This is a genomic window from Serratia sp. Ag1, from assembly GCF_000743355.1.
Taxonomy (GTDB): Bacteria; Pseudomonadota; Gammaproteobacteria; order Enterobacterales; family Enterobacteriaceae; genus Chania.
In genome coordinates, this window is sequence record NZ_JQEI01000035.1 from 112,502 (window position 1) to 167,731 (window position 55,230).

Genomic DNA, 55,230 nt, shown 5'->3' on the forward strand with positions numbered 1-55,230 from the left:
CCGCGTATGGTACGGATTACGCCGCCGAATACCAGCGAGTTTTGCAGGTGATGAGGAATGTTTAATGAGACATAGCCACGCTGTGCTGCGTGCTGTTCATCAACGTGATTTGTCTCAGCGACTGCCACAAACGTTCTTTATCGCCGTCCTTTAAGTTAACCTGCTCAACTGCCTTCATAAAGGCGGTGCGATCGGTGAATTGCTTATTATGAGATAAGGTTTGGCTGATTCCGGCCAGAATTGCGGTGCTTAAAGCGCTAATTTTTGCTCTGACCTGATCCAGTGGCGCGGGTTGCCAGCCTGTTTCCTGTGCGGCCAGCCAGTCAGCTCGGTAGCGATACTGAATGGCTTTGGCGGCATCCATTTGCGCCTGAATGAAAGGTTTTACTGACTCGCCGTCCAGCCCGAGTTTTTCAGCCTCGGTCACTGAGCTTGCCAGCACTTTCGCTTCCTGTTGCAAGTCCTCAATGGCAAGATGGTTTTTCGCCTTGTAGCCTGCGACGTCTTTCATATGGGACAAACGCTGGTTAATCAATGAGGCCACATCGGTGTGTGGTGTTGGTGCAGCCAGAGTGGTTGCAGAAAAAAGCAATCCTGCCCAAAGCAGTCGTTTCAGTGAGACTTTTCTATCCATTTAATTTCACCTGTCAATCAGTCGGCAACTTGCCCAGAATTTCAAACCTATTCATTCCCCGACAGAATGATGCACAACGGGTTGAATTGTCCAATAAAATGCTGACGCTGCGCGTGGGTGGGCGCTTGCAGGTCTGTCATCTGGTACAGCCTCAAAAATTACAGGTATAATCCCACACATTATTCAACTGGTTTAGAAACGAAAATGACAAAACTCACCTTACAAGAGCAGATGCTGAAAGCTGGATTAGTGACCAGCAAAAAAATAGCCAAAGTGCAAAAAACGGCTAAAAAATCACGAGTTCAGGCCCGTGAGGCCAGAGAGGCGGTGGAAGAAAATAAAAAAGCACAGCTTGAGCGTGATAAACAGCTAAGTGAACAGCAGAAGCAGGCTGCTTTATCTAAAGAATACAAAGCGCAGGTGAAGCAACTGATTGAAATGAACAGAATCGACCTTTCAAAAGGTGACATTGGTTTTAACTTTACAGACAATAATTTAATTAAAAAAATCATGGTGGATAAGCTTACTCAAGCTCATCTGATCAGTGGCCGTCTTGCCATTGCCCGTTTGGTTGTTGATAACAGCGGTGCGAGTGAATACGTGATTATCCCCGCGAGCGTAGCCGATAAAATCACGCAGCGCGATGCGAACAGCATTGTATTAAACAGTGCGCTCAGTCAGGAAGAGCAGGATGAAGATGATCCGTATGCCGATTTCAAAGTACCTGACGATTTGATGTGGTAATAAAGCGTTAAAAAACAAAAAAAGGGCGCGAACCTGCCGCGCCCGAAGAGGTTACTCTGAGAGTGACTTCTCTGCTTTACCCGCCAGCAGGCTGAGGAAATCGTATTTCTGTTTCAGCTCTTTTTCTGCTGCCTGATAAAGCGCTGCGGCTACGTCCGGCTGCTGCGTATTAAGGCGACGGAAGCGTTGCTCTTTATTCAAGGTTGCGGCCAGATCGCTATTGGGCGGGCGAGAGTCCAACACCAACGGCAATTTTCCTTCATCCGCCCGGCGCGGATCAAAGCGATAGAGCGGCCAGAATCCTGTCGCAGTTAATTGCTTCATCTGATCGTGGCTGAGCGCCAGATCGTAACCATGCTCTTCACACGGGCTGTAGGCGATGATCAACGATGGGCCGGGGTAGGCTTCGGCTTCCTGAATCGCTTTCACCGTCTGGTTAAGCTGCGCCCCCAGTGAGATCTGTGCGACATACACGTGACCATACATCATCATGCTGACGCCGAGATCTTTGCGCGCCTTGCGCTTACCGTGCTCACCAAACTTGGTGACTGCACCCAAAGGTGTCGCTTTGGATTGCTGCCCGCCGGTATTGGAATAGCATTGCGTATCCAACACCAACACATTGACGTTTTCCGTCAGGCTCAGCACATGATCCAGGCCGCCAAAGCCGATATCGTAAGCCCAACCATCACCGCCAATCAGCCAGATGGATTTATCCACCAGATAGTCGGCGTCGGTGGCCAACTGTTTGGCATCGTTGCCGGTCATAGTGACCAACAGGCTGCGTAATTCAGCAATTTGCTGGCGGCGTGTTTCTGGTACGATCTCGTCGGCCTGCAGCGCGCTGACCAGGGGCGCTGGCAGTTGGGGAGCCAAGGTTGCCAGCAGGCGCAGCACGCGGCGGCGGTGTTGATCGACCGTTAAACGGAAACCTAAACCAAATTCGGCGTTGTCCTCAAACAGCGAGTTGGCCCATGCCGGGCCACGGCCAGCGGCGTTGGTGGTGTAAGGCGTGGTCGGCAGGTTACCGCCGTAGATAGAGGAACAGCCGGTGGCATTGGCGATCAGCAGGCGATCGCCATACAGCTGCGTCAGCAGTTTGATGTACGGCGTTTCACCGCAGCCGGAACAGGCACCGGAGTATTCGAACAGCGGCGAGATCAATTGTGAAGTGCGGATGTCGATGCGCTCTATCTGAGCCGGATCGATTTCCGGTAGTTGCAGGAAGAAGTCGTAATGGGCTTTTTCTTCCGTGAGATGTTCCAGGCGCGAAGCCATATTGATCGCTTTGATTTCCGGGTTCTGGCGGTCTTTCGCTGGGCACACTTCTACACACAGGTTGCAACCGGTGCAATCCTCAGGGGCGACCTGCAGCACATACTTCTGGCCGCGCATATCACGCGCTTTTACATCTAAAGATTGCAGGGTGATGGGGGCGTGCTCCATCGCCTGCGGCTGAACCACTTTGGCGCGGATCGCCGAATGTGGGCAAGCGGCGACGCAATGGTTGCACTGAGTACATAAATCCGGCTGCCAGATGGGGATCTCTTCGGCAATGTTACGTTTTTCCCACTGGGTGGTGCCCACCGGCCAAGTACCGTCCGGCGGGAAAGCCGACACCGGCAAGGCATCGCCAAGCCCGGCCAGCATCGCGGCGGTGACGGTTTTGACAAAGTCTGGCGCGGTATCGGCAACCACTGGCGGGCGCAGCGGGCTGTGGTGGTCAATCGGCTGCAGTGGGATCGCCGTGAGCGCATTCAGCGTTGCTCCCAGCGCCTGCCAGTTACGTTCGACAATCTCCTGGCCTTTATTGCTGTAGCTGCGGGCAATGGCATCCTGCAACTGTTGCAACGCCACGTTGCCGGGCAAGACCTGCGTCAGGTGGAAAAACGCCATCTGCATGACGGTGTTGATCCGCGCACCTAGCTGGCATTCTCGCGCCAGTTTAGCGGCGTTGATAATGTAGAATTTTGCCTGGCGCTGATTAAGTAGCGCCTGAACCTCTTGCGGCAGGCGTGTCCAAACCTCTTCCGCGCTATACGGTGTATTCAGCAGGAACGTACCGCCAGGTTTCAGGCGTTCCACCATTTGGTATTTGTCGATGAATTGCCATTGGTGGCAACCAACGAAATCGGCCTGGGTGACCAGATAGGCTGAATTGATCGGCTTTTCGCTGGCCCGCAGATGTGACACGGTCAAACCGCCAGCCTTTTTTGAGTCGTAAACAAAATAGCCTTGTGCATACAGCGGGGTGCTGTTGCCGATGATTTTGATGTTGTTCTTGGTGGCTGACACCGAACCGTCGCTACCCAGGCCGTAGAACAGGGCTTCCAACGTGGCACGTTGTGGCAGAGCTTCGGTGCTCAATGGCAGAGAGAGGCCGGTCACATCGTCGAAAATCCCCACGGTAAAACGTGGACGAGGCTGATCGAGATTCAATTCATTGAATACCGCCAATGCGCAGTCTGGGCCGAACTCTTTTGAAGACAACCCATAACGCCCACCAATCACTCGTGGCAGAGTGGTGCGCTCCCCACGGCTGTAGGCTTCTGCCAGCGCGGTCATGACGTCCAGATACAGCGGTTCAGCCAGTGCGCCGGGTTCTTTGGTGCGATCGAGCACGGCGATTTTCTGCACGCTTTCCGGCAGCGCGGCGAGCAGGTGTTGGGCAGAGAATGGGCGGAACAGGCGCACTTTCAGCAGGCCGACCTTTTCGCCACGGGCCAGCAAGGTGTCGATCACTTCTTCGCAGGTGCCGATGGCTGAGCCCATCAGGATCGCCACGCGCTCGGCCTGCGGATGGCCGTAATACTCAAATGGCTGATAGCGACGGCCAGTCAGTTGGGCAAACTTGTCCATCGCTGCGCTGACGTGGCGATAGGTGCTGTCGTACCACGGATTAGTAGCTTCACGCGATTGGAAATAGGTATCCGGATTGGCGGAGGTGCCGCGTACCACCGGGCGTTCTGGCGAAAGGGCGCGGCTACGGTGTGCATCAATCGCCTCTTGCGGCAGCATTTGCAGCAATGTTTCATCGCTCAAAGGAGCGATCTTGTTGATTTCGTGGGAAGTGCGGAAACCATCAAAAAAATGGATGAACGGAATACGGCTGTTCAAGGTGGCGGTTTGAGATATCAGCGCAAAATCCTGCGCTTCCTGCACGTTGCTGGCACACAACATGGCGCAGCCAGTTTGGCGCACGGCCATCACGTCGGAGTGATCGCCGAAGATCGAGAGCGCGTGGGTGGCAACGGTGCGTGCCGCGACATGCAGGACGAAAGGTGTCAGTTCCCCGGCCAGTTTGTACAAAGACGGGATCATCAGTAACAATCCCTGGGACGAGGTGAACGAGGTCGATAAAGCTCCGGTTTGCAAGGCACCGTGCACGGTGCCTATGGCACCACCTTCAGACTGCATTTCCACGACGTGTGGAATATCTCCCCAGATATTTTTCTTGCCATCGCCAGCCCAGGAATCAGCCTGTTCTGCCATCGTTGAACTTGGGGTAATGGGATAAATAGCAATCACTTCATTGGTGCGGTAGGCCACGGAGGCGACAGCGTTATTACCATCGGTAGTTATCATTTCTGGTACCTTTCTGTGCTCACAACGCTGCAAAAGCGATCTTTTGCAGTAATGTTGAAAGTCTAACAGAGGGGGATATTCACGCTTTATCGCATTTGTGTGGCCCTCTGTTTAGGTTCAGGTTCAGCTACGATATAGTTACTGAGGTTTAAGACCAATTTAATCTCTGTGATTCATACTAATACAACGCGATTCAAACAGAAGATAATGTTATGACCGGATTGATGTATTTGACCATGGCGATCATCGCCGAAGTGATTGCCACAACCATGCTGAAAGCCTCTGAGGGATTTACCCGTCTGTGGCCTTCGGTGGTGGTGGTCGTAGGCTATGCTATTGCATTTTGGGGGTTATCGATGGTGGTAAAAACCATGCCGCTTGGGATTGTTTATGCCATCTGGTCAGGTATGGGCATTGTGCTGGTTTCGGTAGCTGCGGTGTTTATTTATCAGCAGAAATTGGATCTGCCTGCCGTTTTAGGGATGGGGTTAATTATTGCCGGGGTGCTGGTGATTAATTTATTTTCAAAATCGTCGGTGCACTGATTATTCGTTACAGCGTTTCTTACCGGTCAAAAAAAAGACAAGTAAACGCACTGCAATATTTCCATTATTTAATTATCAGGCTAAATTAAATAGGTTTGCATCAAATCTGCCCTTGGGCGGGTTTTGAGTAGACAAATTAGAGTCATGGCGATTTTACACAGCGAAGTCGTAACGGGTTCAGGGGTAAAATAATGATTACAGCAAAATGGCTGCTTGCCAGCGTCGTACTGGTTTTGGCTGCTTGCAGCAGCAATAACAACGAAGAACCACCGCAGATCGGCACCAGTGCCAATATTGGCACCATTCCTACCAGCGCACATTGTGCCAGCGTGGGGGGCGTCACCACTATTGCGCATAACCTGAACGGTGATACGTTAAGGATGTGCCAAATGCCAAACGGCAAACAGTGTGAAGAAACGGCATTAGGGCAGGGAGCTTGTGCTAATGCCGGGTGACTCGGTGACCGGGCCATGTATTGGCCCGGCTTGCTGGGGGCAATTAGAGTTGATTCGGGCAGGTTTCGCCGTTTGAAAGTTGCTCGATATTTCTCAGCGTAGTTTCCGAGATGCTGGTGAGCGCCTCTTCGGTCAGGAAAGCCTGGTGGCCGGTGAACAGCACGTTATGGCAGGCTGACAGGCGGCGGAAAACGTCATCCTGAATCACGTCGTTAGATTTATCTTCAAAGAACAAATCGCGTTCGTTTTCGTAAACGTCCATCCCCAGTGCCCCGATTTTCTGTTGTTTCAGTGCGTCAATCGCCGCTGATGAATCAATCAACCCGCCACGGCTGGTGTTAATCACCATAACGCCGTCGCTCATTAACGCAAACGCATCGGCATTCAGCAGGTGGTGATTTTCTGGTGTTAGCGGGCAGTGCAAGGTGATCACGTCAGATTTGCCATACAGCGTTTTCAGATCGACATATTCCGCGCCCAATTCAAGCGCCTGTTCGCTGGGGTAGGGATCGTAGGCCAACAGCTTCATGCCGAACCCTTTCAGAATACGCATGGTAGCGACGCCGATCTTGCCGGTGCCGATCACCCCTGCCGTGCGGTTGTGCATATTGAAACCGATCAATCCTTCCAGCGAGAAGTTGGCGTCGCGGGTGCGTTGGTAGGCGCGATGAATGCGGCGGTTCAGGCACATCATCATACCTACGGCATGTTCCGCGACCGCTTCCGGTGAATAGGCAGGAACGCGCACCACTTTGATCCCTAACTCTTTAGCGGCATCCAAATCAACGTTATTAAAGCCAGCACAGCGCAGGGCAAGGATCTCAACGCCCATCGCAGCCAACTCTTGCAACACTGCGCGGCAGCCATCGTCATTCACAAAAATACACACGGCTTTGCAGCCGTGGGCGGTTTTGGCGGTTTTCTGGCTGAGAAGAAAGTCAAAAAACTCCAGCTCATAACCAAACTGCTGATTTACCAGCTCTAGGTACTTGCGGTCATACTGTTTGGTACTGTAAATCGCCATTTTCATCGTGGTTTCTCCCGCGTAACAATAGATCTAATTTAGACTGTTTTGCTAAATTCGACAATGAGTTAGCTTGCCAGTACGCTCAGGGTAAACTAGGGTTTAGTGCTGGGAATCAGTACGTTATAGCCAAAATAATGATGGCGAAACCAAGCAGCAGCGATGTTCGGTAAGGGAAATGGATCATCTTCACCTGATAGGGGATTCATGCCATTATTAGCCGCGATTTAACGGCAAGAACGCTGTTTCAACCGTGTTTATCAGGAATAAAATCAGCGCGTAATGACAAAAAGATTAAGCATATCCATTGGGATAATCGCGGGGATGATCCTGCTGTTAATCACGCTGTGGCAGACGCTGCCACGCTGGTTACCACGCGCACTGACACCTTGGCTGCCACAGGGGAGCCAGTTGGTGTTGCAGGGGCCGCTGCGTTGGCAGCAAGGGGCTTTGCGTATTAGCACTGTGCGCTTCCAGGCACAAGGCTGTGTGCTCGCTGATGCCAGTGCTTTGAGCCTGACTTATCAAGCTGGTCACTGGCAGTTGAATAGCGATCGTCTAGCGGTAGATACGGCCTGCCTGCCTAAATTACCGGCTGGGGATACCAGCAAAACACCACTGACGCTGGATCGGTTACAACGCCAGCTACCGCCGTTTGACCTGAACATCAACCGGTTTACTCTCACTCCGTGGCAGTTTTATGCCGGGAAGTTACAGTTGCTGTCTTCGGCTGATGGCCAGCACCTGCATTACCAAGGTGAGAATCTGAGTGCGGAAGCCGTGCTGGATAATCGCCAGCAACTGGCGATCAATCGCTTGAGTGTGATGCCGCCTAACGGTGTTACACCGGTGCAACTCAACGGTAAAATGATCGTGCCGTTGGATCTGAGCAGTTTGCCTGCGCAAGGGGCGCTGCAAGGAGAAGTGCAAACCGCCTATCTGAAAAACCCTTTGTTGCTGGATTTGCGCTGGCAACAGCAACAAGGTGTGTTGACGTTAACGGAAAAAGGCAGCGAACAGCCTTTGGCGACGTTACCATGGGAAGTCACACCCCAGCAGATCCGTATTAACCAGGGAGAATGGCGCTGGCCTTATATTGAGCAACCGCTGAGCGGCGGATTGAGCATGGCGTTACATGACTGGAGCCAAGGGCTGGATGAAGCTCAAATCAGTGCTCGCCTGAATGTGATCACCGCCGGGCACAACGGCAAAGGTAACGCCGTGTTGACGCTGGGGCCAGGCACCGTTGGGCTGACCCATAGCGATCTTGGCTTCCAACTGACGGGTCAGGCCAATCTGGCCAATTTTTCGGTCACTGCCACCATTCCTGGCGTACTCAGCGGCACCATTCTCAACCCCACTCTGGTGTTACAGTCCGGCTCGTTGCTGCGCGCCTGGGGACAGGTAACTCCTGACATGAAGCTGGAAGAGGCCCGTTTGCCACTGGCAGGCGTCAACGTGAGCGCTACAGGCATCACCGGGCGATTGCAGGCGATTATCAGCGCCAGCGATCGTTATTGGGGGCGCTTCCGGTTGCATATGGATGGGCAGGCGCAGACATTCTGGCCAGACAACGGTCATTGGCAATGGCAGTATTGGGGGAGTGGTCGGTTGCCCCCGTTACAAGCCAGTTGGGATGTGGCTGGGCGCGGTGATTGGCAGGACTCCACCATTACGCTCAAGCAACTGTCCACCGGATTCCAACAGCTTAAATATGGTATGGCGACCGTAGTGGCACCCCGGCTGACACTCAGCCAACCGCTGGTGTGGCAGCGTGATGCCACCACGCCGCGCTTTGATGGCCGTGTGCAACTGGTCGCAGAACGGGTTAATTTCAACAATGGTGCGCATCTGCCGTCTTCGGTGCTGGATTTACAACTCAGCGGTAAGGAACCTGACAATTTCCAATGGCAGGGCACACTGCAAGCCAGGCAGATCGGGCCGATCACGCTACGGGGGCGTTGGGACGGTGAACGCTTGCGCGGTGAAGGCTGGTGGCCAAAACAGTCGCTGACGGTATTCCAACCGCTGATTTCACCGGAGCTGAACTTTAAACTGCGTGATGGCCAATTTTATGCGCAGTCGGCGTTTTCAGCCGCACGTGAACAGGGTTTTGAAGCCGGTGGCCATTGGGTAGTGAGAAACGGTGGCATGTGGTTGAGCGACGGTGAAGTGAGTGGGGTGGATTTTGTGCTGCCTTACCGGCTAAAAAATCATCATTGGCAGTTTGGTGCCAGGCGGCCAGTGATGTTGCGTATCAAGTTGCTCAATAATTTGTTTGCCATTCAGAATATTAGCGCCGATTTACAGGGAACTTACCCTTACAGTGAGGCACAACCGCTGACGTTGAGCAACGTTGGCTTTGATATTTTGGATGGGCATATCAGCCTGTCTGCTTTACGGTTGCCGCAGCATGTTGCAGCGGTTTTGAAACTGGATAAAGTCGACCTCAGCGCCTTGTTTACCGCTCTGAATCCGAAGCAGTTTGCGATGTCGGGCCGGGTGAATGGTGAATTGCCGTTGTTTCTTAATCATCCCAAGTGGTTGGTGCGTGATGGCTGGCTCGCCAATGCTGATCCGCTGACGCTGCGGCTCGATAAAGACATGGCCGATGCGCTCGCCAGCAATAACTTTGCAACCGGCATTGCCATCGATTGGCTGCGTTATATTGAAATCAGCCGCTTGAAGGCGCGGGTTGATCTCGACAACTTGGGTGAACTGGTGCTGCAGGCGCAAATAAATGGCACTAACCCGCAGAAAAACGCGGAACGTGGCATTATTCTTAATTACAACCATCAGGAAAACGTGTTTCATCTGTGGCGCAGCTTGCGTTTTGGCGACAATTTACAGGAGTGGCTCGAGCAGGCCCTCTCAAAACCTGGGGAACAACCATGAATATCACAACCGGGCCGTTGTTGGCAGTCGTGCTGAGCGCTTGCTTATTGAGCGGTTGTATACCGCGTATTGAACTGGCGACGCCGAAAGATCCGATCACCATCAACATGAACGTAAAAATTGAACATGAGATTCGTATCAAGGTGGATAAAGACGTTGAGAATCTGCTGAAAAACCAAAGCGGTTTATTCTAGGAGCCGAGATGAAAAAGCGTTATCTATGGTTGATATGTGCCGGATGGCTGTTCAGCGGGATGGCTCAGGCGTTGACGCTGGATGAAGCCAAACAGCAGGGGCGAGTGGGGGAAACCTTGAGTGGATATATTGCACCGATTAAAAAGGACGCAGAGACTCAGGCTTTGGTGCAGCGCATTAATACCGGGCGGGCCGAAAAATACCAGGAAGTGGCTGACAGCAATCATATCGCGATCGACGAAGTTGCACGTTTGGCGGGGCAAAAGTTGGTGACACGCGCCCCTGCGGGCGAATATGTGCGCGGTATCAATGGTCAGTGGCTGAAGAAATAAAAAAGCGCGCCCTTGGGCGCGCAACAAAATGCAGTAGGTTTATTATTGTAAGGGTAATACGAGTTTTGCAGGGCTTGTCTTACTTGATTTGCTTAGGCTGCGATCACTTCAGTTAGCGCTGCTTTGGCATCTGCCTGGGCTTTGGTCGCCACATCTGGGCCATAAGCGATACCTTCTGCAAACACGAACTCCACCTCGGTGATGCCGATAAAGCCCAGGAACAGACGCAGGTAAGGTTCAATCAGATCGGTTGCGGTGCCTTTATGGATGCCACCACGGCTGGTCAGAATAATGGCACGCTTGCCCTTCACCAGGCCTTCTGGGCCACTCTCGGTATAGCGGAACGTCACACCGGCACGGGCGATCAGGTCAAAATAGTTCTTCAACTGGGTTGGGATGTTGAAGTTATACATTGGCGCAGCGATCACGATGGTGTCGTTGGCCTGCAGTTCGGCAATCAGCTCATCAGACAGCGCCAGCGCTTCTTTTTGGCGTGGTGTCAGAGGGGTATCAGAAGGACGCAGCGCGCCTACCAGCTCACCGTCCAGCACCGGGATTGGCTGGGCAGCCAGATCGCGCACGGTGATGGTATCGTTGCTGTGAGCGCTGGCCCATTGTTCAACAAAGAAATCGGCCAATTGGTTGGACTGGGAGTAATTTGCCAGAATGCTTGATTTAAGAACCAATACTTTGCTCATCGGTAGTTCCTTGGTTATGACAGTGACATCAGGACGTAGCGTCCCTTGCATGGAACACACTCTATTCATCTTTATCCGACAGGGATAGTGGAATATTTCGAGTCCCTTGTTCGATTTTATTGAATAAAGCAATAATGACTAAGCGGATGGATTATGGAGAGAAACTCGCGTGTGCTATTCTGTCCGCCAAAAGCCAGGCGATGGCTACCCCATTAAAAATCGTTGCTATGTCGTGATAACGCAGCGAAGAAACAAGGAATACCGAACGTGAAATCTCCGCTCGCGGCACTGTCAGCCCAATTGACTGACTTGATGCTCCGTGATCAGCAGCGCCTGCAACGCCGGTTGCAAGGAGCTCGAAAAGTCAAAAATCCCGACGCGCAACAGGCAGTGGCTAATGAGATAGCCAGTGATATCGCTCAGGCGTTACAGAAAGCGCAGGCGCGGGCGGCGTCATGCCCGAAAATCACCTACCCCGAAAGCCTGCCGGTTAGCCAGAAGAAACAGGACATTCTCGACGCTATTCGCGATCATCAGGTGGTGATCGTGGCTGGTGAAACCGGTTCGGGTAAAACCACGCAGTTGCCGAAAATCTGCCTGGAGCTTGGGCGTGGGGTCAAAGGGCTGATTGGCCACACCCAGCCGCGTCGTTTGGCCGCACGTACCGTTGCCAACCGCATTGCCGATGAGCTGGAAACCCCACTGGGTGGCAGCGTCGGTTACAAAGTGCGTTTTAACGATCAGGTTGGCGACAACACGCTGGTGAAACTGATGACCGACGGTATTCTGTTGGCTGAGATCCAGCAGGATCGGCTGTTGATGCAGTACGACACCTTGATCATCGATGAAGCGCACGAACGCAGCCTGAATATTGACTTCATTCTGGGGTATTTGCGCGAGTTGCTGCCCAAACGCCCCGATCTGAAAGTGATCATTACCTCGGCCACCATTGATCCTCAGCGCTTTTCGCGCCATTTTAATCATGCGCCGATTATCGAAGTTTCAGGCCGTACCTACCCGGTAGAAGTGCGTTACCGGCCAGTCGTGGATGACGCCGATGATACGGAACGCGATCAACTGCAGGCGATTTTTGATGCAGTTGATGAGCTGGGGCGTGAAGGGCCGGGCGATATTCTGATCTTTATGAGTGGCGAACGCGAAATTCGCGACACCGCTGACGCCTTGAACAAGCTGAATCTGCCACATACTGAAGTACTGCCACTGTATGCACGGCTGTCGAACAGTGAACAGAACCGGGTATTTCAGTCTCACCACGGTCGGCGCATTGTACTGGCAACTAATGTGGCAGAAACCTCGCTCACTGTGCCAGGGATTAAATATGTCATCGACCCCGGAACGGCGCGTATCAGCCGCTACAGTTTCCGTACTAAAGTGCAGCGCTTGCCGATAGAACCGATCTCGCAGGCTTCGGCCAACCAGCGTAAAGGCCGCTGCGGGCGCGTTTCTGATGGTATCTGTATCCGTCTGTATTCGGAACAGGATTTCCTGTCGCGCCCGGAGTTTACCGATCCGGAAATTCTGCGTACCAACCTGGCTTCGGTCATTCTGCAGATGACCTCGTTAGGGTTAGGGGATATTGCTGCCTTCCCGTTTGTTGAAGCACCGGATAAACGTAATATTCAGGATGGTGTACGCCTGTTGGAAGAGCTGGGGGCGATTAAAACCGCCAGCAACGGCCATTATCAGCTCACGCCGCAGGGCCGCCAACTGGCTCAGTTGCCTATCGATCCGCGTTTGGCACGCATGGTGCTGGAGGCTCAGAAGAGCGGCAGCGTGCGTGAAGTGATGATCATTACTTCTGCTCTGTCGATCCAGGATCCGCGCGAGCGGCCAATGGATAAACAACAGGCTTCTGACGAAAAACACCGTCGTTTCGCAGATAAAGACTCCGACTTTATGGCGTTCGTTAATCTGTGGGATTATCTGAAAGAACAGCAGCAGGAGCATTCATCCAGCCAGTTCCGCCGTCTGTGCCGTAACGATTTCCTTAACTACCTGCGCGTGCGTGAGTGGCAGGATATCTACACTCAACTGCGTCAGGTGGTTAAAGAACTGGGCCTGCCGGTGAACAGCGTGCCGTCGGATTATCGCAGCATACACACGGCGTTGCTGACCGGTTTGCTGTCGCACGTCGGGCAGAAAGACGCCGACAAGCAAGAGTATACCGGTGCGCGCAACGCGCGTTTTTCCATTTTCCCTGGTTCCGGTTTATTCAAGAAACCGCCCAAGTGGGCGATGGTGGCCGAGCTGGTGGAAACCAGCCGCCTGTGGGGGCGCATTGCCGCGCGCATTGAGCCGGAATGGATCGAGCCGCTGGCACAACATTTGGTAAAACACCATTACAGCGAACCGCATTGGTCAAAATCCCAAGGGGCGGTGATGGCCAGCGAGAAAGTGACACTGTTCGGTTTGCCGATCGTGGCGGCGCGGGCAGTGAATTACAGCACTATCGATCCGTTGCTGTGTCGTGAACTGTTTATCCGCCATGCGTTGGTGGAAGGGGACTGGCAGACGCGTCACGCCTTCTTTGCCGCCAACCTCAAGCTACGCGCTGAAGTGGAAGAGCTAGAACATAAATCACGCCGCCGTGACATTCTGGTGGATGATGAAACGCTGTTCAGCTTCTATGACCAGCGTATACCTAGCGACGTGGTATCTGGGCGACATTTTGATCATTGGTGGAAAGCGACAGCCAAGCAGAAACCTGATTTGCTCAACTTTGAAAAAAACATGTTGATCAAAGATGGGGCCAATAAAGTCAGCGCGCTGGATTACCCAAACACTTGGTATCAGGGCAACCTCAAGTTGCGCCTCACCTATCAGTTTGAGCCCGGTACCGATGCTGATGGGGTCACGGTGCATATCCCATTACCGATCCTCAATCAGGTGGAAGAGGTGGGTTTTGAGTGGCAGATTCCCGGTATTCGCCGTGAATTGATTATTGCCTTAATCAAATCGTTACCAAAGCCCGTGCGGCGCAATTTTGTGCCCGCCCCTAACTATGCAGAAGCTTTTTTGGCCCGTGCCACACCGTTGGAAATGCCATTGCTGGATTCACTGGAGCGTGAATTGCGCCGTATGACGGGTGTGACGGTGTCACGTGAAGACTGGCAATGGGATCAGGTGCCCGATCATCTTAAAATGACTTTCCGCGTCGTGGGTGAAAAACACAAAACGCTGCGTGAAGGTAAAGATCTGATGGCGTTGAAACTGCAACTGAAAGAGCAGGTGCAGGAAACGCTGTCGGCGGTGGCGGACGATGGCATTGAGCAGAGCGGCCTGCATATCTGGAGCTTTGGCAAACTGCCGGAGTTTTACGAACAGAAGCGCGGTGGTTACTCGGTTAAAGCTTATCCCGCCTTGGTGGATGAAAAAGACAGCGTAGCGATCCGCCTGTTCGACAGCGAACAGGAACAGCAGCAGGCGATGTGGCAGGGTACCCGCCGTTTACTGCTGCTAAACATCCCTTCGCCAATCAAATATCTGCATGAAAAGCTGCCGAACAAAGCCAAGTTGGGGCTGTATTTTAACCCTTATGGCAAAGTCCTGGATCTGATTGACGACTGTATTTCATGCGGTATCGATAAACTGATTGCTGAACACGGCGGGCCGGTGTGGCAGGAAGAGAGTTTTGCCCGGTTGCAGGATCTGGTGCGTGCTGAGTTGAACGAGACGGTGGTAGAGGTGGCCAAACAGGTTGAGCAGATCCTGACTACGGTGTTCAACATCAATAAACGCCTGAAAGGCCGGGTGGATATCTCGTTGGCATTGGCGCTTTCAGACATCAAAACCCAGATTGCTGGCCTGATCTACCGTGGCTTTGTCACTAATAACGGCTTTGAGCGCTTGCCGGATACCCTGCGCTATTTGCAGGCCATCGAACGTCGGTTGGAGAAACTGGCCGTTGACCCGCAGCGCGATCGCGCGCAGATGTGGCGTGTGGAGCAGGTACAGCAGGCGTGGCAGCATTGGTTGAGTAAGCTACCGCCGAAGCGCCAGCAAGATAGCGAAGTCAAAGCCGTGCGTTGGATGATTGAAGAGTTGCGCGTTAGCCTGTTTGCCCAACAGTTGGGCACACCTTACCCCATCTCGGATAAGCGTATTCTGCAAACTATCGATCAGCTTTCGGCGTAAAGCTGGTTTCGCCAATAGGCCGTAACGGTTCGGTTACGGCCTATTCAATGTGAGCAGAATAACTATTTACCCGCAGCCAAACTATTCAAAGCCTCACGAATAGCGGTAACGGCAAGCGCTCGGTTGTCCGCCCGGTAGCGGTCTTCTGCTGCGGGTGCGGAACTTTGGATAGCGATCAACCGCCAGCCATCGTTGGTTTTCAGCAGTAATGGTGAACCGCTGTCACCTGGCAAAGTATCACAGCGATGCGACAGCACGCCTTTTTGCGCCCAACCGGTGATTTTGCAGCCTTGATGGCCGTAAAGGCTGTTCAGATGATCTTCCGGGTAACCCGCCTGCGTAATCAGGTTCTTCGTTTTCTTCAAAGCTTGCGTTAATGCTTTGCTGTCACCCAGCCACAGAGGCAGCGGTTTAATCGGTAATGCTTCCTGGTCTTTCAACCTAATCAGCGCAAAATCATAAGCGGCGGCGGCAGGTGGCACAATCCAACCATCTCCATCGGGCTTAAGTTTTTTGGCTAATTTGGGGTCAACTAAGGTTTCGATATTCTCTGTCTGGTATTGCCAACCTTTAGCATCGCTAATAAATCGCAGGGACACCGCTTTATCAAGATGGTTTGGTGGGGCTAATACGCAATGGCCAGCAGTGAGCGCCAAATGCGGTGAAATCAGCGTAGCAGTACACAAATTGCCGCTAGCGGTTTCAACCTGACCAATCGCCTGCCAAGGCCATTCGCTGGTTTCTGCTACCTTGATACGTTGATCTTTACCAAAGAACAGAGCGTTCTGTTCTTCGGCAGAAGCATCAGAAGGGCTATCCGCGCGAGTTGAGAAGGATAGGGCCAAAAATGAACACAGAAACAGTAAAACGGCTATGCGCATAGGTTTATTTTCTGACAAGTACGAATTTCCCATAAATACGATGATGCTAACTATAGACGGATTTAATTATCTCGTCGGTGCTCATTCATTGATTTCCTGACAAAAACTAACGGGAAATTAAAGATAAAAGAACGCGGCGATCAACCCGCAAACGATTAATGCACAAAGGATAACCTCAAATAAATAGCGACGCAGCATAGTGCCCCCGATGGAAAACATTCAGCGAACCACTTTTTTCATCGCAAGTTCCTAAAATTACTGTTTATACCCCCCATTTGGGGGCCGTTGAAAGAAGCTTATGCAAAATCTGAAGTACTTTCCGTGAGTGATTGGTTTCGACTTGTAACTCAATGTACAGGGGATTATCCATCATTTTAGTTACAACATACATTTGCTGTTATAAATACCATGACATTCTGCAACTATCGTGATTCGGGTAACTCCGTGCTTTATGGCTTAGCAGAAAAGTTCAGGCACGGTACGCCCGTGCCTGAAAGGGGACTACAGATAGCGGTTTTTCAAATGCTGACGGAAGTAACGTGGATTCAGTGCTTCGCCAGTAGCGCAGGTAATCAACGTCTCGGTTGGATAACGGCTGCCGTGTTGCCAGATGTTGTGTTGCAACCAGTGGAACAAGGCGCTCAAGTCACCCTTGGCAATATCTGCGCTCAAATTCGGCAAAGCGTTACGTACGTGCTGGAATAGCTGAGCAGCATACATCGCCCCGAGAGTGTAGGTAGGGAAGTAGCCAAAGGCCCCATCTGTCCAATGGATGTCCTGCATACAGCCATTGCGGTAATTGCCTACGGTATCCAAGCCCAGATAGCGGTGCATTTTTTCGTTCCACAAGACGGGAATATCATCGACTTCAATCTCGCCTTCAACCAACGCCTGCTCAATCTCATAACGCAGCATCACATGGGCAGGGTAACTGACTTCATCAGCGTCAACGCGGATAAAGCCGGGTTTTACACGCTGATTCAAACGGATAAAGTTGCTTTCTTCCAGGGCGGCTTGCTCACCAAACTGAGCGGTCACTAATGGACGCAAGATCTTCAGAAAATCACTGCCCCGCGCCAGTTGCATTTCAAACAGCAAGCTTTGTGATTCATGAATCGCAGTAGAACGCGCCAAAGCAACAGGTTGGCCAAGCCATTCACGCGGCAGGTTTTGTTCGTAACGGGCATGACCGGTTTCGTGCACGATGCCGAGTAAGGCCGTGAGGAACTCATTCTCGTTATAACGAGTGGTGATACGCACATCTTCCGGAACGCCACCGCAGAAAGGATGCACGCTTACGTCAACGCGGCCAGCCTCAAAGTTGAAGCCCAGCAATTTCATCACGCTCAGGCCTAGTTGACGTTGCTTCTCGAGATCAAATGGGCCATGTGGCAATTGGCAAGGCTCTTTTGCCTGTTTGCTAACCACTTTTTGCAGCAAATCCGGCAACCATGTTTTCAGATCGCCGAAAATCCGATCCAGCTCGCGGCTACACATACCGGGTTCATACAGGTTCAGCAGCGCATCGTAACGGCTGACACCGGCTGCCTGCGCGCGAATCTGCGCTTCTTCTCGCGTCAGCTTAACCACTTCCCGCAAATTTTTACTAAATCCGTCCCAATCGTTAGCCGGGCGCTGGGTGCGCCAAGCGTGTTCACAACGGGCTCCTGCCAATGATTTGGCTTCAACCAGAGAGGTAGGTACCAACACGGCATTATCATACTGGCGGCGCATTTCGAGCAGGTTAGCGCGATCAATATCGCCCAGAGACTCTTGCTGTGCGCGGTCGAGCAGGGTGGCGGTTTGCGGTGCCGTCAGGATTTGGTGCTTCAGCACGCTCAATTCTGCCAGTGCTGCGGAGCGCGCCTGGCTACCGCCGGGTGGCATCATGGTTTGCATATCCCAACCTGCGATGGCAGAAAGGTGATCAAAACGTGCAAGGCGAGTGAATAATGCACGCAGCTCTTCGTAAGCCGATGCAGAATGTGCAGATGTCATGAATTAGCTCCCGTGGAAGTGAATGCCTGCAATGTACTACAGGTTGCCGCGCCCGAGAAAAAAATTGAGCCTTGCTCGCCAATAACGCCCTAACTTTCCAGAATATCTGATTAGCCTTTTCGCATTATGGAAAGTCCGAACTTAGCACGGGCACCAAAGCAATACCGCCTTCTATGAAGGCGGATTTTTACTTTATGCAATTGCGGGCAATTTTTACTGGAATCAGTAAGTCAAACCGTGCCCAAAGGGGTAGATGATTTCGCCTTCAGGAGATTTGATATCAACAGGCAATTTACCGCTAGGAACATTAAAGAGGAGGATGTCAGCATCATTTTTAAACAATGTTCTGATGCCTGCCCGAATATTGGCCTCAAGAGAGTTACGATTGTTATTGGTGACATCAAACCCGGTGATACCATAAATAGCCAGGTTGGCTGTCACGTTATCCAGGTAAGCAATATCATAGGGGTTGCGTGAGGAGATAACCACCAGGGGTATCCCGAGTTCTCTCGCTTTATCAATTGTCTGTTGTGCAGCATGCCCCTGGGTCTTTAGATTGTATGTGACCAGAATAACCAGATCGTTGGCTTTAATACTCTCTTCCAGATTGGCTGGCACGGTTTCCTGATCCAGCTTATATGCTAGGCTGGAAACTGTGATTTCCTGATTTTCAAGCTGACTGGCAATATTTTGCAATTCACTCCGGATAATGTCATTGCGCGTATTTTCGTCAGAGATGACCAACAGGTTATTCTGTGCGCTCAGGGAATAGGGCAACAGATTATCATTTTTGATCAGCGTAATGGCATGTTCAGCCACTTTCTGTTCATAACTTTTATGTGCGGGTGAAGCAACGACAGATTGAGCGAACTCCAAAGTATGTGGATTATGTGCAACGATCTTTTTTGCCAATTTAGTTTGGACAACTTGGGCCGCTGCTTCTTGCAGGCGTGACGCGAACGCGGGATCTTTATAGAATTGAGTTTCCAGATAGTGATAAAGATCTTCCAGTTGTTCGATCCCTTGCTGATCCCAGACGTGGACTGGCATCACGATGACATCACTGCCCGCCATCAGCGCCATTTCCACGGCTTCGTTAGCGCCAAAATTCTCAGTAATAGCCCCCATATCCATTGCATCGGTAAATATCAGACCGTTGAATTTGAGCTCATCACGCAGAATACCGGTGATAATTTTTTTGGATAATGTGGCTGGCAAGCCGATTTCAGTGCCATCTTTTTTAGAAACGACTTTGGTATCGTCAAGGGCAGGAACGATGATATGTGCCGTAATAACGGCATCAATACCCTGTTCGATAACATATTTGAATGGCAACAGATCACTTTGCCGCCATTCGCTTTCAGTATAAGGAACCAGCGGTAACCCAAAGTGTGAGTCGGTTTCCACGTTACCGTGGCCAGGGAAGTGCTTGGCGGTGGCCAGAACAGAATTCTGTTGCAATCCCTTGATATAGGCACCGGACATCTCATTAACCAGCGCAATATTGCTGCTGAACGAGCGCACGCCGATAACCGGGTTATTCTGGTTGGTATTGATATCCACAACCGGAGCAAAATTAATATTCACTCCCAGTGCATTGAGCTCTGAGCCGTGAACTTCACCCACCTGTTGTGCCATATTGGCATCGCGCGTTGCGGCCAGTGCCATATTACCCGGCATTTCGGTGCCTTCACGCAGACGCGTGACGTATCCACCTTCCTGATCGGTACTGATCAGTAAAGGCAATTGATAACTGGCCTGCTGTAAATCCTGAATCAGCTGATAGCTCTGTGGCGTATTAATAAAGTTTTCACGGAACAGGATCACCGAACCCAGCCGGTAGTCATTGATGACTTTAGCCAGCTCGGTAGGGAGTACGGTAACGCCCTGCGGTTCCCCGGCTGCGTTTTTGCCCCAGTTACGCACATCCAGCATGAGCACCTGGCCTATCTTTTCTCGTGGGCTCATCTTAGCCACTATCTGTTGGGCACTGGTTTGCGGTTCTTGCTGGCTGGAGGAGGCGACTTTAGCGTTATCGCATCCCATCATTGTCAGACTGGAAAAAAATACAGCAACAGCTGTTACTCCTGGTATTTTCATTGCCTTCCCTCATGATAAATAGAAAATCCACACCGAGAATAATAAATTCTTACAGTAATAGCAGGGTGGAATTTAATATTCATGGGTTGTATCACACTTATCACCGGGAAAAATGAGAATGTCGCCCCTAAATAATTCGCGTTGTTTGAAGGATGGCAGGTATACCTGTATAAAAATCGATTAAGGTTAAAAAGTTTGTTTGATTGGCCAGCAGAAACGGAAACTGGCACCGCCCAGTGAGCTCGCTTCAACATAAACCTGGCCTTGATAGGCCACTGCAATAGAATGGACGATCGCCAGCCCCAGCCCGCATCCCCCGGTTGCCCGATCACGGCTCGGATCAAGGCGCACAAAAGGTTCAAAGACCCGCTCACGTTCGTCCGGCGGAATGCCCGGGCCATCATCTTCCACTTGCAGGCAGGCTCGATCACCGTCAAACCACAAACCGACGCGCAACCTTTGTTCCGAGTAACGCAACGCATTGTTGACCAGGTTATCTAATACCCGCTCCATCAGCCGTAAATCGACACCGCCAAAGTCACCGACGTGGGGAATACTCAATTCGATATCTCGCTCCGAATGGATCAGTTGCATATCTGCCACTTTATCTTTCAGCCAGTTCGGTAAATCGATTGGTTCGATATTCAATGCCAACTGCGGGCGATCCAGGCGAGCATAGGTCAGTAGCTCGTCAATCAGTGATTCCAATTGACCGATATCACGATGCAGCGCCTGTTGCTCGCTTTCGGAAAGATTTTCGCTCATTGCCAACCGATAGCGCAGGCGAACCAGTGGGGTGCGCAGTTCATGGGCGATACCATCAATCAGCTGTTTCTTGCTGGCAATCAGGGTGCTGATGTTATCCGCCATCTGATTGAATGCCACGCCAAGCCGGTTAAGGCTGGAGGTGGGTTCAAAATAGGTTCGTTCGTCAAGATGACCCGCCCCCAAGCGTTGGGCGGCGTTTTCCAGTTTCAGCAAATCCTGCCAGTGCGGGCGCATCCACAGGAACACCGGCAGGGCTAGCGACATCCCGATAAAGATCAGCAAAACCAAATCCAGTATCCGCATCTGATGCAGATAGAACAGATAAGGGATTGGCCCAACGACCAACACATAGTGGCTGCGCGGAATGCGCTGCATGAAGGTATAGCGATCGTCTAGGGCGATGATCTCCCCCAGGCGCAGCCGTTTGGTCAGCTCTTCACTTAGATTCTGCTTGCCCAGCGGTTCAATATGCAGTTGGAAAGACAGATTTAAATCCAGCGTAGCGATGGTTTTGTTCCAGTCTTTGAGCGGGGTATCGCGGAGTTCACTGCGCATCAGGTACAGCGAACTTTTCATCAGATCGTCCATCGACTGGCGGCCAGCACGTTCAGCGGTGAATTTGTATACCAGCCCAACCAGCATGGCCATCACCAGAAAACAGACAAACAGCAGCAAAAAGAACTGAACAAAAAGTTTTCTCATTGTTGCACCGTTGCCCAAGCGTTGGGGGCGAACAGGTAGCCTTTGTTACGCACGGTTTTAATCCGGAACGGCTCCAGTGCATTGTCATACAACTTACGGCGCAAACGGGAGATCGCCACGTCGATGCTGCGATCCATGCCGTCATAGCTGACACCGCGCAGGTTTTTCAGCAAAGCTTCGCGATCCATGATTTGCCCTGCGTGAGTTGCCAACTCCCACAGCAGATCGAAATCCGAAGTGGATACGGTGACAATCTCTTCACCCAAGGTGACCTGGCGGTTGACCGGGTCAATACACAGCAAACCGAAATGCAACGCATTGTGTTGTGTGATCGCCAGAGTCGGCTCTTCTTTCGGCTGGTTACCGTGCTGGCGCAGGTGCAAACGCAAGCGAGCCAGCAGCACCGCCGGGGGGGTAGTCTTCAGGATGTAGTCCTGAGCGCCCATTTCCAACGACAGAATGTGGTTCATATCGCTGTCGAGCGAGGTAAGCAAGACAATCGGGCCAGGATAAACCGGGCGCAAATCGCGGCACAGCGTCATGCCATCCTTGCCGGGCAGCATGATGTCCAACAGCACCAGATCCGGTTGTTCCCGCTCAATGCAGGCCTGGGCCGTATCACCACGTGGCTCAATGATAACGTCTATATCGTGTTTGCCCAGATAGGCGGCTATCAGTTTGCCCACTTCCGGGTCGTCTTCTACAAAAACAATTTTAGTCATTTTGTGTGCTTTTATAAGAAAAACGGCGTCCAGCATAGCGCGCCATACGGCGTTGCGCCATGCACATCATTCAGCGCAGCGGCCTGCCACCATCAACACCATGAGTGCGCCCAGTCACGTAGCGGCTATTCATCAGATAGTCCACCAGATTGACCATTTCCTCTTCGCCGGGGGCAATTTTCATCAGTGACTTTTCCAGTGCTTGGCGGCGATATTCTTCATCATCGCCAGGATTAAACATAATCAGCGCAGGGGCGATGGCATTTACTTTCACTTCAGGTGCCAGCTTGCGCGCAAAAGAACGTGTCATATTATCCAGCGCGGCTTTACTGGCGGCATAAGCAATATGTTTATCACTGCCTTTTTCTACTACATAATCAGTGAGATGAATAATATCAGCCCCGGCTTGCCCTTGGCCACGCAAGCAAGGCTCCAACAGCTGATTTAACAGGTACGGTGTATAAACGTGGATTTGCAGCATCGAAGCCATGACCTGCTCTGGCGGCATCGCGGCTGACTCCGCCAGCCAGGCACTGGCGTTGTGGATCAGCGCACGCAGTTTTGGTGCGATCTCAATCACCTGTTCAGCAAAACGATAGATTCCCGCATGCGTTGAAAAATCACTCTGCAAGCATATGGCACCCAGATCTTTCAGCTCCGCCAAAGCCGGATAATCACTGCGATAAGCAATAATCACGGGAACATTACGTTGCAAAAATGACTTGGCGAGGGCCAGTCCAATCCGGCGCGCGCCGCCGGTAATCAGCACCGGGGCTGAGGTGTGGGCTACCATCAAGTAAAGCTCCTGAGCAAACTGGCAAACAATGAAGGAATCATGTCATTATACGGAAGAAAGCGGCTAAAGCCTCCCTTCGATCATCCATTCAGTGGCATTACCCACCGGCAAAGAGGAATAGGGGGATGAAGAATCACCAGGCGCACTATGAGAGAGTGTGTTTTGACTACATCGATTTTCTGTCCGCATCCTGCAAGAAACAGTGGTGTTTCATTGATGCTATTTATGGCGTGATGCCCATTTTTGGCATGGTTTTGAAGTCAGCGGCATCCAGTTCGCAAACGCGCAGCGAACAATTAAAAGCGCTGGCATTACAGGTGGTTTCTACCCAACTGAGCGACGAAGTTAACATCATCCGCCTGATCGACTTGGCCCAGCAGCAGCAACTGTCGGTGTTTGATATTCAACTGCCTTATGCGCTAAAGGCGGAGCAATTGGCCGCGATTGAAAAAAGTTCGCTAATCGCGTGAAGGTTACCCAGATTGATGAACGTATTACCGTTACTGCACAGCGTTGTACCGGGTAAAGTTACCTGGTTCGCTCTTGCGGGTTTACTGCAACATAAACCAACCCGCTGGCACCGTCGCCGCCAGCAGCAGAAAAATACTGCCTTTCTCCAGGCTGTTCAGTAACTTCACATCCTGATGCCCATGGCGCGCATAGATAAAAACCAGTAAACCTGGGGCATACAGCAGCACGGACATCAGCAAATGCATCAGCCCCGAGGCATACAACAACCAGATCCCGTATAAGCAGGCTCCGGTAGCGGCAATCATCAACCGCTTGTCTTGGCGCTTAAGCGCGACTTTAAACAGGAAAGCGCCCACCAGGAAATACGGCACCAGAATCATTTCTGAGGCGATGGTCAGCAGTGAATCATAGTTACTGCCCGTCAGCCAGATGAGCACCAAAGCAACCTGCACTGCACCGTTGGTCAGCCATAACGACGCAGAAGGGGCATGATTCTGGTTCTGCTTGCGGAACAGTTTGGGGAAAGCACCATGCTGTGCCGCTAGCAGAGGGACTTCTGCCGCCATGATGGTCCAACTCAGATAAGCGCCACAGACTGAAACAATCAGACCAGTAGCAATAATCACATTACCCCATGGGCCGATGAGATCGACCATCAATACTGCCATGGAAGGGTTACGCATTTCGGCCAGTTCACTGCGTGGCACCACGCCCAGTGAAAGCAGGGTGACCAGCAGATACACCGCCAATGCTGAAAGCACCGCCAGCATCGTCGCACGGCCAACGTCCTTCTTATTACGTGCCCGGGCAGACACCACAACCGCGCCTTCAACACCGATAAACACCCACAGCGTAACCAGCATTGTGTCTTTAACTTGTTGCCAAACCGGCGTACCAAGAGCAATACCGTGGAAATCCAGAGTGAAAACATCCAGGCGGAATGCGATGGCAGCGAACACGGCAAATAAACCGAGAGGGATCAGTTTAGCCAGCGTGGCGACCAGATTGATGCTCGCTGCGGTCTGTACGCCCCGCAACACCAACGCATGCACAATCCACAACAGCAGGGATTCGGCAATCAATGCCTGCCAGGTATTGCCATCCCCCAGAATCACCGGCCCGTTCCGATCGGTAAAAATACTCAGTGCTGCAAACACGATCACCAAATAAGAAACATTGGCGATCACCGCGCAGAGCCAATACCCCCAAGCGGAACAAAAACCGACCAGTTCGCCAAAACCTTCTTTGGCATAGGTGAAAATTCCGCCGTCAAGATCGGGGCGCAAACGGGTTAGCAACAACATGGCAAAGGCCAGGAACAGGATGCCAACACCGGTGATAGCCCAGCCAAGCAGTAAAGCCGCTGGGCTGGCGACTGCCGCCATATTCTGTGGCAGGCTGAATACCCCGGCTCCAAGCATAGAGCTGAGTACCAAAGCGGTTAACGCGGTAAGACCAAGTTTCTTTTCCAATGAAGCGTCCTGAGACAGTATAAACGGCTGGGTAGGTGCCGATGGGCTGCAATAACGTAATGATAATTAATGCACCGACAGGTAATAGACCTGAAATTGGCGCAGATTCTACGGAGGGATACTGGTCGATGCAATGATTGGATATGCGAATTGGGCAAAAATTTATTCACGAAAGTGGCGTTGGGTTCAGCATAAAAAAGGGCAGCTTGATCGCTGCCCGATGGTAAACCAGAGTTGGATGATTACTTGAACAAGTCAGCGCTAACGGTCAGGTTACCGCCGCTATTGTTCTGCCATTGACGCGTAACGTGATAGTACTTAGCGCCTTTATTGGCAGCACGCTTTGCCACTTCGGAGGAAACTTCGGTCATGCTGCCAAAATGGCCCGTGAAGGTGACAGAGTCAAAGGGCACCATCTGTGCAGCCGCAGCATTATTCAGTTCCTGAATTTTAGTGCCGTCCGGTAACGTGACGGTGTAACGCTGGCCAGTAGAAGATTGAGTTTCGAAGAAACGGCCAATCTCACGGCTTGGTGAAGCGGAAGAGGCTACGCCAGGAATTTCCACTTTAGCCGCTTCTGCGCCACCGGCAGCCAGTGCTGCGCGGCCAGCATCAGAATCTGCCGGGATGACATCCGGGCTTTGCACCACGCGTTTAGGGGCGTCGGCTTTATAAACAAACGCAGTAATAAACTGGTTGCCGCCCTGGTTGGCATCAAACTGGCGCACGATGAAGAATGAGCTTGCGCCTTTTTTCTTGGCTTCTTTAGCGATGGCGTCGTTGATTTCTGGCTGGTTGCGGAAGAAACCGCTGATGGTAACGGTGTCGTAAGGTTCAAGCAGGTAAGCTTCGTCTTTCGGCAGTTCATTCACCCCGTGGAAAACACGGTAGTTTTTCTCTTTGCTCACTTCTGGCGCATCTTTATGGTAAAGATCTGCAGTGACTCGCCAGTTGCCGCCATTACTGCCGCTGTTCAGGTCTTGAATGTAGAAAGCATCAGCACCCAGTTTATCTGCACGGCGTGATACGGCATCAGCGGCTTCAAAGATGGCATTAAAACGGTCGGTAATCGTGATGCGATCAAACGGCTTAAGCGCCGCTGCTTTTTCAGGTGTTAGCTCTTGCGCGGCATGCACAGATAGCGCGGTGAGTGATAACAAGGCTGATGCGATGATCGTGGTCTTCAGCTTCATAAAAAAATCCTTTCGCCTAGCGCAGTAACGTTTATACCCGTCATACTTCAAGTTGTTGGGTGTTGGCTACCTTCACTCACCCCAGTCACTTACTTGAGTAAGCTCCTGGGGATTCATTCAGTTGCCGCCTACAAGCAACTCGAATTATTTTGGGTATAGAAGTGTCATTAAGCCGCAGATTATGACATGCCATCTCGGCAAATGTCTCAGCATTTTCACTGAGGGCATGAGACAAATCCCGGTCAGTGCGCTTTCCTGCCGCCATCGCTAATTCGATATCAGTTTCAATAATAAAGCGCTCCATCTCATTAATGTTAATTATTCACAATTTCATAACTTTTATGCTCTTTACTCCTTCTCCACGTGGAACTGGCAGCGGACAACCTTTGCGCAACGCTGCGCATGAAAGAGCTATTGCCGCATCTTTTTCACGCAAAATTGCGATTCGTCATATCCTTAAGTGAATTTTTATGTAAAAACTGGCAGGTAAACGTAAGCAATTATGGATCATCGACCCTATTTTCAGTAGGTTATAGGTGGCATGCCAGACAAGGGCGGTAAAACCTCGTCTGGCAGGTGCTATTGCTATGGGTAGAAAGATAATGAACATCATCAAAGACAGGTGAGAAGGGAACATTATGCGTATTGGTGTACCAAGAGAACGGTTGGCCAATGAAGCCCGTGTTGCAGCAACGCCGAAAACGGTAGAACAATTGCTGAAACTGGGCTTTACCGTCGCGATCGAAAGCGGGGCGGGTAAATTGGCAAGCTTTGAGGATGTCGCTTATGAAGCTGCTGGAGCGACAATTACCGATACCACGGATGTGTGGCAATCGGATCTGATTCTGAAAGTTAACGCGCCACAAGAGGACGAAATCGCGTTAATGCGTGAAGGGAGCACATTGGTCAGCTTTATCTGGCCAGCGCAAAACCCGGAATTGATGGCAAAACTGGCGGCTCGCAAGGTTACCGCCATGGCGATGGATTCTGTGCCGCGCATTTCCCGTGCACAGTCTCTGGATGCATTGAGTTCGATGGCCAACATCGCGGGTTATCGCGCTATCGTTGAAGCTGCACATGAGTTCGGGCGTTTCTTCACCGGCCAAATCACCGCTGCGGGTAAGGTTCCACCGGCAAAAGTGATGATTATCGGTGCAGGCGTAGCTGGCTTGGCCGCCATTGGTGCCGCTGGCAGCATGGGGGCCATCGTGCGTGCCTTCGATACTCGCCCGGAAGTAAAAGAGCAAGTGCAGAGTATGGGTGCGGAATTCCTCGAGTTAGACTTTGAGGAAGAGGCGGGCAGCGGTGACGGCTATGCCAAAGTGATGTCGGAAGCCTTTATCAAGGCCGAGATGGCGCTGTTTGCTGCTCAGGCGGAAGAAGTGGACATTATTGTCACCACCGCGCTGATCCCAGGCAAACCGGCACCGAAGCTGATCACCAAAGAGATGGTGGCTTCGATGAAACCGGGCAGCGTGATTGTCGATCTGGCAGCGCAAACCGGCGGTAACTGCGAACTGACCGTAGCCGATCAGGTGACCATGACCGAGAACGGCGTGAAAATCATCGGTTACACCGACCTGCCAAGCCGTCTGCCGACACAATCCTCACAGCTCTACGGTACCAACCTGGTTAACTTGTTGAAGCTGTTGGCGAAAGAGAAGAATGGCGAGATCGATATCGATTTCGAAGACACTGTCATCCGTGGCGTGACCGTGGTACGTGACGGTGAAGTCACCTGGCCAGCACCGCCAATTCAGGTTTCCGCTCAGCCGAAACAGGCTCAGGCGGCAGCTCCGTTGGAAAAAATAGAGAAGAAGCCGACTTCACCTTGGGTGAAATACGGTCTGATCACACTGGCGATCGTGCTGTTTGGCTGGTTCGCCAACTCGGCACCGAAGGAGTTCCTGTCGCACTTCACCGTGTTTGCGCTGGCCTGCGTGGTGGGTTACTACGTGGTCTGGAACGTCAGCCATGCGTTGCATACCCCGTTGATGTCGGTGACTAATGCGATCTCAGGGATCATTGTGGTCGGTGCGTTATTACAGATTGGCCACGGCGGCTGGGTGAGTTTCCTCTCCTTTATTGCCGTGCTGATTGCCAGCATCAACATTTTCGGTGGTTTCACCGTGACTCAGCGCATGCTGAAAATGTTCCGCAAAAACTAAGGGGTAGCAAATGTCTGGTGGATTAGTTACAGCTGCATACATTGTTGCCGCTATCTTGTTTATTTTCAGCCTGGCGGGCCTGTCGCGCCATGAAACGTCGAAGCAGGGTAACCTGTTTGGCGTCGCCGGGATGGCGATTGCGTTGATCGCCACCATCCTCGGGCCGCATTCCGGCAACGTAGGTTGGATCATTATCGCGATGATCGTGGGTGGTTCTATCGGTATCTATCTGGCGAAGAAGGTCGAAATGACCGAAATGCCAGAACTGGTGGCCGTGCTGCACAGTTTCGTGGGCCTGGCGGCGGTTCTGGTGGGCTTCAATAGCTATCTGGATCACGGCGCACCGATGGATCCGGTGATGGTCAATATCCATCTTACCGAAGTGTTCCTCGGCATCTTCATCGGTGCGGTAACCTTTACCGGTTCGATCGTGGCATTCGGTAAGCTGCGCGGTATTATTTCCTCCAAACCGTTGATGCTGCCTCATCGTCACAAGCTGAATCTGGCGGCAATCGTGGTTTCTTTCCTGCTCATGGTGCTGTTCGTGCGTACCAACAGTGTGGGTTGGGAAGTGTTTGCGCTGCTGATCATGACGATTATCGCGCTCGGCTTCGGTTGGCATCTGGTGGCCTCGATCGGCGGTGCCGATATGCCAGTGGTGGTGTCAATGCTCAACTCGTATTCCGGTTGGGCAGCGGCAGCGGCAGGTTTCATGCTGAGCAACGATCTGTTGATCGTGACTGGCGCACTGGTTGGTTCTTCCGGTGCGATCCTGTCTTACATCATGTGTAAAGCGATGAACCGTTCGTTTATCAGCGTGATTGCCGGTGGTTTCGGTACCGATGGTTCCTCAACCGGTGACGCAGAAGAAATGGGCGAATACCGTGAAACCACGGCGGAAGAAGTGGCTGAACAGTTGAAGAACTCAACCTCAGTGATCATCACCCCAGGTTACGGCATGGCGGTAGCGCAAGCGCAGTATCCAGTGGCGGAAATCACCGAGAAGCTGCGTGCTCGCGGCATCAAAGTGCGTTTCGGTATTCACCCGGTTGCGGGCCGTTTACCAGGCCATATGAACGTGCTGTTAGCGGAAGCTAAAGTACCGTACGACGTGGTGCTGGAGATGGACGAAATCAACGAAGACTTCCCTGATACCGACACCGTGCTGGTGATCGGTGCTAACGACACGGTGAACCCGGCGGCGTTGGAAGACCCACGCAGCCCAATTGCGGGGATGCCGGTGCTGGAAGTGTGGAAAGCGCAAAACGTTATTGCGTTTAAACGTTCGATGAATACCGGTTACGCCGGTGTGCAGAACCCGCTGTTCTTTAAAGAGAACACCCAGATGCTGTTTGGCGATGCCAAAGCTAGCGTGGAAGCGATCCTGCGCGCACTGTAATCAGCCGCCACAAGATAAAACACGGGTTTAGGCTCGTGTTTTTTTTCGCCATAATAATGTTAAATTTTCACCATTGATCGTGATGTTTGTGCTTAATTTAATAAAATCAGTTCAAGGTTTGTACAATTCAACACATCAGATCACCACGAAGGGGCACAATGAGGTATCTTATGTCCCGATTTCATCCATTTAACGGATCCTAGACTCACTATGATTATCAAACCTAAGGTTCGCGGCTTTATCTGCACCACCACTCATCCAGTGGGTTGCGAAGCCAATGTTCGTCGTCAGATTGCTTACACTAAAGCACAAGGCACCATTGCTAATGGCCCTAAACGTGTGTTGGTGATCGGTGCTTCTACCGGTTATGGTCTGGCTTCACGTATTGCTACTGCGTTTGGTAGCGGTGCTGCCACCATTGGCGTGTTCTTTGAAAAGGCCGGTACAGAAAGCAAGCCTGCCACCGCTGGCTGGTACAACTCGGCGGCGTTTGACAAAGCGGCCAAAGAAGAAGGGCTGTATGCCAAGAGCATCAACGGTGATGCCTTCTCCAATGAATGCCGTGACAAGGTGATTGAACTGATCAAGGCCGATTTGGGCCAGATCGACTTGGTGGTTTATTCACTGGCTTCGCCAGTGCGCAAAATGCCAGAAACCGGCGAAATCGTCCGCTCTGCGCTGAAGCCGATCGGCGAGGTGTATACCACGACGGCCATCGATACCAATAAAGATCAAATCATCACCGCGACCATTGAACCGGCAACCGAAGAAGAAATTCAGAACACGATTACCGTAATGGGCGGGCAGGATTGGGAACTGTGGATGTCGGCACTGGAAAACGCCGGGGTGCTGGCTGAAGGGGCTAAATCTGTCGCTTACTCTTATATTGGTACCGATCTGACCTGGCCAATTTACTGGCATGGTACGCTGGGCCGTGCCAAAGAAGACTTGGATCGCGCAGCAACGGCCATTCGTGGCAAGCTGGCCGCCAAAGGCGGCACTGCTCATGTTGCCGTGCTGAAGTCGGTAGTGACTCAGGCTTCTTCCGCTATCCCGGTGATGCCGCTGTACATCTCTATGGCCTTCAAAATCATGAAAGAAAAAGGGATTCATGAAGGTTGTATGGAACAGGTAGCCCGCCTGATGCATACCCGCCTGTACGGCGATGAGCTGCCGCTGGACGATCATGCCCGCATTCGTATGGATGATTGGGAACTGCGTGACGATGTCCAGCAGGCGTGCCGCGATTTGTGGCCATCAATCACTTCTGAAAATCTGAGCGAGCTGACCGACTACACCGGTTACAAGCAGGAATTCCTGCGCCTGTTCGGTTTTGGCCTGGAAGAAGTGGATTACGACGCCGAAGTCAATCCAGACGTGCGCTTCGACGTGATCGAACTGTAAGTTTTCTCTCAATAGCAAACAGGGCCTTTCGGCCCTGTTTTTGTCTCAAAACCCTACGGCTTTAATCTTCATCGTCATGTTCATCGTCTTCATCTACCTCGATCGGGCAGTTGAAGTCATCGGGTTTCAGCACTAACAGATCGCACTTCAACTGGTCGATCACATGTTCTGCGGTATTGCCGATAAATGCGGCAGAAATCCCAGTGCGCCCGAGCGTGCCTAGCACGACCACCCCCGCTTGCAGATGCTCGGCCAAGTCTGGAATGACTTCTTCCGGCAAACCTTTCTCAACGTGGGTGAACTCTTCTTTGATATGGAATTTCTGTCTTAGCGCCTTCATGGCGATCAGATGTTGCCCGCGAATGGCGTCGTTATAAACGCTGGGGTCAAAATCTGGCAGTTCGATAGCGATATTAATCGGGGTAACCGGATAGGCACCGACCAAATGCACCTCGGTTTGATCGACATTCTGTGCCAGTTCAAGAGTCTCGTGCACCAGGCGTATGTTGAGTGGATCATGATACGCCTCTTCACTGGAGAGATTGACAGCAACCAACGCTTTACCGCCCTCGGGCCAAGGCTGATCTTTCACCATCCAGACTGGGCAAGGGCATTTTCGCAGCAGGTGCCAATCAGTTGGGGTAAAAATCAGTGATTCCAGCCGATCATGCTGGTGCGCCATCTTCAGCAACAAATCATGATTGCTACTCAAGACTTCCTGAATAATGGCTTCGTAGGGGCGATTGTGCCATACCACTTTGATTTCAATGGGAACGCCGTCTTCAAGATAAAAACGGCACTGCTCTTTAATCCACGCTGCGCGTTGGTTGATCACCCCTTGCCGCATGGCAGTACGTTCATCCGGTGAAAGCAGGGTGGTCATTTCGTAAGAGAAGTCATAGATAGGAAGGAAGGCCTTGATACGCCCACCATTCCGTTTTACCAGGTAAACTGCCCGGCGGAGTGCCGGTTGATCGTCCTGGTTGGGGTCAATAGCCACCAGAATATTCTGATACTTCGCCATAGGGCCTCCTTACAGCTGTAGATCAACAGCTTGTTCAATTACAGAGTAACTCAACATTGGGAAACTGGACAGTGGCAGAGAAGTACCAGGCCAATAATTTCAGCGAATTATTGGCCTGGGGAGCATCAAACGCTGACGGACACGTTAATCTGTGATGTACCAGCCAGTTGTGATAACGCATCGACATTTTCGATGGTGATATATTTGCCTTTCACGCTGAGGATTTCACTTTTCTGGAAGCGCCCCAGCAAACGGCTGATGGTTTCAACGGTCAGGCCAAGATAGTTACCGATGTCGCCACGTGTCATGGTCAGGCGGAATTCACGCGGTGAGAAACCGCGCTCAGCAAAGCGCCGTGATAGGTTATAGACAAAAGCGGCTAAACGTTCTTCCGCATTTTTCTTCGACAGCAGCAGGATCATATCCTGATCGCCTTTGATTTCACCGCTCATCAGCCGCATGATTTGCTGACGCAGGTTAGGCATTTTGCCGGAAAGATCGTCTAACGTTTCGAAAGGGATTTCACATACCATCGAGGTTTCTAGCGCCTGGGCAAAACTTGGGTGCTTCATGCCGCCAATAGCATCAAACCCCACCAGATCGCCTGCTAAATGGAAACCGGTAATCTGCTCATCACCTTGCTCGGTGATCGTGTAACTTTTGATGGTGCCGGAACGGATCGCGTACAGGGACTTTAACTCGTCGCCCGCTTTGAACAACGTTTGGCCTTTCTGGATCGGCTTTTTCCTTTCAATGATATTGTCGAGTTGGTCTAACTCGTGAGTATTTAGGGTAAAAGGGATGCACAGTTGGCTGATGCTGCAGTCTTGGCAATGGATCGCACAACCACCTGACTGAATACGTCGAATCACGCGCTTTTCCGGGATCATAGATTACGCTCATGCAATAATTGATATGAGTCAATTTTAACATCTTTTGAGGCAGGTGATAAGAGCAGCAATAACAAGATCAGGGTTATTATGCGCGAATCTTAAACGGTGAAGGGCCACCGCGCTGCGCAATAATCCTATGCGCAGGCGGCAGCAAATAAGGTTCCGGCTGGTTTTTCAGTTATTGGGCGGTATTTTTGGCCAATACCTCGTTACCTAATCGATAGTGTGGCACCGAGTTATGACCCGGTTGTTCAACTTTAACCACCAGCGTCAAGGCTGCGGCCACCAGATAAAGCCCGGTATACACCCACACCACGCCAACAATATCGAAGAAGGGCAAAATAACGGAAGCAATGGCCGGTGCGGCAAAATTGCTCAGGCCTGCGGACAGGTTATAGATCGAAATAGCTGCCCCTTTATGTTCTGGTTCCAGCACCGGGAAGACTGCCGTCATTGGCACAAAGGCCGCCACGGTGATCCCCAACATGATCGCCGGGATCAGTGCTGCCCAGAAGTTGTGGCCGAAATACACCGGCAGATAATAGAAGGCCAAGCTGGAAATGGCGCAACCAATGCAGCCAAACCAGCGCACCTGCCGCATCCAGCCGATTTTTTCGCCTAGAATACCCCACATAATGTTGGTAAAAATGGTGACGAAGAAGAATACGGCCCAGATTTGCAGCCATTCAGACATACTGAACCCCAAACGGCCAACAAACAGCATCGGCATGATCACCGCAAAACCAAACAGCGACAGCGTATTGATGATACGGATCAGGCTGGCGAGGAAGATATTGCGGTTGGTGAACAAAATAGTCACCGCCCGCGAAAGTTCTTTCAGTTTCTCTTTCGGCGTCAAATCTGCTTTGCTGCTGGCTTGCCCCACATTGCGCAGCAGTATCAAGGCCATAAGGCCCCCGGCAGCTACCCAGACAATGGCAAACCACAGCGTGCCGGTTTCACCGATCAACGGAATAGTGAAGCTGGGCAGATAGCTGCCTACACAACCGATGCCGATGGAATACATCGCCCAGAACCAACCCATCGCCGAGGAGAGTTGCTGCTTTGGCACGTTCTGGACAACCAGCATCACAAAGGAATAGATGAACAACGGATAAGCCAGCCCGCGAATGCCGTAGAACAACAGCATCAGCGGGTAGTTCCTCATTCCCAAACCGAACAGCATAAACAGCGCGTGCATCACCACCCACAGGATAAAGCCGATGCGCATCGCTTTCTGCGGGGTAATAATTTCTGCCACGACCCCAGAACTCCAGGCGGCTAGCGCAGCGGCCAAGCCATACACGGTAAACACCAGCGCCGATTGCGCGGGTGAGAACCCCATATCGGTAATGTGTTTTGACAGAAAGGCCATTTCGAAGCCATCGCCACTCATAAATACCGCAATCGCGATATAACCCCAGAGCAGGTTCATCGGCAACCCAAACCAGTGCTTGTGCGTTTCTTGCATAGCAAACTCCAACGTAAGTGTAAGGGAACAGGTTTTTATTATTTATTGCACCGGGTTATGCCCGGCGCAGTGCCAACTGTTGTTGATATAACTGGCGGTAAACGGCCAGCCGTTCAATCAGCATCGGCTGGCGCTCACCGTCAGGCAGGAAACTGCGTTCGATGGCGGGTTTACGGCAAACTTGTGCCACGCAACCGCCGTCGGCCAGCCAACCCAAGCGGGCGGCACCCAATGCACCACCGGCTTCGCCCCCTTGATGGGTAACCACTGGCAGATTCAGCACATCGGCCATCAACTGTGCCCAATGCTCGCTGCGCGCACCTCCGCCGATCAGTGAACATTGCTCCAGCCGCGTTCCTGCCTGCAGCAGAACCCCCAGCCCATCGGCCATGCCGAATGCCACACCCTCAAGCACGGCATATCCCAGCGCTGCACGTTGGTGTGCATGGGTTAAGCCATGGAAAGCCCCTTGAGCTAAAGGATCGTTATGCGGGGTACGCTCACCAGAAAGATAGGGCAGGAATACAGGTGCCAAGCGCTGTTCAGCCTGATTCATTTGGGCAATCTCGGCCAGCAGTGTGGTTTCATTACTGCCTACCAGTTGGCAGAACCAGCGTAAGGCACTGGCAGCGGTGAGCATCACACTCATCTGATGCCAACGTTCGGGCAAGGCATGGCAGAAAGCATGCACAGCAGATTGTGGGTTCGGGCGGAAACGATCGTTAACCGCAAACAGCACGCCAGATGTGCCTAAAGAGATAAAAGCATCGCCAGGATTGACTGCACCAATACCTACCGCGCTGGCGGCGTTATCACCACCGCCCCCGGCAATGGTGACATTGTCACGCAAACCCCAGGCACGGGCGATATCGCCTTTCAAATAGCCAGAAGCCTCACTGCCTTCGACCAAACGTGGCATATGATCGCGCGTCAGACCACAGGCAGCGAGCAGGCTATCCGACCAGTCGCGTTTTGCCACATCGAGCCACAAAGTCCCGGCAGCGTCCGACATCTCAGAGACTTTGTCACCGCTCATCATCCAACGCAGAAAATCTTTCGGCAGTAACACCGTGGTGGTCTGCGCGAAAATCTCTGGTTCATACCGTGCTACCCACAGCAGCTTTGGCGCAGTGAAACCGGGCATAGCGAGATTGCCAGCAATATGGCGCAACTCCGGCGCGCTTTGCGTCAATTGTTGACACTGTTCGGCGCTGCGGGTGTCGTTCCACAAAATAGCCGGACGCAATACCTGATTATCGCGGTTGAGCAATACCGCGCCGTGCATTTGACCGGACAAACCCAGTGAGCGAATCAGCGGCCATTGCTGCGGTATTTTACTGCGCAGGCGGGCAATTACCGCCTGCGTAGCGCGCCACCATTCGGCGGGATCCTGTTCAGCCCAGTATGGATGTGGCCGCTGCACCGTCAGGGGCTCTCCTGCGCTGGCGAGAACGTTGCCGCTGTCATCGATCACTACGGCTTTGATTTCTGAGGTGCCTAAATCGAGTCCTAAATACATGAGCTGCTCCCGTTATTGCGCCAACCACTGGTTGACCTTGTCGATCGACTGGCGCAGCAACTTGGCAAATGGCGCACTGTGAGCCAAGGTGCTGAACAGCTTTTCATCGGCGGCAAAAACGGCCACCGGATCGGCACTGTTGAACATCTGATGCACGGCGGCGGCATCCAGAATGCCATCCTGATAGTCATAGGGCAGATTTTGCTGGTGCCAGCGCTGCATAAACACAAAGAACAGCGCAGGCAGCATGGCGGTGGCAGCGGGTTCCTGGCCGCGCTGATAGCATTCCTGCAAGGTTGGGGTGATAAAACCGGGGATTTTAGAGAAGCCATCGGCTGCCACGCGCTGGTTGGTGTCACGGATGTAAGGGTTACTAAAACGTTCCAGAACCACGTCACGGTAAGCAGTCAAGTCGAGCGGGCTCGGGGTTAACGAGGGGATCACATCCTGCGTCACATAGTCATAGGCTAACTGGTAGATCGCAGGCGTTCCGGTGCTTTCGTGGATAAAACGTTGACCGAGCAGCGTGCCTGCCCAGGCAATACAACTGTGGCTGGCATTGAGAATGCGGATTTTAGCTTCTTCGTACGGCAATACCGATGCAACCAGCTCAACGCCCACGTTTTCCAGCGCCGGGCGCCCAGCGATAAAATCATCTTCGATCACCCACTGAATAAAGGCTTCCCCCATGACTGGCGCACGATCTTGCCAGCCGGTAGCCTGCGCGACGCGTTGCGCCACATCAGGAGAAGGGCGCGGCGTAATGCGGTCAACCATGGTATTCGGGCAACGGGTGTGGTTTTCAATCCAATCGAGCAGAGCCGTTTCCTGGCGTAGTTGCAGAAACTGCATCAAACCATGGCGGAAGCGCTCACCGTTATGCCGTAGGTTATCGCAGTTCAATAACGTGACAGCGTCACCATTAAGCTGTTTTCTGTGTGCTAAGAGTTGAGCGATGGTGCCATAAATAGTACGGCAACTCCCCAGCAGATCCGCCTGAATATCGGCATTGCTTTGATCCAGATTGAACTGGTTATCCAGATAGTAACCCCCTTCGGTTACGGTGAAAGAGATGATACGGGTTTCTGGCTTAGCACCTTCAGCAATCAAGCCCGCGAGTTCGTTATCCCAAGCGATCACTTTACGAATGGAAGTGATGGTTTCGTACTCACGTTCTCCCTGGGGCGTTACGGTTTCCAGCACGTATTCACCGTTTTGTTCTGCCAGTGCATTAAGCAATGGTGTTGCATCATCACGAATGTTGGCTAATGTAATCGACCAGCGTGTATCTCCACTGGCCATCAAACGGTGCAAATACCAGGCCTGATGAGCACGATGAAAAGAACCTGCACCAATATGTAGCCAAACGGCAGGGGAAGCGTTGAAGGTTTTGCTCATAATGTTCTCCGTTAAAGGTATTTTTGAGCATCAGCCCTATTATTGGGCATTTGCTCTTTTCTGTTGCTAGACTAATTAAACTTTTGCCCTTTAAATGGGCTTTAGCTCACAAAAGTGCAAATCGATAGCTCCAGGCAACAGAAATACCAGTAAAATGAGGCATTCGCGTTAAAAGGCAGAGTGACTACATGAGTCGACACGATAAAAAACTGGATCAGGCCGCACGCGCGGCTTGGATGTATTACGTGGCAGGGCAAACCCAGCATGAGATTGCCGATGCGCTCGGTGTATCGCGCCAGGTGGCGCAACGTTTGGTGGCGTTGGCGATCGACAGCGGCCTGATCAGCGTTAATATTTCGCACCCGGTGGGGCATTGCATGGAACTGTCTGCCCGCTTGAGTGAACGCTACGGGTTGAGTTTGTGCCAAGTGGTACCCAGCCAGGGCATGGACAGTGCAGGGTTAAATCGAGCGGTGGCGGTAGCCGGTGCAGAAGTGATGGCGCAGTTTATCCGCGCTGAACAGCCACTGATCATTGGCGTCGGTTCTGGCCGCAGCCTGAAAGCGGCGATTGATGAGTTGCCCGATTTTGAACGGCCACAGCACAGTTGCGTGTCCTTGATCGGGGCGATTGCCGCCGATGGTTCCTGTACGCGCTACGATGTCCCATTATGGATGGCAGAGAAAACCCAGGGGCGCTACTTTATTCTGCCTGCACCATTATTTGCCGATAGCGAGCAAGATCGCGCCCTCTGGTGCAATCACCGCATCTATCGCACGGTAAACGAGAAGGCCAGCCAGGCCGATGTCACTTTTATCGGCATTGGCACCATAGAATATCAATGCCCATTGCATAAAGACGGGTTTATTTCGGCAGAGGAGGTTGAGCGGTTGTCCGCCGCTAATGCGGTCGCCGAAATGCTGGGGCATTTCATTGACAGCGCAGGGCAACGGATAACCAGCGAGTTCGATCAGCGTTTGACCAGCGTTAACTTGCAGCAACAGCCAGCAAAACCGGTGATCGCTTTTGCCGGTGGTGTGGAAAAGCATCGTGCCATTCGCGCCGCCTTGTTGGGCCGCTGGATCAACGGCCTGGTGACCGACGAAGAGAGTGCGCAGGTTTTGTTGAACGGCTAAATCAGATCTTTTTGCAGATAGCCTTCATGCTTGAGCAACCACTGTTTGCGTTGCACGCCACCGGCATACCCCGTGAGTGCGCCTTGCGCACCAATGACTCGGTGGCAGGGTACGACAATGCTGATCGGGTTAGAGCCATTGGCCATACCCACCGCACGTGAAGCCGTCGGGCGGCCAATGCGTTTTGCCAATTCGCCGTAGGTAATAATTTCGCCGCAGGGGATCTGGCGTAATTGTTGCCACACGCTGCGCTGGAACTCGGTCCCGGCGGTCATCACCGGCACACGGTCGATCACCGCCAAATCACCCGCAAAATAGCGTTGCATCAGCTCGGTCAGGCCGCCAGGATTCGCTTGCGTTTGCAACGTAAAGCGATCGGCACGGTAGTGGGTGTTCAACAGTTTCATCAGACGAGCTTCGTGATCGGTCCAATCCAGAGCGCGCATGCGGCCTTGCTCGTCACCGATCAACACCAGTTCACCGACTGGCGTCGGCATACGGTCAATAAAAAAAGTCTGCATGTGATTCACTCCTCAGGTTTGAGGTGCAGATTATTACATGAAATAACCAGAAACGATGGCGACTTTCGGACATCAAGTAAATCATCGAAAGAGGAGAAGCACATGCATCATCATGCATGTGCTGACAGCGTTAGCTTATGGCTTTTTACTGGCTACCGGGGCGTATTCAATCGGTACCCATGCGTAGCCTGATTTCTCAGCACGGACATGGCCCAATCCTGGGAATGGCAGGTGTGCGCCCCCCACCCAAAGCTGTTTTTTAGCCGCATCAGCAAAAACTTTCAGCCGCGTGGCGATGGCTTGTTTGCTGTCGGTATCAAACTCCAGCGAGACTTCCGGTTTGGTAAACTGCAATGAATGGCTATGAACAATATCGCCCCACAGCAACAATTGCTGCCCTTCAGAGCTGAACAGGTAAGCGCTGTGGCCCGGTGTGTGACCCGGTGTAGAAACCACTTCTACGCCGGGGAACAAAGTCTCACCGGGGGCATAGCGCTTAAGGCGACTTTGAGCTTCATAAGGTGCCACTGACTCTTGCGCCAGCTTGAACATCGGTTGGGCCCCTTGCGGTGCTTTCTGTGCGACCTCCTTGCTCAACCAGTAGTCCGCTTCCGCTTTGGCAACATACAGGGTAGCGTTAGGGAAGGCCGCTTTACCCTGATCGTTGATGCCGCAGGCGTGATCCGGGTGCAGGTGGGTCAGCAATAGGGTATCGACCTGCTCAGGTTGGTAACCGGCAGCGCGCAAATTGCTCTGAATCGCCCCCAGCGTTGGGCCAAAACACTGCGCTGTACCGGCATCCACCAGGATCAGATGCGTCCCGGTATTCACCAGGAATGCGTTAACCGCCGTTTGCATACCCGAAGTACTGTCAACAAACATGCGTGCCAACAGCTTTTGCATGTCAGGTTCACTGATATTGTGGAACAAGTTGGTTTGCAGACGGGTGTATCCATCATACAGCGCGGTAACCTCCATGTTACCCAGCATCATGCGATAGTAACCGGGAACCTGGGTCTGCTGCTGAGCGGGAACACTGGCAGCATTGACGTGTGGCACCACGCTGGCACAGGCCAGCGCGATGGCTAATAACGTGCGACGAAATGATTGAGTCATAAAGATCCCTTTTAGATGAACGAAGAAAGGCAATTACATTGAGTGATAATACATTGCGGCAAGAATAAATTTTATACCAACAAGTGCGCTCACCCACCAGAAATATCAATGGGAAAGAATGGCTGATGGCTTTCGGTGCACGCGCTCTGCTGGCCGCGAGAATACATTAGACAACCTGACATCATCACAAGCATCATGCGGGTAAACAACATACACAGGATGGAACACCTTATGACGATCTCTAACGCCACCCACACGGAAGTGAGCGCACCACCGGACAACACCCAACTGTTTCTCGGCTTTTTGCTGCTCGGCCTGACCGGCTTTGGCGGGGTACTGCCATTGGCGCGCAGCATGCTGGTTGAGAAAAAACGCTGGCTGACTGGTGCACAATTCACCGAGTTATTGGGTTTGTGCCAATTCCTGCCAGGGGGAAATGTAATCAATCTTTCCGTGGCGGTTGGCATGGAGTTTCGCGGTTTGCGTGGGGCACTTTGTGCCTTGCTCGGTTTGATTTGCGCTCCCACCGTGATCGTCATCGGTTTAGGCGCAGTTTATGCGCGTTTTCAGAATGATCCCCATGTGCAGCATATTTTCGCCGGGTTGGCTGCGGCAGCGGCTGGGTTGCTGCTTTCTACCGGTATAAAAATGCTGTTGCCACTGTGGGGGAAATGGCTGGCATTAGTGATCGTAGCCCTTTGTCTGGGAGCGATCGCCTGGTTACATTTACCGCTTTTGCCCACCATGCTGGTACTGGCTGCTCTGAGTATGCTGCTGGCGTGGAGGAAACCGCGATGATTACGCTACTGGTCGCGTTGGCGATCATTTTTGGCCAGCTCTCGCTGATGGCTTTGGGTGGTGGTTTAACCATCTTGCCGGAAATGCAGCGGCAGGTGGTGGATGTGCATCAATGGATGAGCGCACAGGAATTCAGCGCTCTGTTTGCCATGGCGCAGGCCGCTCCTGGGCCGAATATGATGATCGTGCCGCTGATTGGTTGGCACGTTGCGGGCTGGAGTGGGTTACTGGTAGCTGCAGCCGCAAATTTTGTTCCCTCTTCCATTTTAACCATACTGGTCATGAAAGCCTGGACACGGTTTAAGGATCAACCGTGGCGGCGTATTGTGCAGGCCGGGCTGGTGCCGATAACGGTCGGGTTGGTGGTCGCCAGCGGCATCTTGATCACTGAAGCCTCTGCCACTAACTGGCGACTGGCGCTGCTGACTCTGCTGGCTACCGTATTTGGGATGAAAAAGCGTCTGCACCCGCTGTGGATCCTGGCTGGCGGGGCACTGTTGGGGTTCCTGATTGCCTGATTATAACAGGGGAGTTCATGGCACGGAGTGGAGGACTCCACTATCATTTCTTTGATGCCATGACAGTTAAATCAGATACCAACGCAATCACAAGGCAATTTATGAAAAAGCTACCCAAGTTACAGCAAATGTTGGTTTTCCAGTCTGTTACTGATATGGGAAGTATACGTGCCGCTGCTGCGATATTACATGTATCACAACCCGCCTTGACCCGGAGCCTGAAAGAGTTAGAGGAATATGTCGGCGTTGAACTGGTTATAAGAGGAACAAACGGAATTACGTTGACTGATATAGGGAAAGTTTTCAAAACCCGGGTACAGCAAATTATTAAAGATGTTGAAAACAGCATCAAAGAGATTGAGCATATTACTAAATTCAACGACAGCACCATTTCCTTCGGTTTCTCATCCTCATTGATTTACACGGTGTTGCCTGAAGCGGTTAGGCGTTTCCAAGAGTACTTCCCGAAAACCAACATTAAATTAACGGAAGGGCAACTGACCGAGTTATTGCCTGCTTTACGGACTGGGCAACTGGATTTTGCTATCAGTATTATTGTAAACGATATCTCAATGAGTGAGTTTGCCCTAGATTCACTGTTTACTATCCCATTCTGCATTGTTGCACGCAAAGGACATCCGTTAGAGCACAGCACCTCAATTGCAGAACTGAAAGATGCTCATTGGTGCTTACCATCTGATCAGTTTGGCTATCAAAAACAGGTTGAAACCGTCCTGTTTTCCCAAGGCTGTAACAACCCTATTTTAAGGGGCGATTCAGGTCAAATCAGAACACACATGACCCTAAATGCGGATTATCTGATGCTGGCACCAGTGGCTATATTGAATGACCCCTGCATGAAGAATTTATTAACAGTAATCAAGGTGAAAGAGAAAATACCAGATGCTCTGTATTGTGTTATTTACCAAGCCAAATTCCCATTATCCCCAGTATCAAGGTGGTTAATAGATGAATTTAAAAGAGATATAGAAATGTATTGCAGAACCTAAAATTTTTATTTCAACATATTGATCTTTATTTGTTTTATTTTTTAACATCAGCTTTTGTTATCGCCGATTGATAAATGTTGTCTTCACGAGAGCTGAGAAAGCTCTTATAGTCCACCCCGTCAGAGAAAATACTGACCAATATGGGGTGTCGGTAGTTTTCAATTACACACATCTGAGAACAGTAAATGCAGGTAAATTTTCATTTACTCACCGAGTTACAGATAACTAGCGGTATTTCTGTATAAAACACCTACTGAGGACGTTTCTTAATGATAAGGACGCCATAGTAATTTAAAAAAGGAAACTAGCAGTGAAAAAAATCATACTCTCCGTTATCACCATGGCTATTCTATCTACTGGTATGGTACACGCTGCCGATGGTGTAAAAAAAGAAATTACCATTGTTGCAACCATTAATGACGCGATCTTTGTTTCCAAACCAGACGGCAACACCTGGTATGACAAAGAGGAATTGTTCGCCAAAGACTACACCCAGACTGAGTTTGCATCCAATGATCTGCCGGTCCGTATTTATACTACGGATACTGAGGTTAACGTTTCACTGGTTCAACCATTGATCATCACTCGGGCTGATGGCGCACAATTGTCTGCCGTGACGGTCAACTTTGCCGGTAAACCTGTGGTTCAGGGGACCCCGGTTAAGCTCACTCAGACAACCACTGCACCAGGTGGTTACAACAATACTTATACTCTAAAGGTGAATGCCAAGGCACCCACTAATGCTACAGGCAGCACCAATGGTCAGTATCAAGGCGATCTGGTCATGATGTTTGAACCTAAAGCTTAAATAGGCCTGATGGCGAAAGTCTGAACAATTGCTTTTGTATTATTACGAGCTGCATTGATGTTGGTTGCACTTCATTGCTCAAACACGCAGTTATTTTTCGCCTGGAAAAAGCCGAAATAGGGTTATCCGCCAATAACCCTATTAACTCAATGATGTCTTACATATACCCTTCGTTATATTAACAGGCATTTATGCGTAAGAATTTTAGGGCTCACCTTTACCTGATGCGATTAAAAATAAACATGGTTTAACCGCAGACTGGCTAATAAATCATTGGCAATACTATTTATCTTACTTACGGAACGAACTCTCATGTTTAACGTTACTTCAAGATGGTCAACAGGTTTATTATTACTGACTCCATCGGTTGTCACCTATGCTGAAGGAGCTCGGATCGAATATCAGGTGCCTACGGGCTTTTCTGAGGTTGAGCAGGATAAATCCATGCAGTTTCTAGCCACTTTGGACGGTAGGCCTTTGCCTGGCACCGTAAATTGGTCCGCACAAAATAATCGCCTCACCTTTGATGAAACGCTGTATCGCCAGAACGGCGTGTCTGCAGAACAGATAGTGCTGCTTAACAAAGTGCTGGGGCAAATACCTTATGCGGTCTGCCCGAACGGCTGCGACTACACCGTTAGTGGCCAGACGGTGTCGTTGGACAAGGTAAAACAGTCGTTGACCATTACCGATGGCAATCAGCGTTATGTGCAGCCCCAGACCATGATGGGCTTCATCCACAACCAGTCGTTGGATGTGCGCACTGCCTCCAATGAATACCGGGCGGTTTCCACCTACGGCCAAGGCTACCTCGGCTTACCTGCACAGAGCTATGCCTATCTGAACTGGTACTACAACGACAGCAAAAATTTCGATACTCAAACCATAGATCGAGGTGTCAGCACCTGGTACTTGCAGAAAAACTTCGCCACTACCTATCTGCGCAGTGGGCGGCAGGACAGCCGCGATAATGCCGCCGGTAGCATCGGAACCTCACTCAACCCAAGCTTTGACCAATTTGTCACCTTGGGTAGCCAGGACAACCTCAAGCGGGATAACCAGTCCACCGGCAAAATGGTGCTATTCGCTATTGCCGACGGCGATTATGAATTCTATCGTGAAGGGCGGCTTATCCGTCGCCTGCCTGCGGTGATTGGTCGCAACGAGATCGATTACAACCAGTTACCTGGTGGCTTCTACAGTGTCGAAGTCCGGCTGGTTAACCACAGCGGCCAGGTGGTCAGTACCGAAAACCAGCAAATTGCCAACCTCAACTACGGCGACGGCTCAGGCTGGTACCTGACGTTAGGTAACGAGTTGGACACACAGAAAAGTATCCTTAACGCCGGTGCCAATTTCCAGACCAACTGGTTTGCGGCCAGCAGTACCCTGCTCAAAAGTGCTGGTACCGCTTGGGCAATGGAGCACAACCTCACCCGGCCAATGCAGAGCGCTGATGTGGAAATCACGCCAACGGTGGGTGTGATGGCTGGAGAAAAACGTGTAGGCGGTTACGCCAACCTGAGCGCGGGTAACCAGCAACTGGGGCGTTTGACAGCGTCGCAGTACCAGAATACCTCGGTGTCCGAGTTCTACCGGAGCAGTAACAGCACCTCACTGGGCTACAGTCGCCAGTTTGGCCCAACCCGCCAGGGTTACAACTACAGCCGCTATGCCAACAGCGAACGCCATCAGTGGCAAAGCAACTGGAACTGGCGCGGAAACGGCGTCTGGGCGGTCATCTCTACCGGGGTACAAAAAGGTGGGTATAACAACAGCAGCAACAACTACGGGCTGTATCTGAATACCACCATCATGCTGGACCGTAGCACCGGCACGCTGAACGCTGCCTACAGCAAAGGAAAATTGCACGTTGGTGGCAGCTATAGCCGTGAGTTTGAAGACAGCACCGGTACTAGCTATGCGGGCGTGGACTTCAGTGAAATTGGCCGCAGCAATGCGGTGGGGCTGAATGCCCGTCGCAGCGGTACCCGAGGGGATGCCTCTTTGCGCCTTGGCGTAGACGACCAGATCACCAGCAGCAGTTTCAACTATAACGGCATGCTGGCGGCAAGCAAAGACGGCGTCACGCTGGGGCGCACCAGCCCGAACGGCACGGCGATGTTGGTCACCACACCTAAACTCGGTGACACCCAATACGGCTTCAAGGTGGAAGGCAATCCTGTGGGCGGTAACGGCACCTATGCGGTACCCATGGACAGCTATCAGGATGTGACCTTCGCACGGGCACAGGCGGTGGATGCAGGCATCGACATGAATATCCGCCTGCTGGCCAACGTGGCGCGCGCCCATCCAGGGCAGTTGTACCCGGTGAAAGCCGAAGTGGAATTGAACCTGCTGTATAACGGCTTCCTGGTGGACAGCCGTGGGAGGCCGGTGAGCGGCACCGTGAACGAAACGGGGGATACCGTTTATCCGAACGGTCTGTTCTCGGTCGCCTCTACGACACTGATTAAAGAAATCACCGTCACCGGTAAACAAGGGCGCTACCGCTGTGATCTGAAACAGCCAAAAGATAGACGGTATCTGTGCGTTGCTGGCTGAGACAAACAGCAGCAAGTGACACTTCGCCGATTTGAAACAGCGAATACAAACGAGAACACGATGAAATTGATGATAAAGCCACTAGGCATGACGCTGGCTCTGGGCCTCCTTATTCTCGGCGGAAAGGCGCAGGCTGACGGCCAACTGATGGTGATGCCTGCCCGTAGCACTATTGAGGGACAACAGACCCGCACCGTACAGGTCAGTAACCTGGGCGACACGCCACTGTATTTGAAAATTGACTTGGCACGCATTGAAAACCCCGGTGAAACCCCGGAGCGTAAAACCAACCTCGGTGATATTACTGCACCTGAAATGATGGCCAATCCAGCCAAATTGACGTTGGGGCCAGGGCAAAAACGAGATATCAACCTGGTAGCGCTAAAAGCCCCCGCCAAAGAAACGCTGTATCGGTTGTATATCGTACCGATCTCCAGCATCAAGATCGTTGGCGAGGAACGTCATGACAAAATCAGCGCTCCGCTTACTTTTGGGGTGGCCTATGGGGTACTGGTCCACCATTTACCGGTTTCTGGAACGCAATTCCATAGCTGGACCCACCAATGTACGGCGGACGGGTTGCAACTGACGGCTACCGGAACCGTGCACTCGCGGTTCAGTCAATTGCAGGCAACCCCAGCGGGCAGTATGTCCGCAGAACAGAAAGTGTTCCCAGGTGTGCCGTTGATCTTCCAGGCAAAAACACTCAAAGGAAATGCAGATGGTCAGCCATTTGACGTGCGTTGCCCGTAAGGCGGCAAAGGTGCTGTTATGTGCATTTCCCTGGGGAGCGGCGCAGGCACTGATCGATGTTAGCCCGAAAGTTGTGGAGATGAAGGACAAACAGACGGTGGTGCGGATTATTAATAACGGCGCGACACCCGAGTTTGTCAACATCACGTTGTATCAGGTCACTAACCCCGGTGTCCCACCGAAAGAGGAACAAATGATACCGGTAGGGTTGATTACAGAGCCTTACCTGTACGCGACTCCGTTCAAACTCTCTCTGGGGCCACGCCAAGAAAAACAGGTGCAATTAACCGCCATGAAAATACCTGAAAAAGAAAAAGTATACCGCCTGGCGGTGATACCACAGCACCAGACCGGCATCAGTGATACTCATGACAATGTGATGTTAGTCAGCCTAGGGTTCAAGGGCCTGATCCGTCAGTTACCCAGCAAGATAATCGCCACCTGGCAACATCGCTGTGAGGCAACGAGGATCCAACTGGAAGCCACCGGTACGGTGCGAGTGGAGTTTAGCGAGCTGAAAGTAAATGGCAGCACCGTGGATGACGTTAATGTTTACCCGGGGACACCCTATTGGATCGAGGCTCTGAGCCTGAGCGGCAAGGTGGAAGGCAAACCATTCCAGCTGTTATGCCACTCATGAAGGATAACGACAAAGGATTAACAGCATGAAGTTATGGCAACAAGGAGCAGGCATGGTGTTGCTATTCTGGAACGGCGTGATCGGAGCGGCAACCATTCCTCTTGGGGGGATACCGCTCAATATTACCCTAACCAATCTGCCGCAAATCACGGTAGAAAAACCGGGGGGCGGTTGGTACAACCAATTGACGCTGAGTAACAGCGCAGGGAGTGATATCACTCGCTATCAGGCGCAGGCACCGATCCAGGTGAAGATCCGCAATGAGCGTCACTTTATGGTCTCGCTGGTCAATCCGTTGGTGTTGAGCCATGCAACCAATACCTCACTGACCTTCAGCACCGAACAGGTGGGTTTTGGCAGCAGTACGACGACATTGCAGGCACTGAGTGCCACACCGATGAACTTCAGTAACTCAGCATTGGTCGGTGATACCTCAATAGGCAATTACCTGTTATCAGTTTCAGCACGGCAACCTACCGGGGAGTGGGGGAATATTTCCGGCAACTACCAAGGGCAACTGGTGTTACTGTTTGAAGTTAAAGTCTGAAATTAAGAGCCCATCCCAATAGGCTATAAATCACCGGCGAATATTATTGAATTTGGCATAGGTGCCAAAGAGTTAATTCATTTTTTACGAATAATACCGAGAGAAATATATGCGAATAATATCCAATCTATCTAGGCTACTGACAAGTATTCTATTAGTGATGACCTCTCCTGTATTAGCAGCGCAGTTCTCACCAACGTTTAAAAATTGTGATGTCATCAATATCGGGCCAGACTTATGGCAGGCAAAATTCGATTTAGTCATTAATGTATGTAGTGGCTGTTCAGATTCGACCAACAATACTTTTACCGCCTATGTGCCAAAACTAAGTGCACAGGGTAAACCACTGGCAGATACTAATACTGTGGCCAATTTTAGTCATTTAACAACAACTGGGACTTCAATACTAGGTGTTATCGGCGGACTGTATCTGAAATTTAATAGTACCTCACCAGTGAACAGCAATGTCATTAGAAGCGGTTCATCCATTTCCGTCAACTTTAGCACTAAAGGGAACAATGCCTATCCGGCATTATTTATCCGCTATGCAGATCTGACGATAGTTGGTGGGACTACATCATCTCCGTTATGGGTGTTCCCTGGCTCCTGTTACGAAAGCACTTTTGTTCCACCGACTATTCCGCCCATTGAAGAAATTAATCCACCCGACCCTGAGTTTAATATTAGCTCTACAGTCTGGGAGTTGAATGGGGTAGACGTTAGTGACTTACCTGATGTGTTGGTGAGTAGCATGGGCTATGCCGCCTCAATTAAAAATATCAGCAACAGCAATCTCTGTATTAACTACGTTACTGCTGGAATTAAAAATAAAAGTTATGCCCTGGAGGTAACCAATAACGCCAGTCTGTATGGAGGACGAAATCTTTTCATGATGCAGGGAGGTACCAGCCAATTACTTTACAATCTGCAACTGAGCAGTAATGATGGTGTGTTGGGAAACAATTTTGAATTTCCGACAGGAACAACCAAATACATCACTCTATCACAAACAGCCAGTAGCGTAGATAAACGCAGTGAGATGTGCTGGACGCCTAAGATCAATCTATTCAAAAATGCATCTACTAATGCTGGCATGCATACGGATATATTGAACTTTGTTATTATCCCCAAAGCATAATGGCGTGCGCCTTTGCTACTTCATTAATAAAAAGTCACTAAGGAATGCACAATGAGTAAGAAAAGGGTTGTATTGCAATGTGATTGCCACTTTATCCGAGCCGGAGTTGAGGGGGTAATAAAAAAATCAACGTTGTCTAAACACATTGAAATAATTGCCAATACTGATGAGATTACCCGATGTGCAGAACTTATGTTCATTATGCATAATATAGATATCGTTATTTTAACACTGAGCCACCGGAATTATGAGCCTTGGTTCCTGTTAAAATTCATCAGCAATCTACTGCCAAGAGTTCAACCTGGTAGCCAGGTATTAATATTAAACAACCGATTAAACATCGAATCGTTGAAGAATTACCTGAGAAAGTTAAAAAACGTTCATGAGATCATGGATATTTCATTATCACTGGATGAACTGCATAAGCAACTACTGAGCCTATCTCAGAATATGAGTAACTCGGATTTGCAAACCTCTCAAAGCAGTTCGCCGCTGTCTTTACGTGAGTTAGAGGTATTAAATCGATTACTCAAAGGGGATGCTACGATCCAGATCGCCGAGGATTTACGCATAAATTACAAAACCGTCAGTTGTCATAAGCGCTCTGCGTTAAAAAAAATCGGCATTCGCTCGTTAAACCCACTACTATCACGTCACTAGGCAGATTATGAACAATACTATCGTTATTCACTCTTTCACTATTTACTCATATTTTGAGTTTACTAATGCCATAACTTTCAACGAGAAAAAGAAAACGGGTTGGGTATTGAAATAAAATGGATGCGTCATACATGAAATACTTACCTAAACCCAATCAGTTACAAATATTCCTTGCAATTATAAAGCATGGTAGTTTTCGTGCTGCGGCCAAAGCCCTTAATCAGAGTCAACCGGCATTGACTCGATCGATAAATGAACTTGAAAAAATGCTAGGTACCACATTAATTGTGCGTGGCGCTCGTGGTGCACTACTGACTGAGTCAGGCAAGCTTTTTGAACCTCGAGTTCAACTGGTGCTTAAAGAACTTGAACGGGCCGTTAATGAGGTAGAACAAACTGGTGATATGTCCAAGGGCAGGGTGGCTCTTGGCAGCTCCTCTCTGCCATCATTTACCATGATACCTGGTGCAATACAGCAATTTCAAAAACGATTTCCGCAGGTAAATATTAATCTCATTGAAGGGCAACTTTCTGAGCTGTTGCCAGCGTTACGCATGGGGAAATTGGACTTCGCCATCGGGGAAAGCTCTGCAGACATTGCACTTAATGAGTTTATTGAGGAGCCTTTTTTTTCCGCCCCCTTTAGCATCCTGGCACATAGGGAACATCCCTTAGCTCAGTGTACTTCATTAAGTAGGTTAAATAACGCCAAATGGTATTTCCCTGCCTCGAAATTTGGCTACTACAATCAACTAAGTAAAGTGCTTTTTCCTGGGGAAAAAGCGAATGGTGATAATATAATCTGGGGAAATACGCTATTTATGGCGCTGCAAATGGTCCTGAATGCGGACTTTTTGACTGCAGCACCTCATGAAATTCTGAATGCGCCTTATCTAAATGATAATCTTTGCAAAATACCCATTAAAGAGCCATTACCAGATATCTCTTATAGCTTCATTTATCCTCAACGTTTACCGCTGACATTCTTAGCGAAAACACTGATGGATGAACTACGTTGGGAGCGTAAAAGATATCCAATGGGCCGCTGAAAAGATAAGGTCAGTTACGCCGTGTGCCGCCAGCGCAGGGTAAACATGCCTGGCTTAGAAAACATCACCAGATTCCCCAACAGAATCAGGCACAAACCGATTACCGCATTCAGATGCCATTGGTAACCTTCGTAGATCGTCGAAATCGTTAGCGCAACCAAAGGGAACAATAGGGTACTGTAGGCCGCCGCACCGGCACCGATGCGCCCAAGTAGGCTGAAATAGGCCGCGAAGGCAATCACCGAGCCAAAAATGGCCAAATAAAACAGCGATCCTAAGTAACGGGCAGTGAACTCAATCTGGAACGAGGCTCCTTGTAGCCATGCGATACCCAACATTAATAGCGCACCGTAACTCATGGCATAAGTGTTGGTTGAAAGAATATCCAACCCACGGCGCTGATGCCGCGTACTGAGCATATTGCCTAACGAAAAACCGTAGGTGCCCAATGCACTCAAACCGATGCCTTTAAGCAATTCGGGGGCCATTTGCGTGGCCGCCAGATCCTGCCAGAACAACGCCACAATACCGCTCAACCCTAGCAAGGCTGCCGGCAGCAGATTCGGGCTAGGGCGCTGGCGAAAGAATATCAGGCTGTTGACCGCGTTAAACAGCACCGCCATAGAAAAAATCACCGACTCCAAACCACTACTGATATAAGCCGCTGCATGGTAAAAACAGTAGAAGTTAAAGCCAAACACGCAACAGCCTTGCAGCAGGCAAAACAGATGATCTTGTAGGCTAATGCCGCGTAAGCGGCGCAACGCCAGCAAGACCAGAAACATGACAGCAGCGGAAAGCAGGAAGCGGTAGGCTATCGAGACCGCAATGGCTACCGAACCTTCCTGTTGTAAGGTAATCGCAATCCAAGTGGTGCCCCAAATCAGTACCACAGCAAGATACAACAGCGTATTCATGATTAATCCCGGTTAATTATCCTGAGCCGAAGTATTCCTCTTTAGGGTTGTTAGCGCTTTCAGCACATTGCGCTCTCTTGCATATTCTTGCGGTTTTTTTCGCAAAAGCATCAGACGGTGGTTGGCATGAAGGGAGACGAATCTTTACACTGAAACCGTTTTCTGACCAAGGTGAAACGGCTATGGCTTATCAGGCATTTGAAACTCTGCGACAGCACAAAGCGCAATTGCACAATAGCGTGCAGTTGGGTTCTGGTGTGCAGTTGGCCATCTGGTCCAATCGCCATGACCGTGTCACACAGGAAAGCGCCGATCACCATACTCTGAGCCTGTACGTGGCAGACGGTTACGAATGCTATCAGAAAGTGCCGGGCGGTTGGCAAAATGGTGGCGGTCCAGACCGTTTCTGTATTATGCCGCGTCAGTACGAATCCACCTGGGATATCCGCAGCGATCTGTCCTTCGTTCACCTGTACTGTACCGACCAACATCTGCGCCATCTGCTTGAGCAGACTTGGGATCGCAGCCCTGCATCCCTCAATGTAGAACAGCGAACCTTTGGGGAAGATGCACAAATCACGCTGCTGTATCGCCAGTTCATACTTAACTGTGACTGGCAAGATAGCGCCAATCAATTGGCACTGAGCAGCGCTTCCACTTTACTGATGTCGCATCTGTTGCAACGTTACACCCAACTGCAATGGCGTTTGCCTGCAGTGCGTGGCGGTTTGGCTCCGATGGTGCTGAAACGTGTGCGTGAATATGTCGACAGCCATCTTGAACAGCCATTGTTGCTGGCAGATCTGGCCGAGCAGGCCGGTTTGAGCGAATTCCACTTTGCCCGCATGTTTAAACACAGCACCGGATTGGCACCACATCAGTATGTGATGCAACGGCGTTTGCAGCAGGCGGAAACACTGCTGCGGCACACATTGCTGCCATTGACACAAATCGCGCTGGAATGCGGCTTCAGCTCGTCCAGCCATTTCAGCAATCGGTTTAAAACAGCCTATGGCTATGCCCCGATACAGCTGCGGCAGCAAGCGCGCTGAATGACTCAAACCGAGGGCTAGCGCGGCAATCAAAAACTGAAACGCACGATTTAGTCTGGACAGTAACAATGAGATCGTGACAATAGTCACGAAATCTCATTATTAGCAAAGGATAGTCATGCATACCCTTGATGCCATTCAACAGCGCCGTGCTACCAAACTGTTCGATCCCCAGCACGTGATGACGCTGGAAGAGAAAAAAGCGCTGCTCAATATTGCCCTGCAAAATGCTCCCAGCGCGTTTAACCTGCAACACTGGCGACCTCTGTTGATTGAAGATCGTGCTCAGCGTGAAACAATCCGTGAATTTGCCTGGGGTCAGGCTCAAGTAACCGACGCTTCAATGCTGGTCGTGCTCTGTGGCGATCTGCTGAGCTGGGAATCACAGGTAAAAAATATCTGGGGAGAGGCCGCAGAACCTGTTCAGCAGTTCATGTTCCCAGCCATCGACCAATATTACCGTGGCAAAGAACAGGTACAGCGCGACGAACTCATGCGCAGCAGCGGGATCTTTGCCCAAACGCTGATGCTGGCCGCTCAAGCTCAAGGCTATGATTCTTGCCCGATGAGCGGTTTTGATTATGATGCCGTTGGCAAAATCATCAACAAACCGGAACATTATCAAATCGCTCTGATGGTGGCGATTGGTAAAGGCATCGGCCAATCCTATCCGCGCATCGGCAAATTACCGTTGGACGAAATTGTGACGATCGATCGTTTTTAATCCTACAAGACTCTCTCCCTGTTGGGAGAGAGTGCATCTGCCCACCTAGCCATTCTCAACCTCCGACAAACACGCGCAATCTGGATAATCAGGGCAGGGTAATTGCCTGATTAAAAGCCGAAATACCGCCCCCATTTCCCGGCGACTGTTGGAATAGCGTCTATACTAAAAGCACACACTGCCTGTGTGGCGGGGTTCTAATCGATAAGATTGTAACCGTTCCAGTAAGTACGAACTGCATAAAATCACACAGTCCAAACTATAAGTTCGCGAGGTGGTCCATGCTATACGTTGACATTCCAAGCCGTGAAGAATTCTCCCGTTTGTCCGATATCCGTTCCGATGCCTGTATTTCCATCTACCTTGAAACCTCTCCTTTGCACCAAAGATTGGAGGCCAGCAAAATTCAACTGGGTAACTTTATTAAACAGGCATTGCAGCAGGTCGCGGAAAAGGGTTTGGATAAGCGTCGCTTAGCCCTGTTGGAAGAAGAACTTTATTCGGTGCTGGAGGATGAGGATTTTTGGGATCTGCATGCACGCAGTCTGGCCATTCTTGCTACACCGGACAGTATTACAACCTACCGTTTGGCTAACGAACTGCCTAACCAGCTTGAAGTGAGTGAGCGTTTTTACCTTAAGCCGTTACTACGCGCGCTGACCTTCCCGCATTCAGCGTATGTTCTGGCGTTGTCAGAGAATCAGGCCCGCTTGATCGAATTCTTTGCCGATGTGCCCCCTGTGGAAGTGGCGGTGCCAAATCTGCCATCACATAAGCGCCAAGCCTTGGGAGATGCCGCATTAAACGATCACCACCATGGGGCGGTTCATCACAAAGTACGGTTGGCGCAATATACCCGTAAAATAGACCAGGCTTTACGCCCAATATTTGCCAGCCATGACTATCCGCTGATTTTGGTCAGTACCGAGCCTTTGGCTTCGATTTATCGTTCAACCAACTCGCTACCGAATCTTACCGATGAAACAATGTTCAGTAATGCCGAGCATCTGGGTGCTTCTGAACTGGTGACTCAGGTTCGCCCACTGCTGGAGAACTATTATCAGGCACAGTTGAAGGCTCTCAAATCACGCTTTGAAGCACGCTCCGGTGAACGGCGAGTCACGCAGGATCTGTCTGATGCCGCCCGTGCGGCAACCTTTGGGGCTATCGATCTGTTGCTGATTAACCTCGACAGCAGCGTAAACGGCACCATTGATGACAACGGTGTGATCTCCTTTAGCGGCAGCGACGATGAATCCTGCTACGGAATTATCGACGAAATCGCTAAGCGGGCGATTGCTACCGGTGCAAGAGTATTGGCAGTGCGTAGCGAAGATCTGCCATCAGGTGCCGATCTCCATGCAATCTTGCGGTATCCGCTGTAACCCCTGAAACTCAATCTGAGCCCCGAAAGGGGCTCAGACTACTGACAAAGTCCGTTATTAGGGGGAGCGTGCCGAAGGGGTCGTAGCGGCGTAAGCCGCCGGAGCGCCCCTCGGTGCGCTAGACCCGGGTATCTTGGGCTAAAAGACCACTTTGTCATCAAGCTCAGGGGCAAACCACGGTTTGCCCCTGGTTGTTTCAACGGCCCCGAGGGCTAAAATCAATAACGGATACAGACCGACTTCGATTCGGTAT

At 51.2% G+C, this 55,230-nt stretch carries 45 protein-coding genes and 1 pseudogene; 26 read left to right on the plus strand and 20 right to left on the minus strand.

Annotation, left to right across the window (positions count from 1 at the left end; all coding sequences use genetic code 11):
• Positions 1-61: 61 nt before the first annotated feature.
• The gene (locus IV04_RS20115; protein WP_037399369.1) at positions 62-634 is read right to left on the minus strand and encodes a chorismate mutase; all 573 of its coding nucleotides are present in this window, start codon (positions 632-634) and stop codon (positions 62-64) included.
• Between the two features lie 204 nt (positions 635-838).
• On the opposite strand from IV04_RS20115, the gene IV04_RS20120 reads away from it, so the two are divergent.
• Positions 839-1,378, plus strand: a complete 540-nt coding sequence (locus tag IV04_RS20120; protein WP_037399371.1) for a DUF2058 domain-containing protein — start codon at positions 839-841, stop codon at positions 1,376-1,378.
• 51 nt (positions 1,379-1,429) lie between these two features.
• Here the strand turns inward: IV04_RS20120 and nifJ are convergent, their stop codons facing one another.
• The gene (nifJ, locus tag IV04_RS20125; RefSeq protein WP_037399375.1) at positions 1,430-4,963 is read right to left on the minus strand and encodes a pyruvate:ferredoxin (flavodoxin) oxidoreductase; all 3,534 of its coding nucleotides are present in this window, start codon (positions 4,961-4,963) and stop codon (positions 1,430-1,432) included.
• A gap of 212 nt (positions 4,964-5,175) precedes the next feature.
• On the opposite strand from nifJ, the gene IV04_RS20130 reads away from it, so the two are divergent.
• Positions 5,176-5,508: an SMR family transporter gene (locus tag IV04_RS20130; protein ID WP_037399377.1), complete on the plus strand. Its 333-nt coding sequence runs from the start codon at positions 5,176-5,178 to the stop codon at positions 5,506-5,508.
• Positions 5,509-5,699: 191 nt separating this feature from the next.
• Positions 5,700-5,963, plus strand: coding sequence for a DUF333 domain-containing protein (locus IV04_RS20135; protein ID WP_037399379.1), 264 nt, complete (start codon positions 5,700-5,702; stop codon positions 5,961-5,963).
• 43 nt (positions 5,964-6,006) lie between these two features.
• Here IV04_RS20135 and IV04_RS20140 read toward each other — a convergent pair whose 3' ends face one another.
• On the minus strand, positions 6,007-6,993 hold the full coding sequence (locus IV04_RS20140) for a 2-hydroxyacid dehydrogenase (protein WP_037399382.1): 987 nt from the start codon (positions 6,991-6,993) through the stop codon (positions 6,007-6,009).
• 276 nt (positions 6,994-7,269) lie between these two features.
• On the opposite strand from IV04_RS20140, the gene IV04_RS20145 reads away from it, so the two are divergent.
• The 3 genes from IV04_RS20145 to IV04_RS20155 are packed head-to-tail and all read left to right on the plus strand — an operon-like array spanning position 7,270 to position 10,408.
• Positions 7,270-9,882, plus strand: a complete 2,613-nt coding sequence (locus IV04_RS20145; protein WP_037399385.1) for a YdbH family protein — start codon at positions 7,270-7,272, stop codon at positions 9,880-9,882.
• Complete coding sequence (locus tag IV04_RS20150) at positions 9,879-10,076, plus strand: YnbE family lipoprotein (protein WP_037399387.1); 198 nt, start codon at positions 9,879-9,881, stop codon at positions 10,074-10,076. The genes IV04_RS20145 and IV04_RS20150 overlap by 4 nt, the downstream gene beginning before the upstream one ends.
• 8 nt (positions 10,077-10,084) lie before the next feature.
• Positions 10,085-10,408 (plus strand): YdbL family protein, encoded by a 324-nt coding sequence (locus IV04_RS20155; protein WP_037399390.1) that lies wholly within the window; start codon positions 10,085-10,087, stop codon positions 10,406-10,408.
• A gap of 92 nt (positions 10,409-10,500) precedes the next feature.
• Here IV04_RS20155 and azoR read toward each other — a convergent pair whose 3' ends face one another.
• Entirely contained in the window at positions 10,501-11,106 is a 606-nt protein-coding gene (gene azoR, locus IV04_RS20160) for an FMN-dependent NADH-azoreductase (RefSeq protein WP_037399392.1), read from the minus strand.
• A 267-nt stretch (positions 11,107-11,373) separates the two neighbouring features.
• On the opposite strand from azoR, the gene hrpA reads away from it, so the two are divergent.
• Positions 11,374-15,261, plus strand: coding sequence for an ATP-dependent RNA helicase HrpA (gene hrpA / locus IV04_RS20165; protein WP_072010931.1), 3,888 nt, complete (start codon positions 11,374-11,376; stop codon positions 15,259-15,261).
• A gap of 62 nt (positions 15,262-15,323) precedes the next feature.
• On the opposite strand, the gene IV04_RS20170 is transcribed toward hrpA, so the two are convergent.
• The 6 genes from IV04_RS20170 to folM form a co-directional block, all read right to left on the minus strand.
• Positions 15,324-16,142 (minus strand): serine protease, encoded by an 819-nt coding sequence (locus tag IV04_RS20170; RefSeq protein WP_037399395.1) that lies wholly within the window; start codon positions 16,140-16,142, stop codon positions 15,324-15,326.
• A 501-nt stretch (positions 16,143-16,643) separates the two neighbouring features.
• Positions 16,644-18,140, minus strand: a complete 1,497-nt coding sequence (locus IV04_RS20175; RefSeq protein ID WP_037399398.1) for a carboxypeptidase M32 — start codon at positions 18,138-18,140, stop codon at positions 16,644-16,646.
• 222 nt (positions 18,141-18,362) lie between these two features.
• Positions 18,363-20,240 (minus strand): glycoside hydrolase family 3 protein, encoded by a 1,878-nt coding sequence (locus IV04_RS20180; protein WP_037399401.1) that lies wholly within the window; start codon positions 20,238-20,240, stop codon positions 18,363-18,365.
• Between the two features lie 186 nt (positions 20,241-20,426).
• Positions 20,427-21,710, minus strand: coding sequence for a two-component system sensor histidine kinase RstB (gene rstB, locus IV04_RS20185; RefSeq protein WP_037399404.1), 1,284 nt, complete (start codon positions 21,708-21,710; stop codon positions 20,427-20,429).
• Positions 21,707-22,432: a two-component system response regulator RstA gene (gene rstA, locus IV04_RS20190; RefSeq protein ID WP_037400048.1), complete on the minus strand. Its 726-nt coding sequence runs from the start codon at positions 22,430-22,432 to the stop codon at positions 21,707-21,709. The genes rstB and rstA overlap by 4 nt, the downstream gene beginning before the upstream one ends.
• Before the next feature lie 70 nt (positions 22,433-22,502).
• Positions 22,503-23,225 carry a dihydromonapterin reductase gene (gene folM, locus IV04_RS20195; protein ID WP_037399406.1) on the minus strand — a complete coding sequence of 241 codons (723 nt, stop codon included), beginning with the start codon at positions 23,223-23,225 and terminating at the stop codon, positions 22,503-22,505.
• 128 nt (positions 23,226-23,353) lie between these two features.
• On the opposite strand from folM, the pseudogene IV04_RS20200 reads away from it, so the two are divergent.
• Positions 23,354-23,754 (plus strand): annotated as a pseudogene (locus tag IV04_RS20200) (hypothetical protein).
• A 25-nt stretch (positions 23,755-23,779) separates the two neighbouring features.
• Here the strand turns inward: IV04_RS20200 and IV04_RS20205 are convergent.
• On the minus strand, positions 23,780-25,171 hold the full coding sequence (locus tag IV04_RS20205) for an amino acid permease (RefSeq protein ID WP_037399408.1): 1,392 nt from the start codon (positions 25,169-25,171) through the stop codon (positions 23,780-23,782).
• A 242-nt stretch (positions 25,172-25,413) separates the two neighbouring features.
• On the minus strand, positions 25,414-26,364 hold the full coding sequence (gene ydgH, locus IV04_RS20210) for a DUF1471 family protein YdgH (protein ID WP_037399411.1): 951 nt from the start codon (positions 26,362-26,364) through the stop codon (positions 25,414-25,416).
• Positions 26,365-27,002: 638 nt separating this feature from the next.
• On the opposite strand from ydgH, the gene pntA reads away from it, so the two are divergent.
• From pntA to fabV, 3 genes are all read left to right on the plus strand, one after another.
• Positions 27,003-28,532, plus strand: a complete 1,530-nt coding sequence (pntA, locus tag IV04_RS20215) for a Re/Si-specific NAD(P)(+) transhydrogenase subunit alpha (RefSeq protein WP_037441271.1) — start codon at positions 27,003-27,005, stop codon at positions 28,530-28,532.
• A gap of 10 nt (positions 28,533-28,542) precedes the next feature.
• Complete coding sequence (gene pntB, locus IV04_RS20220; protein ID WP_037399414.1) at positions 28,543-29,931, plus strand: Re/Si-specific NAD(P)(+) transhydrogenase subunit beta; 1,389 nt, start codon at positions 28,543-28,545, stop codon at positions 29,929-29,931.
• Between the two features lie 210 nt (positions 29,932-30,141).
• Entirely contained in the window at positions 30,142-31,335 is a 1,194-nt protein-coding gene (gene fabV / locus IV04_RS20225; RefSeq protein ID WP_037399417.1) for an enoyl-ACP reductase FabV, read from the plus strand.
• Between the two features lie 61 nt (positions 31,336-31,396).
• Here the strand turns inward: fabV and uspE are convergent, their stop codons facing one another.
• The 5 genes from uspE to dalD all read right to left on the minus strand — a co-directional run bounded on the left by uspE (position 31,397) and on the right by dalD (position 37,640).
• Complete coding sequence (uspE, locus tag IV04_RS20230; RefSeq protein ID WP_037399420.1) at positions 31,397-32,359, minus strand: universal stress protein UspE; 963 nt, start codon at positions 32,357-32,359, stop codon at positions 31,397-31,399.
• A gap of 125 nt (positions 32,360-32,484) precedes the next feature.
• Positions 32,485-33,249, minus strand: a complete 765-nt coding sequence (gene fnr / locus IV04_RS20235; RefSeq protein ID WP_037399423.1) for a fumarate/nitrate reduction transcriptional regulator Fnr — start codon at positions 33,247-33,249, stop codon at positions 32,485-32,487.
• Between the two features lie 181 nt (positions 33,250-33,430).
• Entirely contained in the window at positions 33,431-34,723 is a 1,293-nt protein-coding gene (locus IV04_RS20240; RefSeq protein WP_051916882.1) for an MFS transporter, read from the minus strand.
• A 55-nt stretch (positions 34,724-34,778) separates the two neighbouring features.
• Positions 34,779-36,242, minus strand: coding sequence for a xylulokinase (xylB, locus tag IV04_RS20245; RefSeq protein ID WP_037399426.1), 1,464 nt, complete (start codon positions 36,240-36,242; stop codon positions 34,779-34,781).
• A gap of 12 nt (positions 36,243-36,254) precedes the next feature.
• Complete coding sequence (gene dalD / locus IV04_RS20250) at positions 36,255-37,640, minus strand: D-arabinitol 4-dehydrogenase (RefSeq protein ID WP_037399429.1); 1,386 nt, start codon at positions 37,638-37,640, stop codon at positions 36,255-36,257.
• A 188-nt stretch (positions 37,641-37,828) separates the two neighbouring features.
• Between dalD and IV04_RS20255 the strand changes: the two genes are divergently transcribed.
• Positions 37,829-38,776, plus strand: coding sequence for a sugar-binding transcriptional regulator (locus tag IV04_RS20255; protein WP_037399432.1), 948 nt, complete (start codon positions 37,829-37,831; stop codon positions 38,774-38,776).
• Here IV04_RS20255 and ogt read toward each other — a convergent pair.
• Positions 38,773-39,297, minus strand: a complete 525-nt coding sequence (gene ogt, locus IV04_RS20260) for a methylated-DNA--[protein]-cysteine S-methyltransferase (RefSeq protein ID WP_037399434.1) — start codon at positions 39,295-39,297, stop codon at positions 38,773-38,775. The genes IV04_RS20255 and ogt overlap by 4 nt on opposite strands.
• A gap of 135 nt (positions 39,298-39,432) precedes the next feature.
• Positions 39,433-40,413 carry an MBL fold metallo-hydrolase gene (locus IV04_RS20265; protein WP_037399436.1) on the minus strand — a complete coding sequence of 327 codons (981 nt, stop codon included), beginning with the start codon at positions 40,411-40,413 and terminating at the stop codon, positions 39,433-39,435.
• Positions 40,414-40,644: 231 nt separating this feature from the next.
• Between IV04_RS20265 and IV04_RS20270 the strand changes: the two genes are divergently transcribed.
• From IV04_RS20270 to IV04_RS20320, 11 genes are all read left to right on the plus strand, one after another.
• On the plus strand, positions 40,645-41,211 hold the full coding sequence (locus IV04_RS20270; protein WP_037399438.1) for a chromate transporter: 567 nt from the start codon (positions 40,645-40,647) through the stop codon (positions 41,209-41,211).
• Entirely contained in the window at positions 41,208-41,729 is a 522-nt protein-coding gene (locus IV04_RS20275) for a chromate transporter (protein WP_037399440.1), read from the plus strand. The genes IV04_RS20270 and IV04_RS20275 overlap by 4 nt, the downstream gene beginning before the upstream one ends.
• Before the next feature lie 17 nt (positions 41,730-41,746).
• A complete protein-coding gene (locus IV04_RS20280; RefSeq protein WP_051916883.1) occupies positions 41,747-42,739 on the plus strand; it encodes a LysR substrate-binding domain-containing protein in 993 nt (330 codons plus the stop codon).
• A 310-nt stretch (positions 42,740-43,049) separates the two neighbouring features.
• The gene (locus IV04_RS20285; protein WP_051916884.1) at positions 43,050-43,547 is read left to right on the plus strand and encodes a CS1 type fimbrial major subunit; all 498 of its coding nucleotides are present in this window, start codon (positions 43,050-43,052) and stop codon (positions 43,545-43,547) included.
• 312 nt (positions 43,548-43,859) lie between these two features.
• Positions 43,860-46,112: a TcfC E-set like domain-containing protein gene (locus tag IV04_RS20290; protein WP_051916885.1), complete on the plus strand. Its 2,253-nt coding sequence runs from the start codon at positions 43,860-43,862 to the stop codon at positions 46,110-46,112.
• Between the two features lie 60 nt (positions 46,113-46,172).
• Positions 46,173-46,865, plus strand: a complete 693-nt coding sequence (locus IV04_RS20295; RefSeq protein ID WP_072010932.1) for a hypothetical protein — start codon at positions 46,173-46,175, stop codon at positions 46,863-46,865.
• On the plus strand, positions 46,834-47,505 hold the full coding sequence (locus tag IV04_RS20300) for a molecular chaperone (RefSeq protein ID WP_152562919.1): 672 nt from the start codon (positions 46,834-46,836) through the stop codon (positions 47,503-47,505). The genes IV04_RS20295 and IV04_RS20300 overlap by 32 nt, the downstream gene beginning before the upstream one ends.
• A gap of 25 nt (positions 47,506-47,530) precedes the next feature.
• Complete coding sequence (locus tag IV04_RS20305) at positions 47,531-48,052, plus strand: hypothetical protein (protein WP_152562920.1); 522 nt, start codon at positions 47,531-47,533, stop codon at positions 48,050-48,052.
• Positions 48,053-48,209: 157 nt separating this feature from the next.
• The gene (locus IV04_RS26220) at positions 48,210-49,190 is read left to right on the plus strand and encodes a hypothetical protein (protein WP_152562921.1); all 981 of its coding nucleotides are present in this window, start codon (positions 48,210-48,212) and stop codon (positions 49,188-49,190) included.
• A 51-nt stretch (positions 49,191-49,241) separates the two neighbouring features.
• Complete coding sequence (locus IV04_RS20315; protein ID WP_037399446.1) at positions 49,242-49,850, plus strand: LuxR C-terminal-related transcriptional regulator; 609 nt, start codon at positions 49,242-49,244, stop codon at positions 49,848-49,850.
• 131 nt (positions 49,851-49,981) lie between these two features.
• On the plus strand, positions 49,982-50,899 hold the full coding sequence (locus tag IV04_RS20320) for a LysR substrate-binding domain-containing protein (protein ID WP_037400070.1): 918 nt from the start codon (positions 49,982-49,984) through the stop codon (positions 50,897-50,899).
• A 14-nt stretch (positions 50,900-50,913) separates the two neighbouring features.
• On the opposite strand, the gene IV04_RS20325 is transcribed toward IV04_RS20320, so the two are convergent.
• Positions 50,914-51,816, minus strand: a complete 903-nt coding sequence (locus IV04_RS20325; protein WP_037399449.1) for a DMT family transporter — start codon at positions 51,814-51,816, stop codon at positions 50,914-50,916.
• Between the two features lie 182 nt (positions 51,817-51,998).
• On the opposite strand from IV04_RS20325, the gene IV04_RS20330 reads away from it, so the two are divergent.
• The 3 genes from IV04_RS20330 to IV04_RS20340 all read left to right on the plus strand — a co-directional run bounded on the left by IV04_RS20330 (position 51,999) and on the right by IV04_RS20340 (position 54,977).
• Positions 51,999-52,868 carry a helix-turn-helix domain-containing protein gene (locus IV04_RS20330; protein WP_037399452.1) on the plus strand — a complete coding sequence of 290 codons (870 nt, stop codon included), beginning with the start codon at positions 51,999-52,001 and terminating at the stop codon, positions 52,866-52,868.
• A gap of 118 nt (positions 52,869-52,986) precedes the next feature.
• Positions 52,987-53,592, plus strand: coding sequence for a nitroreductase family protein (locus IV04_RS20335; protein ID WP_037399454.1), 606 nt, complete (start codon positions 52,987-52,989; stop codon positions 53,590-53,592).
• A 281-nt stretch (positions 53,593-53,873) separates the two neighbouring features.
• Complete coding sequence (locus IV04_RS20340; protein WP_037399463.1) at positions 53,874-54,977, plus strand: hypothetical protein; 1,104 nt, start codon at positions 53,874-53,876, stop codon at positions 54,975-54,977.
• The last annotated feature ends 253 nt before the right edge of the window (positions 54,978-55,230 follow it).

Bases quoted from the DNA above. Each gene is read 5' to 3' on its own strand.
- IV04_RS20115 (WP_037399369.1), bottom strand. From the start codon at position 634: ATGGATAGAAAAGTCTCACTGAAACGACTGCTTTGGGCAGGATTGCTT.
- IV04_RS20120 (WP_037399371.1), top strand. From the start codon at position 839: ATGACAAAACTCACCTTACAAGAGCAGATGCTGAAAGCTGGATTAGTG.
- nifJ (WP_037399375.1), bottom strand. From the start codon at position 4,963: ATGATAACTACCGATGGTAATAACGCTGTCGCCTCCGTGGCCTACCGC.
- IV04_RS20130 (WP_037399377.1), top strand. From the start codon at position 5,176: ATGACCGGATTGATGTATTTGACCATGGCGATCATCGCCGAAGTGATT.
- IV04_RS20135 (WP_037399379.1), top strand. From the start codon at position 5,700: ATGATTACAGCAAAATGGCTGCTTGCCAGCGTCGTACTGGTTTTGGCT.
- IV04_RS20140 (WP_037399382.1), bottom strand. From the start codon at position 6,993: ATGAAAATGGCGATTTACAGTACCAAACAGTATGACCGCAAGTACCTA.
- IV04_RS20145 (WP_037399385.1), top strand. From the start codon at position 7,270: ATGACAAAAAGATTAAGCATATCCATTGGGATAATCGCGGGGATGATC.
- IV04_RS20150 (WP_037399387.1), top strand. From the start codon at position 9,879: ATGAATATCACAACCGGGCCGTTGTTGGCAGTCGTGCTGAGCGCTTGC.
- IV04_RS20155 (WP_037399390.1), top strand. From the start codon at position 10,085: ATGAAAAAGCGTTATCTATGGTTGATATGTGCCGGATGGCTGTTCAGC.
- azoR (WP_037399392.1), bottom strand. From the start codon at position 11,106: ATGAGCAAAGTATTGGTTCTTAAATCAAGCATTCTGGCAAATTACTCC.
- IV04_RS20170 (WP_037399395.1), bottom strand. From the start codon at position 16,142: ATGCGCATAGCCGTTTTACTGTTTCTGTGTTCATTTTTGGCCCTATCC.
- IV04_RS20175 (WP_037399398.1), bottom strand. From the start codon at position 18,140: ATGACATCTGCACATTCTGCATCGGCTTACGAAGAGCTGCGTGCATTA.
- IV04_RS20180 (WP_037399401.1), bottom strand. From the start codon at position 20,240: ATGAAAATACCAGGAGTAACAGCTGTTGCTGTATTTTTTTCCAGTCTG.
- rstB (WP_037399404.1), bottom strand. From the start codon at position 21,710: ATGAGAAAACTTTTTGTTCAGTTCTTTTTGCTGCTGTTTGTCTGTTTT.
- rstA (WP_037400048.1), bottom strand. From the start codon at position 22,432: ATGACTAAAATTGTTTTTGTAGAAGACGACCCGGAAGTGGGCAAACTG.
- folM (WP_037399406.1), bottom strand. From the start codon at position 23,225: ATGGTAGCCCACACCTCAGCCCCGGTGCTGATTACCGGCGGCGCGCGC.
- ydgH (WP_037399411.1), bottom strand. From the start codon at position 26,364: ATGAAGCTGAAGACCACGATCATCGCATCAGCCTTGTTATCACTCACC.
- pntA (WP_037441271.1), top strand. From the start codon at position 27,003: ATGCGTATTGGTGTACCAAGAGAACGGTTGGCCAATGAAGCCCGTGTT.
- pntB (WP_037399414.1), top strand. From the start codon at position 28,543: ATGTCTGGTGGATTAGTTACAGCTGCATACATTGTTGCCGCTATCTTG.
- fabV (WP_037399417.1), top strand. From the start codon at position 30,142: ATGATTATCAAACCTAAGGTTCGCGGCTTTATCTGCACCACCACTCAT.
- uspE (WP_037399420.1), bottom strand. From the start codon at position 32,359: ATGGCGAAGTATCAGAATATTCTGGTGGCTATTGACCCCAACCAGGAC.
- fnr (WP_037399423.1), bottom strand. From the start codon at position 33,249: ATGATCCCGGAAAAGCGCGTGATTCGACGTATTCAGTCAGGTGGTTGT.
- IV04_RS20240 (WP_051916882.1), bottom strand. From the start codon at position 34,723: ATGCAAGAAACGCACAAGCACTGGTTTGGGTTGCCGATGAACCTGCTC.
- xylB (WP_037399426.1), bottom strand. From the start codon at position 36,242: ATGTATTTAGGACTCGATTTAGGCACCTCAGAAATCAAAGCCGTAGTG.
- dalD (WP_037399429.1), bottom strand. From the start codon at position 37,640: ATGAGCAAAACCTTCAACGCTTCCCCTGCCGTTTGGCTACATATTGGT.
- IV04_RS20255 (WP_037399432.1), top strand. From the start codon at position 37,829: ATGAGTCGACACGATAAAAAACTGGATCAGGCCGCACGCGCGGCTTGG.
- ogt (WP_037399434.1), bottom strand. From the start codon at position 39,297: ATGCAGACTTTTTTTATTGACCGTATGCCGACGCCAGTCGGTGAACTG.
- IV04_RS20265 (WP_037399436.1), bottom strand. From the start codon at position 40,413: ATGACTCAATCATTTCGTCGCACGTTATTAGCCATCGCGCTGGCCTGT.
- IV04_RS20270 (WP_037399438.1), top strand. From the start codon at position 40,645: ATGACGATCTCTAACGCCACCCACACGGAAGTGAGCGCACCACCGGAC.
- IV04_RS20275 (WP_037399440.1), top strand. From the start codon at position 41,208: ATGATTACGCTACTGGTCGCGTTGGCGATCATTTTTGGCCAGCTCTCG.
- IV04_RS20280 (WP_051916883.1), top strand. From the start codon at position 41,747: ATGGCACGGAGTGGAGGACTCCACTATCATTTCTTTGATGCCATGACA.
- IV04_RS20290 (WP_051916885.1), top strand. From the start codon at position 43,860: ATGTTTAACGTTACTTCAAGATGGTCAACAGGTTTATTATTACTGACT.
- IV04_RS20295 (WP_072010932.1), top strand. From the start codon at position 46,173: ATGAAATTGATGATAAAGCCACTAGGCATGACGCTGGCTCTGGGCCTC.
- IV04_RS20300 (WP_152562919.1), top strand. From the start codon at position 46,834: ATGGTCAGCCATTTGACGTGCGTTGCCCGTAAGGCGGCAAAGGTGCTG.
- IV04_RS20305 (WP_152562920.1), top strand. From the start codon at position 47,531: ATGAAGTTATGGCAACAAGGAGCAGGCATGGTGTTGCTATTCTGGAAC.
- IV04_RS20315 (WP_037399446.1), top strand. From the start codon at position 49,242: ATGAGTAAGAAAAGGGTTGTATTGCAATGTGATTGCCACTTTATCCGA.
- IV04_RS20320 (WP_037400070.1), top strand. From the start codon at position 49,982: ATGAAATACTTACCTAAACCCAATCAGTTACAAATATTCCTTGCAATT.
- IV04_RS20325 (WP_037399449.1), bottom strand. From the start codon at position 51,816: ATGAATACGCTGTTGTATCTTGCTGTGGTACTGATTTGGGGCACCACT.
- IV04_RS20330 (WP_037399452.1), top strand. From the start codon at position 51,999: ATGGCTTATCAGGCATTTGAAACTCTGCGACAGCACAAAGCGCAATTG.
- IV04_RS20335 (WP_037399454.1), top strand. From the start codon at position 52,987: ATGCATACCCTTGATGCCATTCAACAGCGCCGTGCTACCAAACTGTTC.
- IV04_RS20340 (WP_037399463.1), top strand. From the start codon at position 53,874: ATGCTATACGTTGACATTCCAAGCCGTGAAGAATTCTCCCGTTTGTCC.